The following is a 57671-nucleotide window of genomic DNA, read 5'->3' as shown; positions in this document are numbered from 1 at the left end:
TCGTTCTCCGTGTTCCAGAAAGTCTCGTTAGTGATTTGATCCAACGGAAACTTTTCCAGCAAATCGTCATTGCAACCGCTTAGCAGGAACGTAGCCAGCAGCGCGGAACTGTATTTAAAAATGTTCTTTTTCATGTTGATTTGATTATGAATTGAATCGTTGATTTGTTCCGCTCGCCCGGAGTGGTTTTCGCAATCAACCGTCAATTGTCCATTAAAATGATACATTAATCCCCACCGTACCAATCCGTTGCATCGGGTACTCGATCGTCGGCGTTTGGATAGTCTCGGGGTCGAGTGGCTTGCGAATCTTGCTGAACTCGAAGAGATTCATTCCCGAAACGTATATCTGCGCCCGGCTCATTCCGATCTTGCTGCTGATGGCAACGGGTAGTGTGTAGCTTAGCTGAATGTTCTTGGCCCGGAGATACGAGGCGTTCTGCAGAAAGCGGCTTTGTCCCTCGACATTCTTCTTATCGCTGGTCGAGATGTGCGCAGCGGGGAAGTAGGCATTGGGATTCTCGGGAGTCCAGGTATCGGTGATGTAGTAGTTCTCAACGTGACCGGCGTTAAACGGGTAAAACCAGTTCCAGTTGCCATTGCCCGGCAGGTAGTCGGCCTTGCCGATACCCTGAAAGAAAGCCGTCAGGTGCAGGTTCTTGTAGCCAATGCTGGTGTTTATTCCAAAGCTGTAACGGGGCGAACTGTTGCCAATGATGCGTCGGTCCCCCGGATCTTCGAGGGTGTTTTTGCCGGGGCTGATAATACCGTCGCCGTTCAGGTCGGCGTACTGAATGTCGCCGGCCCGCCAGTTGTTGCCAAGGCGCGATTGGTCGGGTGCCGCGGTGACCGCATCCTGGGTTTGGAATATACCAACCGTTTCGTACCCCCATATTTCACCAAGTTTTTGGCCGACGTAGAAGATACCCTGTCCGGGGTTCGGCAAGGCACCGCTGGGATTCTGGAAGCGGGTAATGGTAGCCTGGGCATCCGCCAGGGCCAGTGTCACATCGTAATTCCAATTCGTTTTAAACTTGTCACGCCATGTGAGGGACAATTCCCAGCCCTTGGTACGGAGGTCGGCGGCATTCTCCTGGGGAGCGTTGACACCCAGGATGTCCGGATAATCGACATTCATGAGCATGTCCTTGGTATCGCGGGTATACAGGTCGAACGAAAGATCCAGGCGGCTCCGCAACACCGTCAAGTCCAGGCCGATGTTCTTGGAAGTAACGGACTCCCAGGTAAGGGTAGGGCTAACCAGGCCCGCCGGAGAAACGAAAGGAACGGTGCTGTTAGCGAACAGGAAAGGAGCTTGTCCGGTACCCATCGCTGAAATATAAGGGTAGTACAGCTGGTTTCCGTTGCTGCGGTTCTGGATCGTCTGGTTCCCCAAAGTACCGTAGGAGGCACGTAGTTTCAGGTTGTCGAGCCAGCCGTTGGTACCCGCCATGAAGCTTTCGTTATTGATCCGCCAGCCCGCCGAGAAAGAGGGAAAGAAACCAAAGCGACTATCCTTCGGAAAGCGCGAAGTACCGTCGTAGCGGCCGTTGGCTTCCAGCAGGTACCGATCGTCGTAGTTATAAGTCATTCGGTAAAACACACCGCGCAGGGCCACGTGCGACTTCCCCCCCAGCGTCCGCTGCACGCCCGTCGTGGCATTCAGGTCAGTGACGAGCGGTGTGATGAGCGAGCGAGCCTGGGAGTAAATCGAGGTATTTTTACCTGCCTCCTCGTTGTAGCCTACCATCGCCGTCAGGTTATGCTTTCCCGTGTTTTGCAACGTGTATTGCGCATAGGCATTTATGACATAATACTGATTGTAACGATTGCGGTTCTCTATCCAGTCGTCGCCGCTGAATCCGTTGCTGAGCGGACTCTTAGCCAGCAGATCGGTGTCCACGATTTCGATCTTGCTCTGCACGTCCTGGTACATCTCGTTAAAGAGGTTGTAAGAGAAATTCCCCTTGATCATCAGGCCGGGAAGCGGCGTAAGCGTGGCCCCCTGCGTCAACCAGATATCGTTTCTCGTGAACGTCTCGCGGCCCCCATCCTGCAGATACGGGAAGAAGTTGGTGCCACCAAAGTACTTGCCGATGTACTGTGAATACTGGTCGCGATCGCCGGGGGTTACGTAGAAAGGCAGGTCAGGGAATTGAATGGGCTGGATCGGGTTAACCCGCGCCAGCGAATTGATGTTCACATCCCAGTTATAGAAGTGGGGCTTGTCGCTGTTCTGGGAGTTGAAAACAACCTTATTATCCAGATTCAGCCATTTATTCACTTGAAAGTCCGCTTTCACCAGCATGTTGTAGCGCTTGAACGTTTCGTTGTTCATCCGCAGATAGCCATCTTTGCTAAAACGGCCCAGTGAAACAAAAAACTTGGCCTTTTCGCTGCCACCTGCCACCGACAGATCCTGCTGGTTGGTAGGAGCTAAGTCGGTCATAATTTTTTCCTGATATCGGTTAAAGCCATAGTACTGCAAGCGGCCATTCACCACGCCCCATTCGTTGGCTGCAATGGGATTCTCGGAGTACTTCTTGGTGGCCGCCACAAAATCGGCGTCGTAAGAAGGATTGCCGTTGGTACGGATGTTGGCCAGGTTCCGGGCCTGCACGAACACGTATGGATCGGTGACGTTATCCATGTTGAAGATCGGCTTGGCCAGCGAGAACTGAGAACCAAAATTCACCTGAATTTTACCCGCCTTGCCACTTTTTGTCGTGACCAGCACGACTCCGAAGGCCGCCCGAGCACCGTAAACAGCTGCTGCCGAAGCATCTTTCAGCACGCTGATGCTCTCAATATCATTGGGATTAATCCGGTTGATATCCATCGGCACGTTGTCCACCAGAATAAGTGGGGCACCGCCGTTGATGGATTCATACCCCCGAATGTTAAAGGTGGGCGACACGGAGGGATCACCGTTACGCACCGTAATGTTGAGGTTGGGGATGACGCCCTGCAGACCTTCGCCCGTGTTAGCGATGGGGCGGTTTTCGATTCGCTTGGCATCAGCCACACCGACCGCACCAGTCAGGTTGACCTTTTGCTGGGTACCGTACCCCACTACCACCACTTCGTTAAGTACCTTGTCCTCAGCAGAAAGGCTGAGGTCCACCGTACTTTGACTGCCAACGGCAATTTCCTTTGAACCGTAGCCCACAAAGCTGAAAACCAGCGTAGTATTGCTTCCCGGAACGGTAAGCTGGTACTTGCCTTCCCCATTGGTAGTGGTGCCTCGTGTCGTGCCTTTGACAACAACGCTTACGCCTGGCAGCTCTGCGCCAGTTTCGTCCTTGACGGTACCCGAGACCGAGCGATCCTGGGCATGAGCAGAATGCGGCATGTTCGCTCCGAACAGGAGTATAGCCGTAACAAATGCAAGGGAACGCCAATTCAGGGAGTTCCACAGTTGCCTCGTAAAAGGTTTTTTCATAAATTAGCAAATAAGGTTAGTTGTTGGTTTTGAGAAACTTGCATTACTGAAACGTTGCTTTGGCGAGTGGACGGTTCAGTAAATCGACCTTGCGGTGGTAGCCTGGCTACTGCCGTTTTTTTGTGTTTTTTTTCTTTACATAGGCAAAAGGGTTTGTTCAACTATTTGTATAAAAATTCATTGATATTATCCAAGAGTGACGAGAATGTCATCAAGTACCCCCTATTTTGATCGGTTAATCGGGTTGAAGGCGTGGGTATATGGTATTGCACAGAACACTCAGGGGAAGACACCTGAGCCTTGATTTTGGCAGGACATGCCAAAATCAATCGGGAATTTCACAAAAATTGCGGAGAATTGAGAGTAAAGTAATGCATTAAAACCAATCTACTCTTCTCTAAAAAAAATTGGCATAAAAAAACCCCGGAAGCGATTAGCTTCCGGGGTTTTGATTGGAGAAAGGCAGGATAAAAACGAGTGTTGTTTTACGATTTTATTCCCGAGCCATGCTCCCTGTTTTCTATTCCCAACCTGGATTCTGTTCGAGGGCGGGGTTAGCGGCTAAGTCTCCCAGAGGGATAGGCCAGAAGTAGTGCTTGCTTTCATCAAATACCGGATTTTCGAAGTCGGTACCTTTGTAGACATCTATGTACTCCTTACCCGACTTGGGGTCGATGGAAGTCTTCATACTGGTGGGGCTGAAACGCGCCTTGTTGGCTTCGCTCCAACGCATTCCGTAATCCTTCATGGTCAACAGCTTACCCATTTTCCAACGCTTGATGTCGGGATAGCGGTGGCCTTCAACGGCCAGCTCGATGCGGCGCTCGCGGCGAATCTCAGCAATAAGTGGTGAGACACCATGAATAGCGTAGTTGGGATCAACTGGGACAGCACCCAACATCAGGTGAGGCATGCCCACGCGGTCACGCAGCTTGTTGATCGACATATCCAGATCAGCCTGCGTGATCGTGCCTAATTCGGCCATGGCTTCGGCGTAAGTAAGCAGTGCCTCACCGAAACGCAGGATGACGGCGGGCATCTCGCCCTGATTGTAGGCTTTGCCGAGCAGGTCGTTGACGTTGTAGTTCTTAATGATGTGATAGCCTGTGGTGGACTTTACTCCGCCACCCGGGTTTCCTTCCAGACGTGGATAGGTACGGCCATCATTCTGATCATACTGGTACTTCTCCGTTTCAGAAGGCCGCAAGACTGTCTGACTCAGCCGGGGATCACGATTTACGAAAACATCCTCGATCGTTTCGTCGCCTTTGTAGAGCGGAGAAAGCGAAATAGGCAGGCCGTCCGTGCAAAGGTAATCATCCACTATGCTTTTGGTGAGCCCTCCCGAGTAGCCGCGGAAATAGTTCAGGACGTGGTTGGTGCGTACACCGACCTTGTACTTGCGCCACTGGATCACCTCCGGATTTCCCGTAAGGTCAAGCATCCGGTGCGTAGCGTTGTAGTCATTCTGCGGATCGCCCGTCATGTAAAGGCTGTAAGGGCCCTGCTCTATGAGTTCCTTGGAAGCCTTAGCCGCCTCTTCCAGCCACATCTTCGAATCACCGATCCCATGGTACTTGTTAAAAGTACCTTCAAAAAGGCACACGCGAGCCTTTACCAATAGGGCAGCCCAGCGGTTGAGACGACCCGGTGCGTTGCCATCGCCCCAATCATTGGGTAGTTTGGTGCTGGCAAAGTTGAGGTCTTCCAGTACTTTCTTCATTACCTCGGCCCGGGGGGTGCGGGCAGCGAAGAGTTCTTCGGAGTCAATGTTCAGCTCACGGTCTACAAAAGGCACATCCCCAAACTTGCCTACCTTTTCGGCGTAAAACCAGCCGCGCATCAGGCGGGCTTCGCCAATGTACTTATCCTTGGTGGCCTGCGGAATAGCCGCCTTGTCGTAGTTGGCCAGGCCTACATTGATATCCCGAACAAAAAACCAGCCGTCGTAGCCGAACCACTGGTCGCCACCGGTCGTGTTGTGCATGCCGGCCCGTACCTGCTGAAAGCGGTTGTGGCGGGCTACCCGTGGGGCCATATTGTCCGTAAACTCGTCTTGATTCCAGAGACTGCCGAAGTGGCTGTTAAAGCCCTGGTCGTGGCCGTGCAAGATAGGCACATTGATGTCATCACCGATACGGTCATACAAACGGTTGTTGTATACCAGTAAGTCATTTTCCGTGTTCCAGAAGGTCTCGTTGGTTATTTGATCCAGCGGGTATCTTTCCAGGAAATCGTCGTTGCAACCGCTCGCCAGGAACGTCACCAGCAATGCGGCGCTGAATTTTAATAGGTTCTTTTTCATATTATATATTTTAAATGATTCATCTGTGGAAGCTGTCAGCAATCATAGGTCAGCGTAAAGCCAACAGCCGATTGCCGACAGCCGACTGCCTTCTACTAAAATGACACATTGATTCCCAAAGTACCGATCCGCTGCATGGGATACTCAATGCGGGTCGTACGGATACTTTCGGGGTCGAGAGGCTTGCGAATCTTGGAAAACTCAAACAGGTTCATGCCTGCAACGAATATCTGCGCCCGACTCATACCAACCCGGCTGAGCAGTTTGCTAGGCAGTTCGTAGGCCAGGGTGATATTCTTGGCCCGAACGTAGGCGGCGTTCTGCAAAAAGCGGGTCTGCCCTTGAATGTTCTTTTTGTCGTTGGTCGAGATGTGGGCCGCAGGAAAATAGGCGTTCGGATTCTCAGGCGTCCAGCTATCAGTGATAAAGTACCGCTCTACGTGTCCCGCATTGAAGGGGTAGAACCACGTCCAGTTGCCATTGCCGGGGAGATAATCGACTTTACCGATTCCCTGGAAGAAGGCAGTAAGCGAGATGCCCTTCCAGGCCAGCCGGGTGTTGATCCCGAAGCTTAGGCGGGGTGTCTCGTTACCGATGATGCGGCGGTCACCGGGATCGTCCAGAGTACCATTACCGGGGCTGATTTCTCCGTCACCGTTCAGGTCGGCATATTTAATATCACCTGCCTGCCAGCCATTGCCAAGGCGCGACTGATCAGCATGATTGGCTACTTCATCGTCCGTTTGGAATATACCTTCGGTTTCGTAGCCCCAGATCTCACCCAATTTTTGACCTACGTAGTAACGATCACCAGAGGGCAAGGCATTGGTAGGATTTTCAAACTTCGTAATGGTAGCCTGGGCATCGGCCAGAGCAAGCGTCACGTCATAACTCCAATCGGTCTTAATTTTGTCACGCCAGGTAAGAGACAATTCCCAGCCACTTGTACGAAGATCCGCCGCATTTTCTTTGGGTGCACCAGTTCCCAGCAGTACGGGATACGATACGTTCATCAACATATCTTTAGTGTCGCGGTGGTACATATCGAATGACATATCCAGGCGGCTTCTTAACAGCGTAATATCGAAACCCAGGTTCTGAGAAGTCACCGACTCCCAGGTGAGCGACGGACTTACCAGTCCGGCTGCCGATACGTAAGGGATCCGGCCGTCATTGAGCATGTAGGACGATGTTCCTGTACCCATCGTTGAAATATAAGGATAGTAATTTTGACTGCCATTAGGATTCTGAATGGTTTGATTGCCCAAAGTACCGTAGGAAGCACGAATTTTCAGGTTGTCCAACCAGCTGTTGGTACCTGACATGAAGTTCTCCTCGCTGATTCTCCAGCCCGCCGAGAACGAGGGGAAGAAACCGAAGCGACTATCCTGGGGAAAACGGGAAGAGCCATCATAACGCCCATTGGCCTCCAGCAGGTAGCGATCATCGTAGTTGTACGTCAAGCGATAGAATACGCCACGCAGCGATACGTGCGATTCGCCGCCGCCCGTTTGCTGCACGCCCGTGGTAGCACTGATATCCTGGATCAAAGGGGTAATCAATTGTCGGGCCAACGCAACAACCCGACGATTTTGGCCAAGTTCCTGGTTGAAGCCCACCATCGCCGAGATATTGTTTTTGCCAAAAGTAGGCAAGTCGTACTGGGCGTAGGCATTCATAACGTAGTACTGATTGTAACGATTATCGTTTTCGATCCAGTCGTCGCCACTGAATCCGTTCGAGATCGGATTCGGGTTATTCAAATCGAAACTATTCATTACATTGATCTTGCTTTTTACATCCTTCGCCATCTCATTGTAGATGTTGTAGGAGAAATTCCCCTTGATCGTCAACCCTTTGAAGGGCGTGAGGGTAGCTCCCTGAGTCAGCCACACATCGTTTTTCGTAAAGGTCGATCGACCTCCCTGCTCCAGATAAGGCAAGAAATTAACCTGATCGTTGTACATGCCAATGTACTGCTCATACTGCTCGCGGTCGCCCGGAGTCTGGTAGAAGGGAAGATCAGGAAACTGAATGGGATTGAGCGGATTCACTCTGGCAAATGAGTTGATGTTCACATCCCAGTTGTAAAAGAAAGGCTTGTCGGAATTTTGCGAGTTGAAAACTACCTTAGTATCAAGGTTCAACCACTTATTGACCTGGAAATCAGCCTTAGCCATCAAGTTGTACCGCTTGAATTTTTCGTTGTTCTGACGGAGGTATCCGTCCTTGCTGAAACGTCCCAATGAAACCAGGAACCGCGCTTTTTCGCTACCGCCAGAAATCGACAGATCCTGCTGGTCGGTGGGTGCGTAGTCGGTCAAGAGCCTGTTCGTGTAGTTGTTATAGCCATAAAACTGCAGCTGACCATTCACCACGCCCCAGGTATTTTCCAGCGTAGGATTCTCGGAGTACCTTTTGGTGGCAGCTACAAAGTCAGGATCATAGGCGGGAGCACCGTTCGTGCGAATGGTGGCCAGGTTCCGGGCCGTCACAAACTCATAGGGATCGGTAACCGGATCAATGTTCAGGATGGGCTTGGCCAGCGAGAGTTGAGTGCTGAAATTTACACTCACCTTGCCCGCTTTTCCTTTTTTAGTCGTGATAAGTACCACCCCGAAGGCGGCCCGCGCTCCGTACACAGCAGCGGCAGAAGCATCTTTCAAAACCGAGACACTTTCGATGTCATTGGGGTTGATGCGGTTGATATCCATCGGTACATTGTCCACCAGTATCAGGGGCGACCCACCGTTAATCGACTCATAACCCCGGATATTGAATTGCGTAGCCTGCGACGGGTCACCGTTGCGAACCTGAACATTCAAATTGGGAATCACGCCCTGCAGGCCTTCACCCGCGTTGGCGATCGGACGGTTTTCGAGGCGTTCAGCTCCGGCCACCCCCACGGAACCCGTGAGGTTTACCTTCTGCTGTGTACCATACCCCACCACCACTACTTCATTGAGGACTTTATCTTCGATGGTTAATTGAGGGCTGATAGTGCTTCGCGTACCCACCAATTCCTCAATCGAGCCGTAACCCACAAAGCTAAATACTAGCGTAGTAGAGTTGCCAGGTATACTGATTTGGTATTTTCCTTCGCCATCGGTGGTAGTTCCGCGCGTGGTACTTTTCACCACTACACTCACGCCGGGCAAAACCTGCCCCTCGGTGTCGGTAACGGTTCCGCGCACGATGCGGTCTTGGGCCACGGCCTGCGTTGGCAAAGTCGCTCCTACTACAAACAGCGCCAGCACAAGCGGCAGGGCCGTCGTGCGGAGTAGCTTTTGCAGTACGTTTTGAAGTTGTACTTGTTTTGTCATAATCATGTCCTTTAGGTTGTAGGTTATGGGCGGTTAAATGCAAAACTGACTAAGTATGCCAAAACCCAGACAGCGGTTATATATTTTTTTGTTTACATGGGATTGGGGTTTATGGTTGATAAATCAGTTTTAGCAGTGTAGTTCAGGAAAGGCGGTCTATGGTTTTTTGCACTTCAATTTCGACTTCGAAATCGGTCAGGGTTGGCCCCCGGCAATGCAGGGACAGCACTATGTCTCGTGCCAGTTGTACGGACTCTGTCATTTCGGGATTTTCTTCCAGCCAGTTGCTCCACATGCGGTAGTTTTCGCGGGTCGGAGCCAAAATCCACTGCCGGAATGCTTCGTCCCAAACGAAATCCTCGGCGCAGAAGTGACTGTAATGATTCATGCAGTTATAATGGTTCTGCCTTTATATAGACGAAACCGAACGACCGATACCATTACATTTAAAACTTTTTTTTGAATAGATAGGATTTAGAGCACAGGAAGTACTCTAAAATATTGGAAATAAAACAATTGATTGACTCTATCGAAGAGACTTAAAATTCATCTTCCCAATATTTTTTAAGTTTTTTCAGCGCCATTTGGAGCAGATTGGATACCGTCTGAGGAGCGACATCCATTACCATCGCGATTTGGGATCGGCTGAGTTCTTGGTAGTATTTCAGGTAGATTACTTCTTTCTGCCGTAGTGGCAGTTCGTCGAGGAGCATTTTAAGACGCTGGCTAAGTACGCGGGCGGATTCGCGTCGGATATAGTTTTTCTCCACTGAGAATTCTATACGTAGCAAAGGGTTATTGGACGGCTCCGCCGAAGGGTCCAATACCGTAGTGTTTTTTTGTTGGGTCCGGTTCATCATCCGCCGCAACGATGCCATCAAGTAGGGCTTAGGAGGAATGTCGGCATTCAAACTTTCGCGGCGTTCCCACACATGCATGAACAGATCCTGAACAGTGTCTTTAACAAACTCCTGATCACTGGTAAATTTAAGTCCGTAGTGGTATAAAAACCGGTATTGGGTATGCATCAGTCGCTCGAATGCCACCATGTTTCCTTGGAGCATGTCGCGCCAAAGTTCTCTGTCAGAATCCTCCGAATTATCCTGGTCCTGGGTGAGATCATTCGTTATTGGCATATTGAAAGGTTGGCTTAAAATTTCGTTCATAGGCAGCATAGGTAGTTTGCTGATCAGGAATTAGGTAACCGATAATCACCTTTATTTCAGAAGTTTGACTTACAAAACAAAGAGAACAACCACCGGGTCATACTCCCTTTTTGAAAATAAATCACCTTCTTGTCAGCATCTCATCGTTGGCCTTCCCAGTCATATCACAAAATCCGCTATGCCCTATTCTATTCACGCGATCAGAATCGCACTGGTACTGAGTTCATTCCTGCTGGCAACGGCAGCGACATTCGGCCAATCGGAATTCGACGCACTGTCATTCAGACGACTATTCAACGGCAAGAACCTGAACGGCTGGGTGAACGTGAACACCGCCGAAGACACCTGGAAAGTCAAAAAAGGGGTACTTATCAGTACAGGAAAACCAATTGGCGTGATGCGCACGGACCGGCAATACGAAAATTTTATCCTGGAAATAGAATGGAAACACATGGAAGCCGGGGGCAACTCCGGCGTGTTCGTGTGGAGTGAGGGAACCCCGTTTGGCGACAATCCACTCACCAAAGCCATCGAAGTCCAGATGCTGGAACTTCAATGGGCCGTTATCCACAACCAAACCGACGCCTACGTCCACGGTGAGCTGTTCCCGACGATGGGCATGACCGCCATCCCTGACAATCCGCGCGGTCCCCGGAGCAAGTCTCTTGAAAAGCGTTGCCGTGGCAAAGGGGAGTGGAACAAATACGTGGTAGTTTGCGTGGACGGTACGGTAAAACTATCCGTCAATGGCAAGTTCGTGAACGGATTGCGGGCTTCGGAGCGCAAAAAGGGCTATATCTGCCTGGAAGCCGAAGGAGCGGAGATCCATTTCCGAAACATCAGGATTCTGGAATTGCCGGCGGGTGTAACATCGGCGGAGCAGACCGCACCGTTGGTGGAGTAAGAAGTTTGAATCACTTCATCCCAAATGTCACGCTCCCCCACAGACTCTGCCAATCCGCTTTGTCGCTGTCCGCCAGCCGCACCATGTGCACGCTGCTGAGCATATAGGCTGCTTTGCCTTTTTTAGTTAATTCAAAAGTAGCCTCGCCTTTTGAATCAGTCTGCTGGAATTCTACCTCCGTTTTGCCATTCACGCGCCGCCAGCAACGCACCATTGCGTTGGCGAGGGGTTTTTGATTGTATAATATACGGCAGGTAAGTGCAGAGTTGCGCTTCATGGCGTAGGGATTCTGAAGCGGGATGATATCCAGATCCAGCCCAGTCGGTTTGGTGGGCAGGCCGTTTTTTTGTTCACCTACCTGAATAATAGTCTTGGCACAGCGGCGGTAGAATTCGCGCCCGACCTTTTGCTGCTCATTGTTTTTCTGGCGATAATCCAGGGCCAGTTGGAGCCCGTCTTCTTTGAGATACGCCTCAAACTTGACAGGTTCCAATTCAATAAAAGAGTTATTCGTTTCCAGCACCAACATTTGCGTTCCGGATTTTTCAAGGGTGAACGCGGGCGCCTCCACCTGCTGATCACTTTGCTCGATAGTACCGGTCAGGTCTTCCTGCCCATTTGCGGTAAACAAACGTAACCGCTCAATCCGGCGACTTCCACCACCCCAACGCTCCCCCATGTAGTCCTCCCCGACCTGAATTTTCCAATTCAATTTTTTTCCCAATTCAGGAAAAAAGTCTTCGGGAACAATCCAGAATTCGTGAGCCAGCGCGATTGAGGCGGTCGAAATGAAAATGAGAGCGAATATGCGTAGTTTCATAAAAAAAGGGGTTTGGAAAGATGAATGTAAGCAAGTGTGACTAATATTTACGCTAAAAGCAGTACCAAAAGATGAAATTTGACTTTATTGCCCGAAAGGTCGGGAGCCTCCCCATTGAGAAATTCGGCCATCGTTACCATTTTGTCAAATCTCATTTACCGCAATTAGCCCTCACCACATGTTGAGTCAGAAAGAAAACCACCCGCACCCGATGGTATTGCCCGTCGGTACCACACTCGACCGGTATATCATGCATCGTCAGTATGCTTTTGCCTTCGCAACGGGCGAGCTGTCCCAACTACTCCGCGATATTGCTCTGGCCGGGAAAATCGTTCACCGGGAGGTCAACCGGGCCGGACTCATTGATCTGACCGGAGAAATGGGACAGGAAAACGTTCAGGGCGAAAACCAACAGAAGCTGGATGTAATTGCCGATGTACGTTTTCGCCGGGCGCTTACTTTTGGCGGTGAAGTCTGCGCCCTGATTTCAGAGGAAGAGGAGGGCATTATTTTTACGGGAAACAACAACGGAAAGTACGTGGTAGCCATTGATCCGCTCGATGGCTCCTCCAACATTGATGTCAATGTCTCGATAGGTACCATTTTCTCCATTTACCGTCGCATTTCGCCGATTGGCACCGAGCCGACATTCGACGATTTCATGCAGGGCGGTCAGGAGCAGGTAGCGGCGGGCTATATCCTGTTCGGATCCTCCACCATGCTGGTCTACACCACCGGCCATAGCGTCAATGGCTTTACTTACGATAATTCACTTGGTGAATTTATTCTTTCACACCCTGATATCAAGAGTCCCAAAGACGGCAGCATTTATTCTTACAACGACGGGAATCTGAACGATTTCAGCGAACCGATCAGCAAATATCTGGCCTCCTGCCGCGAACGTCAGTATTCGGCCCGGTATATTGGCTCGCTGGTGGCTGATTTCCACCGCAATCTCTTAAAGGGTGGAATATACCTCTACCCTTCTACCCCTAAAAATCCAAATGGCAAACTGCGTTTGCTGTACGAGTGTTATCCACTGGCATTTATCGCGGGTGTAACGGGCTGCCTGGCAGTGAACGACACGGAAGCTATTTTGAATATTAAACCCGCTTCCATGCACCAGCGCACACCTTTTTACATAGGCGCACCCAAGATGGTGGAAGAGTTAATGGAATATATCAAAGGTTAGTCTTCTTTAAGGCGGGTAATGGTGCGTGCTATCCGGTCCAGGACAACTATCCCGCCTTCTTGATTTTAATACCATAGCCTGCCTTGGTAGTTTTCAGTCATGCACACGACTTTTTAGGCTAGGGGCCCTGCCAGATCGTATCGGCTTCAAAGTACTTGTTATCGAAGCGGCACGAACCGTTGCCGATTCCAATCCGGAACCATCCGTCATGTTCAGGCAGAGGAACCGCCTGAATGTAATTGATTGTGAGAAGATTAGTAAGCGTTTATATTAATTCAGTGGAAAACAGGCTTGGGAAGATATCGGTCCGGGATAGGGAAACTCAGGTATATTTCGCCCGCTCCTGACTCTATTAGCTTAGTTTATTCCCGGAAGCACTGCTTTCACTTTTACTCTTGACCCAATGATCAGAAGACTATTCATCAAATCCCTTGGCCTGACCAGCGTTGCTTCGTTCGGTAGTTTCCAGCCTCCTGCCCCTTCCGACCGTCAGATTTGGCTGAGCCACCTGGACAAACTGGCAAAGCCTGTTCTTGAAAATCTGGCGAATGACACTCTGAAAGCCAATATGCCCGTCGAAGGAAAGACCAAGGACCGCCCGGAATATACACACCTGGAAGCATTTGGTCGCCTGATGGCGGGAATAAGCCCGTGGTTGAACCAAACGGAGTTTTCGGATCCTGCCGAGAAGAAAATGAGGGACAAGTACTTCGCTCTGAGCCTCAAAGCGCTTGATAACGCCTCTAATCCCAACGCCAGGGATTTCATGAACTACAACAAGGGAGGGCAGCCTGTAGTGGATGCATCTTTTCTGGCTGATGGCCTCATCAGAGCGCCAAAGCTTTGGGAAGCTGTGCCAGGTTCTGTGAAAGAGAACGTTGTCAAAGCTTTTCTGAGCAGTCGCGTCATCCGGCCAGGTTTCAACAATTGGCTTCTTTTCAGTGCCATGATCGAAACGTTTTTTGCCAAATACGGGTACGAATACGACCGGATGCGCATCGATTACGCCCTGCGTCAGCACGAACAATGGTACAAAGGCGACGGAATTTATGGCGATGGCCCCAATTTCCATTGGGACTATTACAATAGCTACGTGATCCAACCCTACCTGTACGATATTCTGGAAGCGATCGTACCCAAGGAAAAAGTATACGAAAAAATGGCGGAAGACGTGACGAAGCGGGCGATCCGCTACGCCGCCATTCAGGAAAGGCTCATTTCGCCTGAAGGTACTTTCCCTATCATCGGTCGCTCCATCGCCTACCGCGCCGGGGCATTTCAGCATTTGGCGAATATGGCCCTGGTCCGGAAGCTTCCGAAAGAGGTAGCGCCCGCGCAGGTTCGTTCGGCGCTTACGGCGGTGATTCAGCGAACTACCGAAAGTCCCGAAACGTACGATGCCCATGGCTGGCTGCAAATCGGTGTCCACGGGCACCAGCCCGCCATCGGTGAAACCTATATTTCTACCGGAAGCCTCTATCTTTGCGCCACAGCATTGTTGCCGCTGGGGCTGCCCGCCAGCGATCCTTTTTGGTCTGCTCCTGCGGCCGACTGGACAAACAAAAAAGTATGGGGCAGCGTGGACATCCCAACCGATCATGCCCTTTATTAGCTTTCGGCTTTCGGCTTTCGGCTTTCGGCTTTCGGCTTTCGGCTAAAAAAATCATCATTCATCATTTATCACTCATCATTAAATGAATAAAACCGTTCGTTACCAATTGATGGCTATGATGTTCATGCAGTTCTTCGTGTGGGGCGCATGGTATGGCCAAATGAGCAAGTACCTGTTTACCCAACTCGACGCCACGGGCGACCAGGTTGGTAACGCCTACACCGCCTTTTCACTGGCCATGCTTATTGCACCGTTTTTCGTGGGCATGATCGCCGACCGCTATTTTGCGGCCCAGAAGGTACTTGGTGTGCTGAACTTGCTGGGTGCGGCCATCCTTTTCTACGTCACCCAGATCCAGGATGCCGACACATTCTTCTGGGTGATGCTGGGCTACTGCCTGTCGTTCGCACCCTGCATTTCGCTGACCAGTTCCATCGCCATGCGGCAGATGTCCAATCCCGAAGAGAATTTTCCGGCCATCCGCGTGATGGGTACGATAGCCTGGATCGTCGTAACCAACATCGTCGGGTTCATGAATGTCGGCGATAACGTGATGATTTTTCAGATTGCCATGGTGTCGGCGGTCGTGCTGGGGCTTTTCTCATTCACGCTACCCGACACACCACCCACGGCCACGGGCAAGGCGACTTTTGGCCAGATTTTAGGGACTGACTCCTTCGTTCTTTTCAAAAGTCGTTCCTTCGTCATTTTCTTTTTGTCTTCCATTGCCATTTGCATTCCCCTTTCCTTTTACTACGCGATGGCCAACCCGTCGCTGACCGACTCGGGGATGACTTACGTGGAAAACAAGATGTCGCTCGGACAGGCTTCAGAGGTAGTTTTCATGCTGTTGATTCCCCTGGCCTTCCGCAAACTGGGAATCAAATGGATGCTGGCCGCCGGGCTTATCGCCTGGATTGTCCGCTTCGTTCTGTTCGGCTACGGCGACGGCGGCTCGGGAGAATGGATGCTCTACATTGCCATTCTGTTGCACGGCGTCTGCTTCGATTTCTTCTTCGTAACGGGCCAGATTTACACAGACATGAAGGCCGGAGCCAACATCAAAGCCCAGGCGCAGGGACTAATTACGCTTGCCACTTACGGCATCGGCATGGGCATCGGCTCCAAGTTGGCGGGCATAGTCACGGAAATGTACACGGTCAATGGTGTCAAGGATTGGACGTCGATCTGGATGGTACCGGCCGCCATTGCTGGTGTGGTGTTGGTTTTATTCCTTCTTTTATTCAATGATAAAAAAGCGGAAGCAGCAGTGGCGACGGGCGAAGTAGTAGTGTAGTGGACAAATTCAAAAGATAAGCTTCGGTGCTTCGGTACTTTGGCACTTTGGTACTTTGGTACTTTGGTACTTTGCCCCTAAAAACAAGATTATGCGCTTCATACTCTTACTTCTCCTGCTTCCTGCTTTTCTCAAAGCCCAGAACCGCAAGCCCAATGTCGTTATCCTCCTCAGCGACGATCAGGGGTGGGGCGATTTGAGCGTGAGCGGCAACACGAATATTCATACACCCAACATAGACGGCATCGCCAAAAACGGCGCCTTATTCGACCGCTTTTACGTGCAGCCCGTCTGCTCTCCCACCCGCGCGGAACTGCTTACCGGACGATACCATACCCGCATGGGTGTCCGCAGCACTTCCGAAGGCGGCGAACGATTCAACCTCGATGAAACTACCATTGCCCAGGCTTTCAAAAGTGCGGGCTATGCTACCGCAGCTTACGGGAAATGGCATAGCGGGATGCAGTACCCTTATCACCCCAATGCGCGTGGCTTTGATGATTACTACGGATTCTGCTCCGGCCATTGGGGCGATTATTTCAGCCCGATGCTGGAACATAATGGCGCGATCACGGAGGGAAAAGGCTTTTTGGTGGACGACCTGACCGACCATGCCATGTCCTTTATGGAACAAAACAAGGACAGCCCATTTTTCATTTATGTCCCCTACAACACGCCCCACGCACCCATGCAGGTACCCGACCGCTGGTGGGATGACTATAAGAATAAGCCGGTGGCGCTGCGCGCTGAAGATGGGCTTGAAGAGGACCTTGACTTTACCCGAGCCGCCCTGGCTATGTGCGAGAACATCGACTGGAACGTCGGGCGGATAATGGAAAAATTGAAAGAGCTGAATCTGGAAGACGACACCATAGTCCTCTATTTCAGCGACAACGGCCCCAATTCATTTCGCTGGAATGAAGGAATGAAGGGTAGAAAAGGGTCCACTGACGAAGGGGGCGTCCGGTCGCCACTAGTGATGCAGTACCCCAAAATGATTAAGCCCGGAACTAAAATCCGGGAAATTTCGGGCGTCATCGATTTGTTACCCACACTGGTCGACATGGCTAACATCAATTTTAAGCCTAAGAAGCCGCTCGACGGCGTAAGCCTGAAACCCTTGCTTTCCAAGAAAGGTAGTTTTAACAGAAACCGACTGCTCTACAACTACTGGAACGGCAATACAAGCGTGCGAAGTCAGCAGTATCGTCTCGACAGCAAGGGAAAACTGTACGATATGATTGCCGATCCCAGTCAAACAACCGATATATCCACCCGCAAGCCGGACGTTACCGCACGGTTGCGGGAAGCGGCCACAAAATGGAACGCCGAATTACTTCCGGGAATCCATGGCGAAGATGAACGCACATTCCCTGTCGGTCATCCAGATTTTAGATGGACTCAACTACCCGCCCGCGATGCCCAGCCGATCGGTGGTATTGTGCGCTCAAACCGGTGGCCCAATTGCTCCTTTTTTACCAATTGGACTAAACCCGAAGACGCCATCGTGTGGGATGTGGAAGTCTTGGCCGATGGGGACTTCGAAGCCACGATATACTATACCTGCGCCCCGGAAAATGTGGGGTCGACTTTCCGGTTAACCTTTGGAAATACTAACGTCCTCGCCAAAATCTCCGAAGCTTTCGACCCACCGCTGCGCGGTATGGAAAACGACCGCGTGGAGCGCCCCGAATCATACGTCAAGGACTGGAAAACCCTGAATATCGGAAAAGTACATCTCGAAAAAGGAAAAGGTAGTTTAACGCTTAAAGCCGAAAAGATTGCAGGGAAAGAGGTGATGGATTTTCGCCTCCTGATGTTGGAAAGGTCTAACTAATAGCAGCCGATTTACTGCCACCAGACAGTGCCTTTTATCGTCTTCTGAAGAGCCTGTCCCAGAAAGTTTCCCCACCAGGTAGATAACAGGCATTGGGCGATTTGGGCGGCCGGCGGAAAAGACCGGCCGACAACCCGGCGTAGAGATTGAAAGTCTTGGGTTTGCCTACGTTCAGTAAACCCAGCAGATGGTCGGTACCAAACCAAAGTGGCCCTACGCGGCCAGCCAATCCCACCCCAAAGGAACCATAACGATTCATGATCGATACGGGAACGGACAGTTCGTACCAACGGTGTTCATAACGCGGAGTGACGGCCAGCACGGACTCGCTTTTCATGCCAAAGGCTCCGGCAGAAATTAGGTTCTGCACCCAAAGGGTATTGACATAGATATTGGGCTGTACCTGGTAGTCCAGGCTCGCTTGAAAGGCCGTGGGTAGAACGGAGCGAAACGAAGTCGTGGGCGTGCTTGTGTCGGTGTCCAGGGAGTTGTTGACTGCATTGAAAAACCCCTCCGTACCATCCAGTTTCTGGAAATTCTCAAAGCGAAAAGTCCGATTGATGGCCGATGTCTGAAACTGCCTGACGTAGTTAGGGTTTTTGTAGCGAACGCCCCCAACATCGGTTACGGCCAGGGATAGCCGGTACAGGTATTTGTTGACACTACCATCGCGTTTGCGAACGCCGCGTTCGGTATAGGAGTGTCGGTTGGCGTTGGGTCGGTACTCGTAGACCATCCCCACATCAAAGCCCCAGCCACTTCCCGCGGGTGCATTGCCCAACATCCAGGCGGGTGAGAGCTTCAGGTCCTGAAACCCACCGTCGCTCGTGTAGCCGTACGTGGTACGTATGGTGGATACGTTAATCAGTTCCTTTTTGAGCTGGTAGTTTTCATCAGGATAGATTCCAAAAGTACCATCATCAATAATGATATGGGCATTGTAAAGCCCGATCAATCTTTTGACCGTAACCCCTACTTTGAAAAAATCAGTCTCATTATCCAGTAGTACGCCGCCCAACGTCAGTGCTGCTTCTCCCACGCCATTCAGGTGGAGATTACCGGACTGGTTTTCGAAAAGCTGTTTCTGAATATCCTCACCTTTGCCACGACCACGAAGCGCCCTGGCCAGAGGTTCCGTGAACTGAGACATGTTGCCCATTACCCGCACCCGTGAGGTTGCGCCTACTCCGAACCTTCCGTCAAACAGGGAAAACATCACGGAAGGAAGGCGACCTTCCAAACCCAGGTTCATGTGCTTGAGACGTCCGTTCAGCTTCTGTTCCAGATCCACCCTTGGCAGGATAATGGCTCCGCGTTCATTTCGGTACTTATCCGGAACAGTGCCCGTCATCAGCGACAGAAAGGAATAGGGTACATTGTACTTGATGTGGTTGTTGGCGACATAGAGCTGCGCTCCGACAAAATTGACATGAACACTGTAACGGGAATCGGCTACGAAAGCAGGATTATGGTAAAGCGATTGGGTGCCGGCATAGTTGCCCATCGCTACGCCAGGCATGTGCTGGGCGTTTGATCCGGGAACAAGTGCGACGGTAAACAGTATAAAAAGCAGAGAAGGGTACCTGAAAATCATGACGTAGGCTAAACGAAGACTGATGGCAATTAGCGCAGAAATTTGCATAAATATCGTAACAAAAGCCTAATTTTTTTAATAATTTGGTAAAACCAATCGCCCGCCATAAATTGTTCGGTTGTAAGCACCAAACCACCTGATTTCAATCAAAAACCTATGAACTTTTCATTTTCCGGCTATAATTCAGAAACCTTTTATGATGAAATGTTCCTGCCCGAAGGTCAGATCCGACCCGGATACGAACATCTTAAAAATAAATTTGAAACACTTACCAGTCAGGAATTGCTCAACCGGCAGCAAACTGCGGAGCGTTCCATGCTCTCGATGGGCATCACTTTCAATGTCTATTCAGAAGGTGAAGGTACCGAGCGCACCATGCCCATCGACATTATTCCGCGTGTGCTGACTGGCCGGGAATGGGACGAAATGGAACGAGGACTTAAGCAGCGCATACGGGCGCTGAACATGTTCATCAATGATGTTTACAATGATCAGGACATCCTGAATGACGGCATTGTGCCGCGTGACCTCATCGAGTCAAGCAAATGCTTTTTGCCCGCCTGCATGGGTATCACTCCTCCCAAAGGAATCTGGTGCCACATCACCGGCACTGATCTTATCAGGGGCGAGGATGGTACATTCATGGTGCTGGAAGATAACCTGCGTTGTCCGTCCGGTGTGTCTTACATGCTGGAAAACCGCGAACTTTCGAAACAATTGTTTCCCGATGTCCTGGCCCGCACGGGCGTGCGGCCCGTGTCGGACTACGCCACCCGGCTGCTCCACATGCTGCAGCACCTCAGCGAGCGCCCCAACCCCAATGTGGTGGTACTCACACCGGGCATTTACAACTCGGCGTACTTTGAGCACTCCTACCTGGCGCAGCAGATGGGCGTCGAACTGGTGGACGCCCGCGACCTGGTCGTGAACGATGGCTTCGTCAAGATGCGCACTACCAAGGGTTTCGAAATAGTCGATGTCATCTACCGTCGCCTCGACGACACCTTCCTGGATCCCGAAGTGTTCAACCCCGACTCACTTTTGGGCGTAAAGGGGATTTTCGAGGTGTTCAAAAATGGACGTGTCGCGCTCGCCAACGCGCCGGGGACGGGCGTGGCCGATGATAAGGTGATCTACGCGTATGTACCCCGAATCATCAAGTATTATCTGGGTGAAGAAGCCATCATCCCTAACGTGAGGACATACATCTGCCGGGAGCAGGAAGATTTCGACTACGTCATGGCAAACATCGAGCAACTCGTTGTGAAGGAGGCCAACGAAGCGGGCGGTTACGGGATGCTCATCGGCCCAAAGGCAACAGCGGAGGAACACGAACTTTTCCGTGAGAAAATCCGGGATAATCCGCGTAACTACATCGCGCAGCCAACCATATCCCTTTCAAGAGTGCCTTGCATGATGCAGGATCATGCCGAAGGTCGGCATGTGGACTTGCGGCCTTACATTTTGTATGGCGAAGATATCCACGTCATGCCCGGTGGCCTGACCAGGGTAGCCTTGCGCAAAGGCTCGTTGGTAGTGAATTCATCGCAGGGAGGAGGCGGAAAAGATACCTGGGTACTTTATTGAATAGTGTTTTCGTCATTGGTGACGACAAAACAGCCAAAGACAACGGCTTCTACACCAATCACAAAATCGGCATGCCCAAACTGAACCGTTTGCCGTAGCAGGGTATGCGGCTTACCAATTTACAGCTAATGCCCGGCCCGTGCGGCTGCACGGGCCGGGTTACAAAGTACAGGTACCCCCATGGCCGTTGGAGGCGCCGAGCATCCCTACTCAATTAGTTGCCGTTAACATGGCAGATGCTATCATGGCCGGGGAACTATCAAAATGGGCCACTTATGATTTCAATGTCGAAGTATCTGAAAAGTCTGGTACTCGGAGTTCTATTTTTGAGCCCCGCCGTAGCAGCGAATGCTCAAAACACGGACCAGCCCAATATCTTATGGATTGTCAGTGAGGATAATAGCCCGTTCATCGGTGCCTATGGTGATAAATTTGCCACTACTCCAAACATTGATAAGTTAGCCAGGGAAGGTGTCCTGTACACTAACGCATTCGCCACAGCACCCGTCTGCGCGCCCTCCCGCTCGACGCTCATTACCGGAATGTACGCCCCCTCCATCGGGACAGAGAATATGAGGAGTCAGTACGCGATTCCCAATTTCGTCAAGTTTTATCCCAAATACCTGAAAGAGGCTGGTTACTATACCAGTAATAACGTCAAAAAGGACTATAACGTGGCTGAGGACCAGGAAAACGCCTGGGATGAATCAAGCAACAAAGCAACGTATGCCAATCGCCAGGCCGGGCAGGTCTTTTTTGCCATTTTTAACACGACCATCTCCCACGAAAGCAGCATCCATCCCTACACTCCTGACGACAAATTACGCCACAAGCCCGCAGATGTTACGCTTCCGCCCTACCATCCCGACACTCCCGAAATGCGGCACGACTGGGCGCAGTACTACGACAAAGTCGAGGATATGGACACTTTTGTCGGGAAAGTACTTGCCGATCTGGAAAAGTCTGGTGAAGCTGAAAACACCATCGTGTTTTATTATAGTGACCACGGCGGGGTGTTGGGCCGTAGCAAGCGATTCATGTATGAATCAGGATTGCACATTCCGCTGATCATCCGATTTCCCAGGAAATACGCTCATCTGGCGCCTGGCAAGCCAGATACCAAAACCGACCGTATCGTCAGTTTCCTCGACTTCGCTCCTACCCTGTTGAGCCTCGCCGGCGTCACTATTCCCGATTACATGCAGGGGAAAGCCTTTCTTGGCAATCAAAAGACTTCCGAGCGTAACTACGCCCATGCCTTTCGGGGCCGGATGGATGAACGGATGGATCTGGTTCGCAGGCTACGCGACAAGAAGTACCGCTACATCCGTAACTACATGCCGCACAAGATTTACGGTCAATACATTGAGTATCTATGGAGAGCTCCTTCCATGAAATCATGGGAATCAGCTTATAAGGCAGGTACTTTGAACGAAACGCAAAGTAAATTCTGGGAAACAAAGCCCGTAGAGGAGCTTTTCGATGTGGATGCCGATCCGCATAATGTTCATAACCTGGCCGGAGATCCGAACTATAAATCGGTGCTGGAAAAAATGCGTAAGGCCACCCATGATTATGCGATCGAAATCAAAGATGTGGGCTTCCTGCCGGAAGCGATGATGGAAGATATTTCCAATATCGTCCCACTATATGATTATGCTCGCAGCGGTCACTACAACGTCGAAAAAGTTTTGGCGGCCGCCGAACTGGCATCCGAAGCAGATCCGGAAAATCTTCCTCAAATCATGAAAATGCTGGTCGATAATGATGCAATCGTCCGCTATTGGGCAGCAACGGGTTGCACCCTATTGGACCATCATGCTACTCCCGCAAAATACGACCTGCTCGATCTCTTAAATGATAAAGAAGTAAGCGTGCGCATCGCCGCTGCCGAGGCATTGACCAAATTGGGCGAGACCAAGAAAGCCGTACAAGCCTTGACCGATGCCCTTACCAGTGACATACAGATGGCTCGTGTCTAGGCACTTAATATCTTAGAGCAGCTTGGACCTGAGGCGCGTCCCGCCTACCCGATGGTCAGGAAACTCATTGATGAAAAGAAGAAGAACGCTGATTATGACCTTCGGGCGGCCGAGAAAATCATGTCCTCGGCAAAGCAGTAGTTTCGTTTTTTCATTGCTCATTCACAAAAAATAGGGTGTGAAATGCTCGATTGGTGAGCATTTCACACCCTACTGCTTGGTTCGTATCATCCAGCCAGTGTTTCTATTCAGGCACAGCACGCTTAACTAAGAACGTTCATACCTCGACTTATTGGCCCGGTTCCGCTTAGCCTTTTCAGGAGAAGGTCTTTGGCGGTTGGGGCGAGGGCCCCGCTGCTGCTGCTTGGGCGGTTCGGGATTGTGGTCGGTCAAGGGAAAAGGATGTTCGGAAATAACTGGAATCCTTTGGCCAATCAGCTTTTCAATATCTTTCAAATAAGCCTTCTCAATGGCATCGCAAAACGAATAGGCGGTGCCGTCTGACCCGGCCCGGCCCGTACGGCCGATACGGTGTACGTAGGTCTCGGCGATGTTGGGAATTTCAAAATTGATAACGTACTCCAGTTCATCCACATCAATACCGCGGGCAGCGATATCCGTTGCCACCAAAACGCGGGTAGTTTGGGCCTTGAAATTGGCCAGAGCGCGCTGGCGGGCATTCTGAGCTTTATTGCCGTGAATTGCCTCAGCCTTGATACCACTTCGGTTCAGTACTTTCACCACTTTATCGGCACCATGTTTGGTGCGGGTAAATACCAGGGCTGTTTTAATTTTCTGATTAGCCAGCACATGCAGAAGTAGGGAGTTCTTATTGCCTTTATCCACAAAATACACCGACTGCGTCACTGTCTCTGCCGTAGTGGATTCGGGCGTAACCGCCACTTTTGAGGGGTTGTTCAGGATCGTATCCGACAGCTTTATGATTTCGGGCGGCATAGTAGCCGAGAAAAAAAGTGATTGCCGCTTGCGGGGCAGTGCAGCCAATAGCTTTTTGACGTCGTGGATGAATCCCATATCGAGCATCCGGTCGGCTTCGTCAAGAACAAATATTTCAATGTCTTTCAGGCTGATGAAGCCCTGATTCATCAGATCAAGCAGTCGACCGGGCGTCGCCACAAGAATGTCCACTCCACGTTGCAGGGTTTTCACCTGGGGATTCTGGTTGACTCCTCCGAAAATGACCGTACAGCTCAGGTTTGTGTGGCGTCCATAAGCCACAAAGCTCTCTTCAATTTGAATCGCCAGTTCGCGGGTCGGTGTTACAATCAGGCTTCTGATCTTACGTCGGCCGCCAGCTGTTTTTTCCTTATTAAGCAGTTGTAAAATAGGTATGGCAAAGGCGGCTGTTTTGCCGGTGCCCGTCTGAGCGCAACCAAGCAGGTCTTTTCCCTGTAAAACCAGAGGTATGGATTGTGCCTGAATCGGGGTAGGGTCCGTATAACCTTCTTCTTTTACCGCTTTCAGGAAGGGTGTATCTAAATTTAGTGCTTCAAATGTCATTGATGAAATTCAGTTTTTGTATATAAAAAAGGCCCGTCCAGGCGGAAACGCCCTCGGGCCCGGTCATAAAAAGCTGCAAGGTACGGTTTTATTAGGGTAAAACGATGTAAACCGGGCCACGTTATCGCCTGGCAGGTTCTTGAACAGATAAACCAAAGTTCTGCCCCAAGCGTTAATTAAGCCAAATAATAATTACAATTCATTAACACTATTATCATGAAAACGATAAGATTAATTACCCTGATGAGCGCTTTTTTTGGCGTATTATCCTGCTCGCAGGCGCAGAAGAATAATGCTGATGTCAGTGATGCCAGTAGCGACGCCACTCCCCGGCAGGTCGATCGCAGCGACGCCGAGTGGAAGCAGCTACTCACGGCCCAGGAATACTATGTGCTGCGTGAAGCTGGCACCGAACGGCCATTTTCCAGCCCGCTTAATACCAACAAAAAATCGGGTATCTATGTATGCGCTGCCTGCAAAACACCTTTGTTCAGCTCCGATACCAAATTTGAATCCGGTACGGGTTGGCCAAGTTTTTACAAGCCGCTTTACGCTAAAAACATCCAAGAAAAAACCGACCGCTCGATGGGCATGGCCCGCACCGAAGTGTTGTGTGAAGTCTGCGGCGGTCATTTGGGCCACGTCTTCGACGACGGCCCCAAACCCACCGGACTCCGCTACTGCCTGAACGGTGTCGCGCTCAACTTTAAACCAAAGAAATAATAACGACTGCTTTCGACTGTCAAGCCGGACGTACTGCCATTCGTCCGGCTTTCGTTATCTTTGGCCCGGCATGGAATGCGCATATGGCTAGCCCCGATTTATCAGGGGCGTCATGGCCGGCCTTGCCAGCGAGCCAGGTAGGCATCTCTTCTAAGCACTGATTTTACATGGAAGCTATTCTAGCTTTTTTCAATACATTAAAAACCAAATTAATACGCGCCAACGATTGGCTGGCGGCTAAGTTTGACAGTGCTTTTTACGCTTTGGGTGTAAAGCTGTTCGGGCATGAGCGTCTGGATCCCTTTCTGAAAAATACACGCGCCCTGTATCGGTCCGGACAACAATACTGGGCGGAAACAGTCGATAAAAATTCGGATTTTTACAGGCCGATCGTTCGTTTATGGAAGATTTTCGGTTGGGGACTTTTCTTTGCAGCATTTTACATTTTTTGTGTAGAAACGAACTTCCTGTGGCTCATGGGGAGTATGCCAAGTGTGGAGGACCTTCAAGATCCCAAGGTCAATCAATCGTCGGAGATCTATACCTCCGACGGTATCATGATCGGTAAGTTTTACACCGAAAACCGCACGCCGGTCGGTTACGAACAGATTTCGCCCAACCTTACCAAAGCGCTTATTGCCACCGAAGACGAGCGGTTCTACGACCATTCAGGTATCGATTTGCGGGCGATGGCACGGGTAGCAGCAGGACTGCTCACGGGCGATACGGATCAGGGCGGTGGTAGCACCGTAACCCAGCAACTGGCCAAAAAACTATTCAAGACCCGCCGTCGCGACGCCCGCGGACTCCTTGGTGGCATTCCCGTGTTGGGTACTTTGGTTTTCAAGACGAAGGAATGGCTGACGGCAATCAAGCTGGAGCGTAACTTCACCAAAGAGGAAATTATTACCATGTACCTCAACACCGTGGATTATGGCAACAATGCCTACGGGATCAATACCGCTGCGCGGTCTTATTTTAGTAAGTCACCCGATAGTCTCAATGTGCAGGAGGCGGCCGTACTCGTTGGGCTTCAAAAGGCAACGACCACTTACAACCCCATCCGAAACCCAGAACGGTCGCTCGAGCGACGAAACGTCGTACTCACCCGGATGGCTAATTTCAATTACCTGACGCAAGCGGAGGCAGATTCGATTATTCAGTTGCCCATTGAGTTAAAAGTAAAATTCGAGACGCCTTACGATGGGAATGCCAACTACTTCAAGAATGCAGTAGTGGACTACGTCAAGAAATGGGGTGAGGAAAACGGCTACGACCTGTATACCGACGGCCTGAAAATCTACACAACCATCGATTCCCGGATGCAGGAACATGCCGAAAAGGCCCTGGAAACAAAAATGCGGGATTTGCAGAAAACGTTTGATGAACACTGGGGCCGGGAAAAACCCTGGCGTGATGAGGACGGGAAAGAAATCCCGAACTTTTTGCAGGATGTCATCAAACGTACCGGACGTTATAAATCCCTGGCAGCCAGATTCCCCGACCAGCCTGACTCGATCGATTATTACCTTAATAAAAAAGACACGATGACCGTCTACGACTGGAAAACGGGTGGCGCGATGGTCAGGGTTTGGAGCTCGATGGATTCGCTGGAGTACTACAAGCGAATCATGCGTGCAGGCATGATGGCCATGGAGCCGCAAACGGGCTACATTAAAGCCTGGGTTGGCGGCCTCGATTACAATTTTTTCAAGTACGACCACGTGAAGCAGGGCAAGCGACAGCCGGGATCCACCTTCAAGCCATTTGTGTACACAACGGCTATTGATGACACCACCTACGACATGACCCCCTGTGACCGCATCGTCGACAAGCCCTATGTTCGTGAAATGATGATTAATGGTAAAATGCAGCGTTGGGCGCCCAAAAACTCCAATGGCTATTTTACCTATTCCAATATGACATTGCGGCGGGCACTTGCGCAGTCGGTGAACTCCATTACAGTGCAGCTTACTGAAAAGGTTGGACCAAAAGAGGTTGTCCGCTACGCCGAGAAAATGGGGATCAGCACCCCTCTCCGTGCTGAAATGGGCATTGGGTTGGGAATTTTCGATGTTTCGCTTTATGACATGGTGGCGGCATATTCCATTTTTGTCAATTCAGGTACTTACACGACGCCGGTCTTGGTGACCCGTATCGAGGATCAGCGTGGCAGTGTCATCGAGGAATTTGTTCCGGAACGCCATCAGGCCATCCGGCCCGAGTCGGCCTTTCTGATGCGCCACATGCTCAAAGGCGGAATTGAGGAACCGGGCGGCACCTCACGCGGCCTGTATAATTTTACGGGTGTGGTCACCAACAAGGGCGAGATTGGTGGCAAAACCGGAACTACCTCCAACAACTCTGACGGTTGGTATATGTGCATTACGCCCGACCTCGTGATGGGGGCCTGGGTTGGTGGCGACGACCGGTCGATCCACTTCCGTAGTACCAACCTCGGACAGGGCTCGCGTATGGCTCTGCCCATCGTGGGTAGTTTTCTGGAAAATATTTACAAAGACAAATCGCTGGATGTGAAGCCTCGGCCATTCTCGCAACCGATGGTTAAGATCAATAAGGAATACAAATGCTCTTACCCGGTCTACGAGCCCGACACGCTGGAATTCGAACCAGAAGAGGAGCCTTTCATGCCCGATGAGATCGAACCATCGGCCAGCCCGCTTATCGGGCCGCCACCTCCGCCGCTGCCCGTACCATCGGTGGACTCGGTTAAAAAGCGTATTCAGTGATCCGATAATATTAATCATGTGGCTGTCTCCCAGACCAAAAACTACCCCGACCGCTTACTAAAAACCTTATCCATTCTCTGAAATCCGTTCCGATTATTCGGATATTTAGCAGGTAGTTTTTCATCATATAATCTCAATCGACGATGAAACTAATGCTCTGGAACATGGAATGGATGAACGATCTGTTCGATAAGGACGGGAATTTTCATGCCGACAATCACAAACCCCAACATGCCCAGGGCACCACGGTACGCACCAGGCGCAGTCATCTCGGTGGGGTAATCGATGAAATCTCTCCCGATATAGTGGTAGTGGTTGAAGGACCAAACCGGGAAAGCGAACTTAACCTCTTTTTTGAAGAAGATGTGGCGGGTACCTGGGAGGTGAAACTTCAACCCACCTCAGGCTCCTCACAATGCATTGGTTGTGCCATACGGGTGGATAGAGGCCTGTTTGATAGCCGAAAACCGGTGGAGTTTTTCAACACTGAACAGATGCCGGTGTTCCAGCCGTTTGAAATTCCCAATGAAAACGACGGGATCATCGAAAAGTACCGTTTTGAACGTTCACCACTGTACGTCGAAATTGCGCTTGCCGATGGGCAGCGATTTCGGATCATGGGATTGCATCTGAAAAGCAAAGGTATTTTCACAGCGTACGAATGGAGCAAATGGTGGGCAATGGCCGATGCCAACCGCAAGAAATTACTTGCACAGGCCACTCAAATCAGGGTCAATTTCCTGGATAAGTACCTGGGAGAAGAGGAGACGCAGCGTATCCCCATCATTGTGTGCGGAGATATTAATGACGGGCCAGGCATGGATGCCAGCGAAAAGCGGTTGCTTGGAAGTGCCATAGAGCGACTGATGGGTAATATCTGGCGCCCTTTCCTGAGTTTGGGGAACGCTCTTTTCGATGCTCTCCCTCCGAATGACCAGGAAAAACTGCGTTTTGAGAAAATCTTCACCACCTCATTTTCCGACCCCATATTTAATAATGTCTGGCAAAAAGTGTGGATCGACCACATCCTCTACAGCTTCAACCGTGCCGAATGGGTAACCAATGCACAGGTACATATGGAAATGTCCGATGGTCAGAAAATATGGGCCAAGTACCCGCACGCCTCGGATCACTTTCCTATTACGGCGGAGATAAATTTATGAGAGATGCGCATTGTTTTATAGTCATTCCACCCGCACAACTACCTTCACTCCCTCTACCTCCGCGGTATCAAACGCTCCCACACGCTTAACCTTTACAGCTTTACCGTTTACCTCCCACTTCTGAAACCGCCCCGCCGGGTAGGCGACGGTAAGCTTCCACTCGGGCAGGGTTTGTTCCAGCACAAGTTGCTGGGCTTTAGCTTCCCGACTGAAATGAACCGTCAGCCTGTTCTCTCCGATCTCGACGTTTTCCAATCCGGCGGTATTCCAGGCCGTAGGCATGAGCGGTTGAATCCGGACACGCTTTTGAGAGGCCCGCGGGAGGATGCCGAAGAATTGCTCCACAATTGGAACAGCCAGAGCGTAAAGATTCCAGGCCTGGGTCATCATACCGTAGTCGGGCGATACCTCGTAAATGGAGCCCGGCAGAGCGTAACTAAACGAGCGGCTGATTCTTTTAAGATAGTCGAGTGCCTGATCGGGACGTCCGTAGTTGTTTTCTGCAATGGCCTGCACCCCCGTTGGCAAAGTCATCACGGCTCCCGTGTAGCTGAATACTTTACGGTTTTTGGCAAATGAGCTGGTATCTTTTCCGGCAGACTCGTCACGATCGATTCCAGTTACAAACATTCCGTAAGGATTGACAAACTGTCGGCCGGTACGGAGTGCTATCAGTGCCTTGGCGGTATCAGCCACGCCCGTTTGCATTGGTGTGTTCACGACCCAGTTGTGGTGCATGACAAAGCCCTGCTTCCGGTCCGGCGGGAGTTGCTGGTAACGTTTCTGCGCTTCCCGCAATTCGGCGACGGCCCAGGGCTTTCTTAATGAATCGGCCCGAATGATGGCGTCCTTGATCAAGACCAACGCTTGAGAAGGGGTACTTATGAAATCGGCGTATGAATCGTGTTCCGCGACCCAGAAGTCACTGTTGATCCGGGATTTCAATTTCTGGGAGGTAGCCCAAAAACTTTTTGCCACTTCCGGCTCGCCCATTTCGGTAGCCATGTCGGCGGCATTGGCAAATGCCAACTGGGTGTAAACGGCCACATCCACCATTTCACTGTTCAGTCCGTGTATTTCCATCATCCCGAATCCATCGGGCAGCAGGTTGTTATCCTTGTCGTTTTGCTCCATCAACCATTTAAGGCCTAGTTTCACCGTAGGGTAGTAAGTTGCCAGGAATTTGCGATCGCCCGTCCAGAGGTAGACCTGCCATACCATCGTCACGAATTGCGGCGTTTCGTTGATATTTCCAGGATTGAACACGTACCCATTGGTTGACGCCTCGTGCAAAATACGACCATTACCATTGCGGTCTTCGGAAAGTCTGTGGAGCAAGTGTACCGTATTGCGGGCAAGATCAGCCCTCCCGGTCGCCACGGCGCCCTGAAGAGCGTATTCGTTATCCACTCCAAACCACCACGGGTAATCGGGCAGGCCTGCCGACAAGCCGCGGCCAATCTCCGGTACATCGCGTACCAGCCAATCCGTGTTATATTTAACCCACCGAAAGGCTGTTTGTAATTTCTTATCAGGAATCGTCAATCGGGTTTTGGAGGCAATCGCCTCGTACCTTTGCTTCTTGTCGATCAGATTTTTGGCCGCATCGCGGCGGGCGGAATAGAACGTTTCCCGGACGGCATCAAGCGACTGGTACGAACCCGCGATGGTAATAGGCAACACCATTAATCCGTGAGGAGGAATTTCAAGGGTATAAACTGTGGCTGCGCGAGTGCCCTTCCCGGCAGGTTTGTAGTTACAAACGGTAGAAGGTTGCCCGTGAGAGACTGGTTCGATAGTCGAGCCGGTCATCACGTACCACCCGTTAAGGCTGTCTTTAGCCACCCAGGCGTGACGATCCTCGTCCCATTGGGCAAAGTCAACGGCATCCACCATGCCGGTACTGTCGCCCAGCCAGGTCGGACGCAAGTCGGTGTAGGCAGTCCACTCAAAATTCAGTTTCAGCGGTTCTGAGCCATCATTATTGAATGTATATTCCACCAGCAGGGCCTCCTTTCCGTCGGGCACATATTGGAAGCGCTCCACACGAAGATCATTTTCCGGAAACGAAAAAAGGTGTTTATTGGCAAAGGGATAGTTAATGAATGTCTCAGCCTGATCCAAACAGAAAGAATTCCCTTCCAGATTGATTGCCGCGGTAAAGCCATCCAAAAGTTTGATAGGATGATCCCAAACTCCCCCCATTTCTCCCTTCACGTGCCAGCCTAGGTCGGGAAACTGACCGTTCTGCGCCCCGATCATATACACCCTGTCCCCCGCAGCGACGAAAGGCGTCGTAAGGTATTCGGTGCGCCCTACCAGGCTGTCAGAACCCGCCATTAGCTGGCTGAGTTGGGTAAGGGAATCGGTTTCCAATTCCTTTTGGACTTTTTTACAGCCGAGAGTGACGCATAAAAGAAAAATCAGGTACTTTGTAATAAGCGAATATGAGGTGATCCGTCGCGGCACTGGCAGCAAGAGTTGTGTTGATATAAAAGCGTGTCCGAATATACGCATAATTTCAAAAAAATACAGCACCAACTAATCCGCCCTTTATCCCGCTTTACCAATCCTTACAACCGCCCGTCCTAAAAGAAGGGGGATTTTTTGAAGGAAGTCTTAGTTTTGAGCTAATGCTTAATCAACAGTTGAAATTTCTTTTTTAATAGCTATGTTGAGAATCCTACTCATTTTTATGTTTCTGGGCGGCTTTGGCCTGGCTTATGCCCAGGTAACCACCCAAAACCCTGCATCAACGGTTACTCCCGATAAAATGCGCCTGACGCTGGAGGAGTGCGTGCAGATTGCTTTGCAGAATAATCCACAAATTAAACAGGCTGGTCTGCAGGTTTCGGCCAATGAGAACAACCTCATCCAGTCGAAATGGCAACGCTGGCCTAGTCTGGGTTTCAATGCGTCACAGGGTTTTAGCTTCGGTCGGAACATCGACCCGTTCACAAACCAGTTTGTGCAGCAGAACATCAGCTTCAATAACTACAGCCTGAATTCCAGTGTGACGCTTTTCAATGGTTTTCAGCTTCAGAATAACATCAAGCAGAATGACCTGACGCTTCAGGCCAGCGAAAAAGATCTTGCCGCTACGCGAAACGATATCATGCTGAATGTGGCTCTGGCCTACCTTAATATCATTAGCAACCGGGAGTTAATCGAAGTGGCCCGGCAGCAGGGTGCCGCCACCCAGCTTCAGCTTGACCGCACCCAAAGGCTGGTAGATGCCGGGAGTCTGGCAGAAAGCCAGCTGTTTGACCTTCGGGCGCAGCTCGCTAATGACGAGCTTTCGCTGGTGAATGCCGAGAATAACCTGGAATCTTCCAAACTACAATTGAAACAGTTGATGAATGTTCCCGGAAGCGAAGTAATCGACGTTCAGACCATCGACGCACCTGACCCGGCCTTACGGGCATACGAAAACACAGTCAATGAGGTTTTCGATACAGCTTTGCAAAACTTACCCCAAATGGAAGCGGCCAAGCTGCGGGTTCAATCGGCCGGAGCGGCCATCGAGATTGCAAAGGCCCAGGGGCTCCCCAGCCTGACGTTCAGCGGTGGTGTCAGCACAGCTTTCTCCAGTGCAGCCCCCAAGACGCGGTTTGTGGGCGATGGCTCCCAGGGCACAACGCAAGAGGTTGTCTCCAGTACCCGTTTCGTTGTGGTGGGCGATCAAACGCTTCCTGTCACTGAGGTGGTACAGGTGCCGGGGGGTAGTTTACAAACATTCAACTACTTCGACCAGCTCAACTTCAACCGTAACTCGAGACTGAACCTGAGTTTGCAGATTCCAATATTTACCAATTATCAAACCAAGTACCGTGTTGCCAATGCCCGCATTCAGCAACAAAATCTGGAACAACAGGCCAATATCGTCACCCAGCAAATCAGGCAGAATGTAGAGCAGGCCTACATCGATATGAACAATTCGGGCAAGCGCTACAGCGCCACGGCCAATCAGGTGCGGGCTTTGGAAGAAGCTTTCCGGGTAGCCGAAAGCCGCTTCGGGGCCGGGGCCATTAACTCGGCTGAATACAACATTGCCAAGGCCAACCTCGACCGTGCCCGCGCCAATCTGATTCAGACTAAATACGACTATACATTCCGTACCAAAATCCTGGACTTCTACATGAACAAACCGATCACTGTGGAGTGATTGTAAGCCAAACCCAGGGTAGCAAAAGCGCAACCAAGTAGCTTTCGGAGACCGAAACATTCTCATATCTAAACCTTTCATTTTTCTGAATTTTCCTCAGACATTCACCAACTCCCTCATTACAAATAAATAATCATGGCTAAAAAATCTTCAAATCGTACCTGGTGGATATTAGGTGGCATCGTGGTGCTGCTCGTAGGCGGACTTTTCGTTGCCAAAGCAGCAGGCTGGATCGGACAGGAAAAACCCACTGAGGTAGAATTCGCCGAAGCCAAAACTACCGACATCGTAGAGCGTGTAAGCGCTTCGGGGCGCGTTCAGCCCGAGGTTGAAGTCAAGCTCAGCCCGGATGTATCGGGAGAAATCACCGCCTTGTATGTGGAGGAAGGCGATTCGGTAAAACAGGGACAACTGCTGCTTAAAATCCGCCCTGATAACTACGAGTCGTTATTCGCCCGCGCCCAGGCCACCGTCAATTCCAGCAAGGCTCAGGCCGAACAGTCGCGTGCCTCTCTGGCTCAGGCCGAAGCCCGCGCCATCCGGGCAAAGGCCGATTTTGACCGAAACAAAAAGCTTTACGAAGACAAGGTAATCTCAGCGGCGGACTTCGAACAGATACGCGCCAACTATCAGGTCGCTCAGCAAGACATCGAGGCGGCAAAAGCCAACATTCAAGCCGCTCAATTTAACGTAAAAAGCTCCGAGGCCGGACTCCGCGATGCGGCTGAAAACCTGCGCAAAACCACGATTTTCGCCCCGGTTAGTGGTATCATCTCACTCCTGAACGTGGAGGTGGGTGAACGTGTGGTCGGGACAAGCCAAATGGCGGGTACCGAACTGATGCGCATTGCCAATCTTAACAATATGGAGGTGCAGGTGAATGTCAATGAAAACGATATTGTCCGCGTTACCGTTGGTGACACGGCTGATATCGACGTGGATGCTTACAGCGGTACGGGCCGTAAATTCAGGGGCGTGGTAACCGAAATCGCCAACACGGCCAGCGGGCTTACAGGGGCCGGGGCTTCTGCGGTCTCTGCCGATGCCGTTACGGAATTCGAGGTTAAAGTGAAGATATTGAATGAGTCCTTCGAAGACCTGATGGCAAAGCGGGGCAAGCGATCCTATCCTTTCAAACCGGGAATGACGGCCTCGGTAGATATCATCACCGACCGCAAGTCGAATGTTTTATCCGTTCCCATCGCTGCAGTAACTACCCGCGACAATAAAGTTGCCAAGGATGCAGCCAAACCGACCGACCCTGACAACAACAGTAATAAAGAGGCAGAGGGCAAGCCGATCACTGAGGTGGAGCCGATCAAGGAAGTGGTATTCGTGGATAGTGTCGGCGTAGCCGTTATTCGTGAGGTAAAAACCGGTATCAGCGACTTTGAGAACATCGAAATTCTGTCAGGCCTTAAGCCCGGAGAAAAGATTGTTTCGGGGCCATTTATTGTTGTGTCCAAAAGACTTAAAAGTGGCGATAAGATTGCAAAAAAGAGCGCTGAAAGTAAAAAAGCTGAGGCGGATTCAAAAGAAAAAGCAGATTGATGCGTTCTCTAAATGTATTTATTCGATTTAGTTTAGGTTAAAAAAATGGAAAGCTTTGCGGTATTACCGCAAAGCTTTTTTATTTCTATGTATCTTTCTCGGTTTTCAAACCGTTCAGGTACCCGGAGCGCACTAAGCATATTGGTTTTCCTTCCCAAGGTTTTTCACGAGCATATAGTAGAACAGGGCGCGATATTTATTTCGGTTTGAGCTTCCGAAGGTCTCGCACACTTTTTGAATGGCGGAATCCAACTCTCCCGAATCTGCCATGCCCATTTTCTTGATCAGAAAATTGTTCTTCACACGGTCAAGTTCAGCCTTGTCGCTACACGATACCTTGGCCGAATCCGTGTTATAAATCGACGGGCCCAGCCCTTTCGTTACTTTTGTCAGCAGGTCGGCATCTACCGAAAGGCCAATTTTTTCAGCCTCCTCCATGTAAGTTGCCATCAAGTCGTCAAATTTGCTCATAAATGGGTTGTTTTTGTTTGGGATTAGAAATAAATGTGCTTAAACTAACTATCAATGAAATAAATATTTCATGATAATCAAAGCTTAGACGCCCATTTACCCAAAAAGCCACGCCTTAACTTATCAAACGGAAAAGAAATTCTCCATGAAACAACCATCCTTGCATAAAATAGCCGTAATAGGCGGAGGTAGCTGGGCCACTGCTTTGGTGAAAATATTGAGTGAACAAACTGGCAACCAGGTACGCTGGTGGCTCAGGAGCCAGGCTGATATCGACCACATCCGCGCCTACCACCATAACCCGAGGTACTTGAGCGATGTCTTCCATTCCCCTAAAAAAGTTAAGGTTTGCGGCAAAATAAAAGACGCTATCAGGGATGCCAATTACATTGTGCTGGCGGTTCCGGCTGCCTATATTGAAGAACCACTTCAAAAGCTAAAACCGGCCGACTTTTCAGGAAAACGTATTGTATCGGCCATTAAGGGGATGATTCCCGAGGTGAACCTATTAGTCACTGATTGGATGGAGGAGAGGTTTGAGGTGCCACTTGGTGACATATGCGTCATTGCCGGGCCTTGCCATGCAGAAGAGGTAGCGTTGGAAAAGCAGTCGTACCTGACGATCGCCTCGACCAACCCTGAGTGTGCGGCCGACTTTGCAAAAATTATCACCTGCCGGTACGTTACGGCACATCCGCTTGCCGACCTTTACGGCGTGGAATACGCCGCCGTAATGAAAAACATTGTGGCCCTGGCCTGTGGCATCACGTATGGCTTAGGCTACGGGGATAATTTTCAGGCCGTTATGGTATCCAATGCCATGCAGGAAATCCGTCGCTTCGTTACTGCCCTCGATCCGCGCGAAAGAGAAATGAGCGCTTCTGCGTACCTGGGCGATTTGCTGGTAACGGCCTATTCGCAGTTTAGCCGCAATCGGCTGTTTGGAAATATGATCGGTCGCGGATATAGTGTAAAAGCTGCGCAGGTGGAAATGAAAATGGTGGCTGAGGGGTACTTTGCCACCAAAAGTATCCACGCCATAAACCAACAACTTGGGGTGTCGATGCCTATCACAGATGCTGTGTATCGTATTTTGTACGAGGGAATTGCCCCAGGCCTGGTAATGAACGAATTGAAAGCCCAGCTTAGGTAAAGCTGGCTGTAACTCTTTTGCTGCGTTTGCTCAATAACATCTTACTTCAAACATCGCTGCCGGTGAATCGGCCGATGGATGTGTTAGCTTGATTTTCAAGCTTGATGTTTTTATCGGCGTTTCAAAATCGATCACGTTTCTGGTCTGGTAATTTTCTTTTCTCTCAAAGAGTATTTCGTCCCTTTCATCAAGTACCTGATAGTCCCGCACACAAAATGGCATCACATTTTCAGGCTGTTGAATCAGTACATTCTCAGCCGGATGGTCATAGTCTGTATCGAAAAATAATTCCACTCGTTTCAATTCCTGTACTTCCGGCCAGCTCAATGTGAGCATTGGGTCCGTATCATTAAAGTCAGCGACCCAGGCATTCGGTTGATTCGTAGGACGCTGTAAACCGTTTCGCACGTTCTCAGCATCGTAACAATCAATCCCTCCTTCCAGCTTAAATGCCAGATTCTTTCCTTTGGGTCTTCGCAGCGGCACCCAAAACTCGAAGTTATCTACCCCAATGTCCTCAGTGGGTTCCTGCTTGCCATAGTTTGACACGGCAGGGTTGGTGGCGTTATAGACGGTCAATAAACCCGTAATGCGCTTCTGAGACAATCGGAAAGATATTTTGTCATGTTTCTGGATAGTCAGAAAAGCATAGGCTGGTTCCGAAAACTGGGTGTCAAAATCCAGTTGGATACAATTTCTGCCTTTTTGCAGGGCTATTGTTTTTTTCTCCAAAAGCACATCTGGCGAATGGCTGTCCTTCCGACTGCACATCCGTAATTCCACTCCCACCTCCAGCGCCTCTGCTGCGTAGGGATGAATCGTAATTTTCGGCACTTTCCCCTTCCCAACCGGAATCATCTGAGCAGTCGCAAACTCCATCGGAACGGGTTCGCCCTCCTCCGGCAACTCGGTCAACTTCAAAGTACTTGAAACGGAGACGGTAGCTATTTGCACCAAATCTTCTTGGTCTTTAAGCGTCCGACCGGGAATGTGTTGACCATTTTTCAACAATTCGTTCTGCAGGATTAGTATGTTCTCCTTTCTGGCAAGATCAGCAGGTAGCCAGTTGTTTTCGGCGCATATCTTCGCCGCCATTCCTACTGCCTGCCCGCCGTGGGCGCTTGTAGCCATCACCCGCGATGAGCCGAACGCCACGTGGGAAGCAGAAATGATTCGCCCGGCCAGGAAAAGATTTTTTACATTCCGGGAGTAGTAACTACGGTACGGAATACCATAAATCCCTTTACTGTGCCACTGATTGCAACCGGGCTTTTCGCTGAAAACACCGTCGGCAGGGTGCAGATCGATGCTCCATCCTCCGAATGCCACATCGTCGTAGTGAGCGCGCTGCTCAACGATGTCTTGCTGAATCAGCATGTAGTCTCCCTCGAAGCGGCGGCTCTCACGTTTACCAGGTATGGTTCCCACCCATTCTAGGGTAAGGGTTTCGGCTTCTGGGAATTCACCAGAGTTTTTAATGTAATCCCACACACCATAAATCACCTTCCAGAGTTCCCATTTGATAGTTTCGGTGTCATGCACCGTATCAAGACGCCCACCGTATTCGAGCCACCAAAGGCGGCACCCGAAATCCTGCGTATTGAAGCTGCGAAAGCGCGGTACTTTGTTGGTGACATCCAGGGCAAAACTTGGTGGCACATAGCTAACCGGCTTGCCCACATCTTTTGAATAGAAATACATCGAATGCCCCAATAACTCGCCGTATTCAGCGGTAGGCGCAAATTTTTCGCCAAACTCCTCACTCGATTCCGCACCCATGCGAAATGCCGCTCCAGCCAGAAAACCCAGGATGCCATCGCCCGAAGCGTCACAGAACAATGGAGCAGAGAGCTCGTACCGAGTTGAATTCTGGGAACAGAATGCGATGACTTTGGTGATTTTGTCCGCGTCCTCAGCGTCTTTTTCGAGATCGTAAACGGCCGTGTTGAGCAGCAGGGTAATATTGGGTTCGCTGACCACTTTTTCCAGCGTAACTGTATCAAAAATGAGCGCATTCCCTTCGGGATTACGGTACATATTCTCAATCAGCAGCTCGTTGATTACGCCGCCTTCTCGCGCCCATCGGTTGTTGTTGCCCATGTGCGAAGTGGCGCCCAAAACCCAAAGCCGAACCTCGGAGGAGGCATTTCCCCCCAGCACCGGGCGGTCTTGCACCAGGATTACGTTCGTCCCTGCCCTGGCGGCTGTAATCGCGCAACAAACACCCGAAAGCCCCCCTCCCACTACTACCAGATCAGCCGCTAAATCTAGGGTCTGTGGTATCCTTTTGTCAACAGCAGTTGCTTTAATCATCCTCTTGTATTTTTAATATTTTATATAATCGTCTCATCAAAATCAACTCAGCTCGACTGTTTCAGTCAGCACCACATAGCCCGTCGGTTTAAATACTTTCAGGAAAAGTGTTTTGTCAAAACCTGTCACCGTTATGGTTAGGATCTCACTTTGGCCCGGCTGTAAGTAGGGCAGCATTACCTTTCCCTTGGGCGTTTCCACCCAATACCCCTGCACCGGGTGAGCGGGAAAATCATTTCTTGCCGTGACTTTCAGCCGAAGCTGATGTATTCCCTGAGTACCTGCCTCATACGCAACTTTTTCCAAGGTCAAGGGAGCCATTTCATGCTGGTAGGCAGCATATGCTGGCCGTGGCGTACGGTTGGGTTCCACCAATCCCCAGGGCCGGTAACCATTGGGGTTGGTGAGATAGTACCGGCTTTGGTAATCGTTGAAAGTCCACCAGGAGGCACCCGCTACATAAGGTCGCTTCCGGATTTCTTCCACTACCTCACGTACGTGCTGGGCCTGCCCGACTTCACCGCTGGCGGCATCGGCCCGGGTACCCCACTCACTAATGAGCATAGGCTTATCGGGGTAAAGCCGATGGACGTGGTCCAGGACTTTGGCGTGGTTGCCATAGATGTTGACAGACACGAAATCGACATACTGGCTGGCTTCGTCCTCCGGCTTCTGGGGCATACTGTTGAGCCGGTTGCTGGCAAATGTATACAGCCGCGTAGGGTCAATTTCCCGCGCGTAGTCGATCATGTCTTTGGTCCAGCGCTGGCCCGCGGGCTGATCGGAGAAGTACTCGTTGCCCACGCTGTAGGCAATCACGCTCGGGTGGTTCCAATCACGCTCAGCCATTTCACGGAACTGTTGCCGGAATTTTGTCCGGATGGTGTCATTGTCGAGTTGAGTGGGTGTAAGCTGCCAATTGCCCGCTTCCGTGATAATCAGCATTCCATACCTATCCGCCAGATCGTAATAATATTCTGAGGGAGTATAGTGCGTCAATCTTTGAAATTCCATACCGGCTTCCTTCATAAGCCGAAAGTCCTTCTCAATGAGCCAATCGGGTTCCAGCGAACCCAGCCCCGGGTAGTCCAGCACGCGATTGCCACCACCCAGCCGCACAGGCTGACCATTCAGCAGGAGCTGCGCATTGCGTATTTCGACTTTCCGAATCCCGAATCGGGTAGTTACCGAATCGCCTCCTACTACTGATTCCAATTGATAGAGCGTGGGCGAATCCACTGCCCAGAGCCGGGTTTGCGCTGCCGTAAGGCTGGTTTCAGACTCCATGATGACCGTTTGCCCCGCAGGTATGTTCTCAGTTTTCGTTTTCCAATTCAGCGGAAGCACCTGTTCTCCCAACCGCACCACATATTTGACCTTGGGGGTAGTGGGCCGACGCGACGCGTTCCGTACCCGTACTTTGGTTTTTAAAATAGAAGTACCCTTTACCAGATCGGGTGTCGCTTCTACTTTCAGATTCTCCACATAAACTTCCGGCTCTACCGTAAGGTACACAGGACGGGTCAACCCGCCGTAATTGATCCAGGCCGGAAAGGAGCTGTTGATGTCGTCATTGTCTTTCACTGCCGGAAGGGTGTTCAGCTTCCAGACATCATTATTGACCGAAACGGCCAGCATATTATCTCCTTCCCTGAGATGCTCGGTCACGTCAAACTGAAACGGTGTATAGCCCCCTTCGTGGGTACCTACCGGCTGGCCATTCAGCCAAACCTTCGTCAGGTAAAAAGCACCGTCGAAATGCAGAATCACGCGTTTGCCCGACACGGGTTTCCACGCAAACGATTTTCGGTACCAGGCCGTGCCGGTATAAAATAAGTAGCGCGGGTCGGCCGAGAAACAGTGCGGTACTGTCACTTTATCCTGCCGGTTATTTTTAGTAATATTATCGAGGTACCATTTCCCGGCTATCCCCCGATCGGCCAGATCGAGCGCAAACGTCCATTCCCCGTGCAGAGGGATGGCATCCGGATACTTGATAGTATACTGAGCCACCGCTTGCCAGGCAAAGCAGACTAAAAACCCAAAAACTAGTAACCTCTTTTCTATCATTATATTGACTGGTACTGAATTGGACAATTTTTAGGTGATTTAATCTTCGCGTTCGGGGTTGTGGAGTGTAGGGTGAATGGTTCGCGCAGACCACCCCACCCAAGCCCCCAAAGCCACGATTATCAAGCCTATTCCCACAATCAATCCAACATTTCGGCCCCCATTGATCCCTAACCCGGCAATACTCAGCCCCGTAAGTGCGAAGCTGATCGCTATGGCCCGCAGTGCGAAGGTGTTTTGAGAGACAGCACCTGTCGAATTTTCAGCGACTGGCTGGGGTACTTCGCTGGCTCGAGAGGTGTACCATCGTTGGTAGGCAATGTATTGGTCATCCTCTGCTTTATCTTTGAACACAATCCACTCGAAAATGGCCAACAGCACAAGCGGCAGGCCAACGCCCAGCGACATTTCTGCCGCGCGGCTCAGGGTGAAGTCGAACAGCAAGGGAGTGCCAAATTTAAAAAAGAGGCTAACCGTCAAGCTTAATAAAGAGACTGTAAGGATGGACGTCGCGTTTTGCCGAGGGGAAAAAAGGGTCCAGAGTACAGGCAGTAGCAGCGAGCCTCCTGAAATAGCACCCACGCTCAGTACCAGATTCACCAGTCCGCCGATATAGGGTACGGCCAGGGCAATTCCGATTGTAATCAACCCGAAAACTACCGTCATGCTTCGCCCCACCCCTACCTGTAGTTTTTCGCTGGCCTCGGGATTTATCAGCTTTTTATACACATCGTTGGTGAATACTGCCGCCAGCATGTTGAGCAGGGTATTGGCGGTACTGGCGGTGGCTGACACCATCGCCGCCAGCATTAGTCCTACCAGCCCGGCGGGCAGCACCAGTTGAGCCATGAGAATGTAGGCCCCTTCTGATTCCAACCCTGACAGATTGGGATTGATGGAGCGAAAAATCATAGGCGGTAGCATCCACAAAAATGGACTGACGGCGTAAAGTCCCGCAAAAAGGTAGGCTACCTTTTTGGACTCGGCCGGCGTGCGGACGCTGGTGTACCGCTGTACATAGGCCCAGTTGCCCCCAATAAAAACGATGTGAAACAGCGTAAAGGCCAGGGTAAAGCCCAATGTAAAATCACCGTTGAAGACATTGAAAAAATCGGCGGGCACCTTTTCGACAAAAGAGCCAAAGCCATCCGTATGTTCCAGAGCGAGCGGCACCAGGATAAGGACGGCGGCCAAAAGGATGACGAATTGCAGCACGTCAGTGACCAATACCGCCCACAATCCGCCCATCGCGGTATACAGTATCACCATCAATCCCAGGGCGATGATGCAGGTTTCAAGGGAAAAAGGTGTGGCCACGTACACCAGTTTCCCAACGGGGTAGAGCACTCCTCCAATGGTGAAAAGGGTAAACAGTGTCAGGAGGTAGGTGAACATTTGTTGCACTTTCACGCCCAAACGACGACCAATGTACTCTGCGGCCGTCAACGCGTGGGTGCGCTTCCACTTGGCAGCCAGAAAGTAGGCGGTGACCAGCCCACCGATGCACATGGTCAATTGAATCGTGATGGCCACAAAGCCTAGGTCATAGGCAATGGAACCCCATACCACGAAAGTACCCGCCGACAGGAAGCTCATGAAAAGCGACAAACCGCTCACCCACCAGGGCGCGGATTCACCAGCGGCGAAAAACGACTTGGCGTCGGTACCCGTGCGGGAAAAAGCTAGTCCTAATACTAACTGGAACACCGCAAAGGCGGCCATGACGATGAAATCGAGCTTATTCAGAGGGAATTAATTTTTGGCGGTAGCCAGCTTATAATTGTTACCTAATTCGTGCGCAGTGAAGGTGATTTTTAAAGTACCCTTGCTTTATTCAAAACTGACTACTTCCATACCGAACGCAGGAAGGCTCTTTTTGACCGGACTGTTCTGACCGATTGCCAAGTTAAAATCAGTGGGCTGCGCGCGATCATTCAAGAGTACTACGAATTTCTTTTTACCATCCACAGCCTCCGCAAGTATGTAATCGATCGACGGTGAATCCACCCTCACCAATTTTTCATTGATCAGAAGATTGGCTTTTTCCCCGTTGATGGTACCCGGCGCGAAGCCATAGGTCTGGTGCGGCCCTACTTTGGGCGTGACAAACCCCCGAGGAAACTTCACCTGACCGTCAGAACGGTACTCGGCTTCGGCCATGAGGTAGTCGGTCAGCCAGCCAATTTGCCACCAGGCGTGGTGCGGGTATGGCCCGGCGCCTTTGTTCATCGTACTCCAATAATACGAGGCGACACTGGTGGTACTATCCACAAAGGCATCGCGTCCAGTGGAAGCAGCCCGCGCCATATCGGCGAATAGAGGTTCGCCAGTCAGAGCCGACATGCGGATGAACATCCCGGCATGGCTGGCCAACTGAATGGGTCCGAGGCGATTGGCCGACCCAAATATTCCTCCATGTTCAAAACTGAGCCCGGCCTGAGAAATTTCCCAATCCTCCCTTTTGGTACCTTTCACCGTTTTGGTTTGGCGGTCAGGGATGGGGTGCGTGTAGACCGAGGAAGTATAAATCTTGGCCGCTTTGATGGCCGCTTCCTTGTACTTTTCTGCTTTGGTGATTTCGTACAAATCCAGCAAGGCCTGGGCGGTCTGCCCAGTGGCGAAGTCAGGCGCGTAGCGTGCGTCGCCGCATACGCCCAGAAAACTTCCGGTGTTCACCCCGTTCTCGACAAACCAATCTGCTCCTTTTTTGGCAGCGGCCAGGTACTTCGGATCTTTGAGTTGACGGTAGGCTACCAGCAAGCCGTAGAACGTAGGGCGGTAGTCGGCAATGTCTTTGAATAGTTCGTCCTCCGTTTTTTTATCGTAAGCCACTACCCAACTTCCGTCGGACTGCTGCCATTTGAGCAGGTTTTCCGCGCCCAGGCGCAAGCGTTCTTTCAACTCGGCATTGTCGGGTTCAAAGAGCAGCATATTTCCGATGTCGAGCATGATGTAGTAGGTGACCGCAATCGGCTCCACCACCTCGCCCCATTCCTCCACAAACTTCTTCGACTTGGCCAGGTAGTATTGTCCCTCAATGGCTCCTTTGAAGAAATCTCCGTCGGCAATCTGCTGGGTCAATTTGAAATTCAGGGCATAGGGCAACACGTTTTTAGTCAGGTCAGGATCGTTGGTCGCGTTGGCCAGCATCCACATAGCGCCATAGTCTGAGTTTTTCATGGCATCCTTGTTGGAACCAACTACCCCACCCAAATACGACTGTGCCCCGATTTTACGGCCCTTATATTCCTCAATATTCCACAAGGACGTTTTCGGGTCAGTGAGGTAGTAGTGCATCTTTTCGATGCGATCCGTTAGCGATTGGGTACTTTGGCGCAGTGCCAGACCTTCTTTGAAGCGGTATATGTCATAAATGGTATGATTCAGCGCCTGAAACCAGTCACCATCCGTGAGGCTGTACCGGAAAGAGTAGCTGAGCGCATTTCCCTCTTCCCGTTCCGACAGATGTTCCCCCAAAACCGGATAGTACAGCGTGGGCGAAAGCTCGCCTTTACGATTCATGTGTGACAGCCCGATGTGCCAGTCCGTTTGGGTACTTTGGTCTTTGGCCCAGGGATCGCGCGCCAGCCCCGGCTCAGAAATAACCGAGAAGGTGACGCCTCCTTTCGTACTGACCAAAGGACTCAATGTGCTGGCGCAACGCTCGCGGTACACGACGGGCCGCTCTGGAATTCCGTACCCATACGCGTAGGCTTTGGCAAAATTTTCCTGAAAATAATTTCCCTGAAAGTACCCCGGCACCGTTGCCCACGCCATGTCTTTCCGATCCACAGTACCCAAACTGGGACTGGCCAGTGAAAAGAACCCCTGTTTTTTGGGAGTGAGCGTTTGGGTAACCACCATATCGGTGGGGTACTTTTCATTCAGTTTCCAGTCCGTAACTACCGTGGCTACCTCGGTTTCGGAGGTGAAGCGTAGATGGGATTTGCTTACAGCATCGACATTTTTCGGGTAGAAGTAATAAGGCGTGCCCGCCGTATTCAGCGACGCTGCATTGGTACTTTCCCCCCACTGCTGCTGCTGGTAATGGTAGTTTTCCTCAGGAAATACCCCGCCCGTCGATTTTTCAAAAGTTTCACTCGGTTTGGTAGAGGGCTTGGTTGTTGAATACAACAGAGTATACTCCCCGGAAGGAGTAAGTGTCTTTTTAGTCCATTTAGTCCCCTGCCTGACGGCGACTTCCTGAATGCGCCATCCCTGCGCCGAGTTTTGCCAATGGATACGAATGTGGTCATTCGCCAGTTGTACCGATTTCTGGGCCAGCGCAAATGGTACAAATCCAATCGCCAAAAGAAAAACTAAAAACAAGACTCGTCTATCGATCATTATTTATTTGGATAGTGCAGGATTGAAAATCAATCGCCATTGGGTAGTTTCAGGACGTAAACTTCCCCGGCGCGCGGTATTTCGTTTTAAATTTTTTCCAGAGCTTCAACCCCGGCTACTTTATGTTTCTGGAGCAACTGGTAGTTGGCTGCCGAGAGTTTGATCTTTTTTTCGATCAAATGATCGACCATTTTTTTTATGGCCTCCTCATCGTTATTCCTGATAATGAGCGCAATGATTTTTTGATTTTGAATACTGTTCCTGTCACTAATCTGAGTAAGAAGCATGCTGGTCAGATCCTTCTGCAACGGCACATTTTGTAGTTTGCTTAGTGCTGCCACCTGGGTGTAATACGAAAGCGAGTCGTAGTTCTGGATCAAAAAATCCTGCATCTCTTGCCGGCCAAACAGTTTTTCGGGGATTTTCTCGATGGCGTTTTTAGGAAAGTACCCCTTCCCCGCTTGGATCAACCCGATGATCTCCGGCAGGTTCTGTGCAAACTGGGTCTCCGACATATGGTCAATCAGGTAGTAGTTGGCCGAAGCGGTGTTGTAGCCGATAATTTTCGCAATCATCGGTTTATCGAGCTGCCGCTGCGTGTGCTGCCGAATCGAGTCCACGACGGCCCCATTGGCGATATGCCAAAGGGTGTAGCAGGTAAACAGCGCCCCATCGATCACTTCGTCTTTGATGGCCTCGATGGTCGCTCCGGAGTAGCCATCCACGGTTTCTTCGGCCTTCACCACCAGTTCATCCGCCGGAAGGCCTGTAAAAATCAGGTCGTGATTGGTCAGGATGCCTTGTAGTTTGGCGTAGTCCGCCAGCGTAAAGGGCTTGTGATCCAGCTTGGTGAGAGGGTCGTAGGGCTGCACCTGGTAGTCGATAAACTCGCCAATCAAATTCCAATTGAAGACGACATTCACATTGTAGCAGATTCCCTCCTCACAGACCGGGGCCATGATATTCGCCGAATACTTCGCCAGTTTATCGCCCCAACGCACCTCCTCTACTTCGAATGAACCCCCGTTTTTCGTTTCAATTTCAAAGGCAGGGCCGGGCCTGTTTCCCAAATACGTGAGCAGGCCAGCCAGTCCCATCAAAAATGAAACGATCAACTTCATTTAACTACCTCCATTAAAGTACCACCCAGATTGTAATCCTGATCCTTCGGTAAAGTCGGGTCACCTACCCCTTCGATCATCATCGCTTCCAGCTTCGGGAAGTAGTTCTGGTACAGCCCCCTAGGCGTGGTATTTTCCTCCTTACAAATGGCAGCGGCCATGCCCAGCACTTCGCCCATCATCCCCGTGGTGCGCATCAGGCGCACGGTACCCAGCGCCACGTGCGATACGCTGATGTCGCGCCCTGCCATCATCAGGTTGTCGATGTTTTTGGAATACAGGCAGCGGAACGGAATGGGATAAGGATATATCTTGATGTGCTTGGCGATGGACTTGAACGCCGCGCCGGGGAATAGCTTGGAGTTCTCAGGATCAGGATAATGCAGGTCGATGGACCAGGAAGTAGGCGCGGTGCCGTCGGGGTACACGCGCTGGTCGGTCAGGTCCTGTTCGATCAATACATAATCGCCTTTCAATCGCCGCGACTCGCGCTTTCCTGCTACATAAGCCACCCATTTGAGGGCGTCATGAGCAAATTTCTCCTTGTTTTCAGCGCGGTTTTTCAGGTACGACCAGTTGGAGTAGACCGCCAGCATTCCATAATCACGGATTTGTTCAAAATCCAGGGTCATATCCAGTCCCATGCCGGTTTCCCATTCCCAGTCGCCTTTGGTGATTTCCTCAGCCTTTGCCTCGTTCCAGGGCAATCCCCACTTTATATCGGGGAAGGAAACGGGATGATCCTTTTTCTCCGAAAACCATTGGACCGAAGCACCCATCGTCAGGTTGTCAGCCACTTCGGGAGCCGTTTTTTCGCCGTAAACATCGCGGCTTTCGCGACCCGTCATGTACTCGGCTCCTGCCAGAAAACCAATTGTGCCGTCACCCGTGCAATCGGCGAATAACGGTGCCTCAAAGTATACCTTCTCGCCGGTTTCGATATTGGTGGCGTACACCTTTTCGATTTTACTCCCGTTGGTCTCCACTTTGTTGGCGTGGTAGTTCAGGAAAAGTGAAATGTTGGGTTCGGCCAGAACGGCCGCCATCTTCTTATCGTCCTCATAATATTCCTTTGGCTGGGCGTTACCGCCCTCCGAAGGGCCTATTTCGTTGACGAGGTTTCCCAGCGCCGGGTAGGGTTCCAGATTAATCCGTCCACCCAGGTGGACCCGAACTTCGGAACTATTGTTGCCTCCCAGTACGGGACGATTCTGGATCAAAGCTACTTTGATGCCTTTCCGGGCGGCCGAGATGGCCGAACAGGTACCGGCCATGCCGCCACCCACAACCACAAAATCGAACGTACCGGCATTTTTAGGGTTCTTGTCAAAGCCGAAATAGGCGTTTCGGTACTCGGTTAGTCTTTCCTTATCCTCTATGGGCTTGAAATTGGGGACGCTGGTGAAAATAATGGCATCGCAGCGGCCATTGAAGCCCGTCAGGTCTTTTAGGGAAATTTTGTTTTCCTTCCGGGTGATTTTCACTGTTCCGCCTTCCGACCAGCTCCACTTTTCGTTGTCTTTGCCGAATGTCTTTCCAAGCGGTTTGTCATTAACCAGCAACTGGAACTGCCCGGCAGCATCCTTGTCCGACCATTGGGCCGACCAGTTGCGGGTGCGGACGTACACTTTGTACGTACCTGTTTCGGGGAATGTGACGGTTGTACTGGCGTTTTCCACCGGGCGGCCCATGCCATGGGCCATCAGGAAAGAAGAGCCCATTACGTCCATAAACTGCTGGTCGATCGACCAGCCGCCTTTGTTCTCGAAACTTTCGGCTTCGACGAAAACCGTGGCAGGCTTTTGCGCCAGGGCGAATTGGCTGGACAGCAGGAATAGAAAGATAAGACGTTTCATGAGATTGGTTGTGTTGGGTTTGGAAGCTAGGTGTATAAATAACGCTGGTACACGGATTAATGCGAGGGGAAATGCTCCTGGGTGGATGGTACTTGGATCAAAAGGGCGAAAAGCAGCCACAGAACACGGTTGAATGTTGAAATAAATTTAACTCAAGTTTGGGAAAAACAAGAAAGCGACCCCTGATCGGCAAGAGCCGCTTTACTAAATTAACCTATGAGAAAAATCGTATAACCCGCTGGTTCTACTGCCAGTCAGGATTTTGTTGTAATTCCGGGTTAGCATTCACCTCGTCCTGAGGAATCGGAAAGTACTTGTTTTTAGCCTGCACCGGGCGAGTGGGATACACCGAATTGGTTGCTTTTGGGATCACCGTAAGGAACCGATCCGTACGGGTCAAATCATACCAGCGATCTCCCTCGGCAAAGAACTCCCAGGAGCGCTCCTGGATCACGGCGTCGATAAATGCATCTTTGCTGAGTCCGGCGGCCAGGTTAGGCAGCCCGGCCCTGCTACGGATCACATTGATATATCCGTAAGCCTTTGCGGTTCCTCCATTCAGGCGGGCCTCAGCTTCGGCGGCAATCAGGTAAACATCGGCCAGGCGCAGGATGGGTATATTCACTATGGTACCTGTCGTCGACTCCGGGTCGCGGAATTTGCGAATCAATACGCCCTCGGTAGTGATCGGGGTAATATCCTTTTGAGGCACAGTATTTCCAGCTTTGTTAATATAGGAAGTCGCCAACAATTGACGGCGTTTGTCAGCTGCGTTAAACGAATTATAAAATGCCTGATACGCAAACATAGATCCGAAGGAAGTACGGGCGTACTCGACCCCACCGCTACCCGAGGGACCGGTGAGCCCCACCAGTTGATGGCTATTGCCGGGAGAAATCGGATCAACTTCGTACGCCCAGATATTTTCCTTGCGGGCGGCGTCTTCCGTCTGGTAGTCGAAAACATCCAGCACGTTGGTCATCAGCTGGTACTTTCCTGAGTTGAGTACGGCATCGGCTTTTTCCAGCGCTTTGGCCCAGTCTTCGTTATAGAGTGCAGCTTTGGCGTACAAAGCGTTTACAGCCTCCTTTGTTGGGCGGCCTTTCTCCACCGAGGGATAAGAGGGTAAACCAGCGGCCAATGCCTGATCAAGATCACTGTAAATCTGCTTATACACATCGGCTTTGGGGCTCTTGCCCACATACGCCTTTAATTCCGAAGTACTTGGTTCCGTTTTGATGGGTACATCGCCGAAGTTTTTGGTCAGCATCCAGTGGTAGAATGCCCGCAAATAATACGCCTCCCCGATGATCTGTTTCTTGCGGGTTTCGTCCATGGTGGCGTCGGGTACTTTGAGAATAATCCAGTTGGCATTCTCAATGCCGCTGTACGACGAAGCCCAGATTTGTTGCGGAGATTCGAACGTACGCCCGGCGCTCCGCTGGGTGGTGTAAGTAGGTTCGACGGTAAAAAGGGTCAGGGTATTCCGGCCCACAACCGCCCGCGGATAGACCTGATCGGCGCTATAATCGGGCACCAGAAGGGCGGCCGGACCACCGTACAAGCCACTCATGGCGCTGTACGCCGCGATGAGTCCTTTTTCGGCATCCGGACCGGTCTGATAAAAATTATCGGTAAAAATGGAGGAATAAACCGTTTCGTCCAGCTCGCAGGAAGTCATTCCTATGCCCAGCAGGACCATTGGAAGTACCTTATATAGGGATTTGAATCTTTTTTTCATGATTGTTTACTATTTAAAGAGTTCGGATCAGAATGTAAGTTGAATACCACCCAGGAATGACTTCGCCTGGGGATAGACCAGGTTATCAACCCCGATCGCCGTGTTGGAACCGGCGTAGGTATTGACCTCAGGATCAAAGCCCGTGTACTTTGTCAGGGTCAGCAAATTGTTGCCACTGACGTACACCCGGAGCCGGCTGATTCCTTTGATCGCGGGAAGGGTGTAGCCCAGCGTAATGTTCTTAAGGCGTACAAACGAACCATCCTCAATAGCATAGTCGGTGATCGGAAGCCGACCTGCTACAAAACCGCTTACGTATTGGTTGCTGGGGTTGGTAGGGGTCCAGCGGTCCACCACTCCTGCCAAGAGATTGCGTTGTCCCAGCGGGTTCTCGAACGACAAGCGGCTGATGTTGTAGATGTCGTTACCCTGTGAGCCTGAAAGAAAAGCGCTGAAATCGAAATTCTTGTATTCCAGATTGGTAGAGGCACCAAAGATGAATTTGGGATTGGGGTTTCCGGTGATGATCTGATCTTCGGAATTAATGGCGCCGTCGTTATTCAGGTCTTTCACCTTATGCCCTCCTACTCTGCCGTCGTAGCCAGGAACGATGGCATCACCCGTTTGATTAATGCCGTCAAAGACGTAGGTCTTAAACACTCCCAGCGGTTGGCCGACACTCAGAATGGAAGAGTTAGTCACGAAACGCTCCTGAGTAGTTCCTCCATCCAGATCAAGTAGTTTGTTGCGGTTGGCGGTCAGATTACCCGACACCGACCAGCGCACCGGACCGTTCAGGATATTGGCATTGGCTGCAAATTCAAAACCCTTATTTTCCAGCGCGGCATAGTTGCCAGTGATGCTTCCGTAGCCCGACGAAAGTGGCAGGGTCTTCACGTACAACAGATCGTCGGTTCGCTTGTAGTAGTAGTCCATGATGATGGACAGGCGATTATTAAACAAACCAATGTCTAAACCAATGTCAGTCTGAGCCGATTTTTCCCAGCGCAGATCCGGGTTGGCGATGCCGGTAGGGCTGATCGCTGTTTGGTAAACGCCTCCGATGTTATTGCCACCACCGGAACTCACCGTGGCCAGCGACTGGTAGGGCGAGATTCCACCGGCATTTCCGGTGATACCATAACTGGCGCGCAGTTTCAGGTCCGACATCCAGCTGACATCCTGCATAAAATCTTCCTCGATGATCCGCCAGGCAGCCGAGATGGCCGGAAAGAAACCGTACTTGTGGTTGGCTCCGAATTTACTCGAACCATCTACCCGGGCCGTCAGATCCAGGAAGTACTTGTCGCGAAATCCGTAGTTCAACCGGCCCATGTAAGAATCGAGGCGCTGCTTGGAACGGCCGCTGTTCACCGTCCGGTTCAGAGCCAATTGCACGGCTTCGTTGCGGGTGGCATCATTGGGAAAGCCATTGGCGCTGATGGAATTGTAGTTTGAATTTTCCACCTGCGAGGCAAAAACACCGGTGAAGCGCAGGCTGTGGATATCATTGAAGGTATGGTTGTACGAGAGAATACTTTCATGAAGCAAACCCAGGAAGTTTCCGTTGTATTTCCCCGCCGAACCCGAATTGGCATTAATATCCGCCTTATTGATAATGGAAATTGGTGAGTAGTTATCGTTCAACTGGCTCTGAATATCAGCGTTGAAGGAGGCCCGGTAGCTTAACCCTGGGAGAATCTGGTACTCACCAAACAGGTTGACCAAAGTGCGCTTGATGTCGCGCTGCTGAAGAACCTGGGTAAAATTCAGGGGATTGATTACTTCCCGGTACTGCCCGTTGGCCTGCTCGCCGAAAGGAAAGATAGAGCCATCCGCCCTGTACGGTTGCAGTGTGGGAGGAGCACCGATAGCGGCGCCCAACACGCTGGTGGTTACTACGCCGGCATCGCCCACGGAGGTAGCACCGGCATTCACGCCGTTACTTATGTTATAACTACCCAGAATACTCGTGCCGATTTTGAATCTATCACTGATTTTGTGGTCGACATTCAGCCGATAAGAGTAGCGCTTAAAATTGGAGTTGATGATCACCCCGTCCTGATTGAAGTAGTTGGCAGAGAGCGCCAGCTGCGTTTTCTCGTTTCCTCCATTAATGGAAAGCTGATGGTTTTGAATGGGGGCCTTCTGAAAAATCAGGTTTTGCCAGTTGACACCTTCACCCAAAGACTCGGGGTTAGGGTAAGCGTTGTTTTTAAATACCTCGTTTTCCAGTTGGGCAAATTCTGAGGCATTAAGTACATCCAGCGTTTTGGTCACTTGCTGCACACCGTAGTAGCTTTCAACGGAGACCCGTGTCGCGCCCGCTTTTCCTCTTTTTGTTGTGATGAGTACCACCCCGTTGGCCGCCCGCGCGCCATAAATCGCCGAAGCCGAAGCATCTTTAAGTACCTCTACGGATTCAATGTCGTTGGGGTTGATGGTAGATAGCGGACTTACGTCGTTGATCCCTCCTCCATTCGATATCTGGATGCCATCCACCACATACAAAGGCTCCGAATTACCGTTAATGGAGTTGATCCCCCGAATACGGACGCTGATGTTTCCGCCGGGAGCGCCGGAATTCTGGTTGATCTGCACGCCGGATACCCGCGATTGCAACCCTTGCGCCACATTCGTGACGGGCAATTTGGTCAGTTCGTCGGCTTTGACCGAAGCAATGGAGCCGGTAGTTTCCACTTTCCTTTGGGTACCATAGCCCACCACCACTACTTCTTCGAGCGCTTTGGTGTCCGTTTCCAGCGTAACATTAATGGTACTACGGTTATTGACCGGAATTTCCTGTTTAACGTACCCGACAAAGGAAAAAGCCAAAGTGGCTGCGGGAGATGTCTGTAAAGTGTAGCTTCCGTCGGTATTGGTAATCGTCCCTCTTTGAGTTCCCTTAATGGTAACGCTCACGCCGGGTATCCCCTCGCCATCGGACCCGGAAACGGTGCCTTTGAGCGCGATGTCCTGCGCCAGTACCGAGAAAGGGAGCATCAGGGCCAAAAGCAGAACTCTTGGTTCAAATCTTCGTATTGTTCTGTACATATATAAAGTTGATTAGGGTTTTGAGAGAAATATTAAATAAAGTCAATTTTTGGATTCAGTTTTCTGATGATATAATCCTGATCATGACTGAAGAAATAGGCTAAAACCGGGTGTTTTATCAAACATTTAATGAATATAGGATGAGGTAGCCGGAGAAACAAGCCTCCCAAATCACCAATTAATCTAAATTAGGTTCAATAAATATCGGCAACGTGTTCGCAAACGTTACCGATACATAAATTTTCTTTATTTTAGCAGTACTTTATACATACACTCGTAATCTGCGTTGTTTTTAAGCAGAGCAAAGCTTAATCGAGACCAAAAATAAGATAAGTACAATTTCACATATGATACCATGCGTTAAATGTGGTCGGGTGGAGAGCCTGATGAAAGCTGGCTTCGTCCGCGGGAAGCAGCGTTTTTTCTGTAAGGATTGCACTTACTACTTCACCCTTCCCAACCCAAAGGAGAGAAGCGAGCGACGGGGAAGGCACCAAACCACAATCATCGATATAGCCCAGGACCTGGGTGTCTCCAATTCCACGGTATCTCGTGCCTTGCACAACCATCCTGACATCAATCCAAATACTCGAAAAGCTATTCTTGATAAAGCGATTGAGCTCGACTACCAGCCCAATCAGCTGGCTCATAGTCTGGTAAAAAGCCGCACGAATACCATTGGCATTGTGGTACCGGAATTTTTGACCCAGTTTTTCCCGAATGTCATCGTCGGCGCCCAGCGCGTGTTGCGGCAAGCCGATTACAATCTGATGATTATGCAGTCAGGGGAGTCGTACGAGACAGAAGTCGCCAATACCAAAGCGTTGCTGGCCAATCGGGTAGATGGTTTGCTGGTATCGATGAGCCACGAAACCAATAACTACGATCACTTCCTGTCTTTTGAAAAAAGGGATATTCCGGTAGTTTATTTTAACCGGGTGATTGAGGGCCTGGGAACCCACAAAGTTGTGGCAAACGATTACAGGGGCGCCTTCGCTGCAGTGGAGCATTTGATTCTGAATGGCTATCGACGCATCGCCCACCTCGGAGGGCCACCCAATCTTCTTATCAGCCAGGAGCGGCTGCGTGGCTATCAAGAAGCATTGCGGAAGTATGGCCACCCTTTACTGCCTGAACTCGTTATCCACGGCGACTTCACCGCGCAGAAGGCTTTAATCTACGGGCAGCATTTGCTGGATATGGCTCAACCTCCGGATGCCATATTCGCCGTCAATGATCCCACGGCCATCGAAGTTTTGGCGCTGGCAAAGGCAAAAGGCATCCGGATTCCCGAAGAGCTGGGGGTAGTTGGTTTTAGTGACGATCCCATCGCCGTCCACATCGGGAAGGGCCTAACTACGGTGAAGCAACCCACCACCCAAATTGGCGAAGCAGCGGCGAAATTGATTCTGGGATTACTGCGGGGTGAGCAGGCGAATCTCTCCCCTCAAACCATAGTGCTGGAAGCTGAACTTGTGGTGCGGGGATCTTCAATAAAAGCAGCAGGTTAATCACGTAAGCATGAGCAAATAGAACCAATTTAGTTTATTCACTTTCAAGGCTTTGTGCCCATTTTAATGAAAATGGATTGAAAGATATTTTTTCGGCGGCATGAATTAAGCAAAGCCACAGAGCATATTTGGTATGACCTGGACCAATGGTGGAAATTTGAACACCATTCAGGTACAGGCCTTCGAACGCGTCTTCAAGCCTAATCGTGACTACTTGTGGCCCATCCCACAGAAGGAGCTGGATCTTAACAAAGAACTCATCCAAAATCCGGGCTGGTAAAAGTGTGGGTTTTTAAAAAGAAATAGTTGAAAAGTCTCTTTTCCAAGATAATTCGAGACCGGGCTGAGGTTAACCTCAACCCGGTCTCGTTTTTTAGTAAAACCTGCCCCACATTCACCACAACTGTCTGTTTCATAGAAACTTAAAACTACTCCACCTATCTTCCTCTTTCATCCTTCCAGATTTTCGGAACGGCAATCGCAGTGTCGTACACCTCTGTTAGCTACTTAACTTTCTTAAAAGCCAGGGCCGGTACCCCCATCGACCCACCCATGAGGAATATAAATCAAATCCCTTTAAAAATATTTTTTCTTTTTTTTATCCAAAAGACTAAGGGTAAACAAGGAATTGCGAGTCATCAGTGTACTTAGTGAAAATGACTCCATGATCGACCCTAAACCCAAAACCATTTTTCAAAAAGAAAGGGCTCCAGTACCTGGCTCAGAGGGATCATCTCGTCAGCTTGACGATGAGCTGTTACTTCGACAAACCTTTGCTGAAGATGCCCGAACCGGGCTTGAATTGCTTTTCCGCCGCTACCACGCTCCCCTGTGTTCCCATGCTGTCCGCTTTGTGTACTCAAAGCAGATCGCTGAGGATCTGGTCGGCGAAGTGTTCTTCCAATTTTATAAGTCTGAAGCTTACAGTAAGATAAGTACCTCATACCTGAGTTACCTTTTCCGATCGGTCCGCAATGAAGCCTACACCTACCTGCGCCGCGAATTGGCCCGAACGTCTCCCCTGAGTGCGGATTCCGAAAATCAACAAGCCACCCAGGCGGTTAGTCCCGATGCCGAGATCCATTACAACCAGCTTTATCTAAAAGTGAACGAGGCCATCGCACAACTACCCGCACAGTGCCAGAGAGTTTTTTTGCTAAGCCGCTTTGAAGACAAAAAGTACCAGGAAATCGCCGACGAACTCCACATCTCTCCAAAAACCGTAGAGGCTCACATATCCAAAGCCCTGCGCCACCTGCGACAAGCCCTGCAGCACGATTGGATGACTCACTGAACGATACTCTCCCGATGAAATCTGATATCCCCAAGCACACACTCTTCGAATACCTGGCGGGCCGTGCGACCCCCCTGGAAAAAAAAGCCGTGGAAGAATGGCTCAAAGTCACGGCCAACGCGGAGTATTTCCACCGCTGCGTTTATGAATGGGAATTGCAGTCACCCCAGTATCAACCCGATGGTGACAGGGCCTTTGCCAGACTCATGGAGCAAATCGAAGAGGAAAAAACCGCAGCTCCCGCTTTGGCCCAAGAGACAGCTCCCCGCCGCTCAATCAACTGGCGATTCTGGTCCATCGCCGCCAGTATCACTTTGCTGCTAAGTGCAAGCGCGTGGTTACTTCGCCGAACTATTCTCTATAAGAATATTGAAACGGGATACGGACAGACTGTTTCCTTCAACCTCAGCGATGGCAGCCACGTAACCCTCAATGCCAATTCAGCACTCTCGGTGCCCCGATTTGGATTCGATGATGAGGTGCGGGAGGTCATGCTTAAAGGAGAAGCCGAGTTTTTAATCCGGCACACGCCAAACGACCAACGGTTTGTAGTAAAGACCTCCGAGCAATTTCAAGTGGAGGTGCTGGGAACCGAGTTTACGGTATTCGCCCGGCCGCGGGGCACGCGCGTCGCGCTGAACAAAGGTAAAATCCGGCTAGACTACCAAAATGATTCCCGTAAGAAAAAACTACTGATGAATCCTGGTGAACTGGTAACCCTTGACCCCGAAGGCCGCTTAACCCGGCGGCACATCGGTAAAACGGATCAGGAGGTTGCCTGGAAAGAACACCGTTTCGCATTCGACAACACTTCGGTACTGGAAATCTGCGCCATTATGATGGAGAATTTTGGCGTCGTTCTCCAGCCTGGCAGCGACGAAATTGCAACACGCACAATCACTGGGAATTTCAAGGCCGAAACCGCCGAGGAACTTCTGATGGTACTGGTGGAGGTGCTGAATTTGCGAATTCAAAAAGAGAATGGTCGTATCGTTTTAACTACTAAGGAAACTATTTCTAAACCCCTGTAAAATGCACAAAATCCCTATACCCGCTCGCTCCCTGGGCCTGGCGCTTCTGGTAACCAGCCAAATGTCCCTGGCCGGTTTTTCTCAGACTCTGGCCTTTGTCCCGCAATCCCGACCCGTCGCAAGCGCGCCCGTTACCACCCACTTGCGGACGGTTTTGCTTGAATTGCAGGACCGCTACAATGTCGAATTGATATTTGAAGATCGACTGGTTGCCAAACGCACTGTAAATATGCGGGCGGTTGATTATTCCCAATCGGTGGAGCGAAACCTTGACCGGATTCTACAGCCGGTAAATTTGAAAGTGAAAGAGGTCAGAAAAAACACTTTTGTGATTACCGAGTCAGGTAAATTCTTCCCAGGCAGCTCACAAACGAGCCAGGATAAAGCCGACGCCAGAACGACCAACGAGAATAGTTCTACGGGTCCTGCTTTGGTAAACTACCCCAGTATAACGATGCTTGAAAAAGCAGAAGAATCGCCGAAGCGGATTGTGCGCGGTACCGTTACCGACGAGAACAACGCGGGCCTGCCCGGTGTGAGCGTTGTGGTGAAAGGCACCACACGCGGCACAACGACGAATAATGAGGGGAATTTTGAGCTGGACGTGTTGGAACCTAACCCCACGCTGGTGTTCAGTTTTGTAGGGTTTGTAACGCAGGAAATTCTACTGGGCAATCAATCGGAGCTGGAAATCAGACTGGCGGTGGATGACAAGTCACTGGACGAGGTAGTGGTAGTGGGATATGGCGTACAGCGCAAATCCGACCTGACGGGGG

General features: G+C 50.7%; 37 protein-coding genes (2 of these 37 running past the window's edge). 18 read left to right on the top strand and 19 right to left on the bottom strand.

Features of this window, described 5'->3' with window-relative positions; translation table 11 throughout:
- The 6 genes from IE117_RS19080 to IE117_RS19055 form a co-directional block, all read right to left on the bottom strand.
- A protein-coding gene (locus tag IE117_RS19080) for a RagB/SusD family nutrient uptake outer membrane protein (RefSeq protein WP_189566127.1) crosses the window boundary here: on the bottom strand, positions 1-134 show its start. Its footprint begins 1645 nt before the window's first position; 134 of the gene's 1779 nt are visible here — the first part of the coding sequence; its start codon is at positions 132-134; its stop codon lies off the left edge, out of view.
- 79 nt (positions 135-213) lie between these two features.
- Positions 214-3441, bottom strand: a complete 3228-nt coding sequence (locus IE117_RS19075) for a SusC/RagA family TonB-linked outer membrane protein (protein WP_229581157.1) — start codon at positions 3439-3441, stop codon at positions 214-216.
- A gap of 520 nt (positions 3442-3961) precedes the next feature.
- Positions 3962-5746, bottom strand: a complete 1785-nt coding sequence (locus tag IE117_RS19070; RefSeq protein ID WP_189566125.1) for a RagB/SusD family nutrient uptake outer membrane protein — start codon at positions 5744-5746, stop codon at positions 3962-3964.
- Between the two features lie 95 nt (positions 5747-5841).
- Positions 5842-9069, bottom strand: a complete 3228-nt coding sequence (locus tag IE117_RS19065; RefSeq protein ID WP_189566123.1) for a SusC/RagA family TonB-linked outer membrane protein — start codon at positions 9067-9069, stop codon at positions 5842-5844.
- Positions 9070-9211: 142 nt separating this feature from the next.
- The gene (locus IE117_RS19060) at positions 9212-9457 is read right to left on the bottom strand and encodes a hypothetical protein (RefSeq protein ID WP_189566121.1); all 246 of its coding nucleotides are present in this window, start codon (positions 9455-9457) and stop codon (positions 9212-9214) included.
- A 151-nt stretch (positions 9458-9608) separates the two neighbouring features.
- Positions 9609-10235 carry an RNA polymerase sigma factor gene (locus IE117_RS19055; protein WP_229581155.1) on the bottom strand — a complete coding sequence of 209 codons (627 nt, stop codon included), beginning with the start codon at positions 10233-10235 and terminating at the stop codon, positions 9609-9611.
- 178 nt (positions 10236-10413) lie between these two features.
- Here IE117_RS19055 and IE117_RS19050 point away from each other — a divergent pair, with 178 nt between their 5' ends.
- Complete coding sequence (locus IE117_RS19050) at positions 10414-11139, top strand: 3-keto-disaccharide hydrolase (RefSeq protein ID WP_189566119.1); 726 nt, start codon at positions 10414-10416, stop codon at positions 11137-11139.
- A 10-nt stretch (positions 11140-11149) separates the two neighbouring features.
- Here the strand turns inward: IE117_RS19050 and IE117_RS19045 are convergent, their stop codons facing one another.
- The gene (locus IE117_RS19045; RefSeq protein WP_189566117.1) at positions 11150-11959 is read right to left on the bottom strand and encodes a DUF4198 domain-containing protein; all 810 of its coding nucleotides are present in this window, start codon (positions 11957-11959) and stop codon (positions 11150-11152) included.
- A gap of 178 nt (positions 11960-12137) precedes the next feature.
- Between IE117_RS19045 and fbp the strand changes: the two genes are divergently transcribed.
- The 4 genes from fbp (at position 12138) to IE117_RS19025 (ending at position 17897) form a co-directional block, all read left to right on the top strand.
- Positions 12138-13151 (top strand): class 1 fructose-bisphosphatase, encoded by a 1014-nt coding sequence (fbp, locus tag IE117_RS19040; protein WP_189566115.1) that lies wholly within the window; start codon positions 12138-12140, stop codon positions 13149-13151.
- 403 nt (positions 13152-13554) lie between these two features.
- Positions 13555-14763, top strand: a complete 1209-nt coding sequence (locus IE117_RS19035) for a DUF2264 domain-containing protein (protein WP_189566112.1) — start codon at positions 13555-13557, stop codon at positions 14761-14763.
- An 82-nt stretch (positions 14764-14845) separates the two neighbouring features.
- Complete coding sequence (locus IE117_RS19030) at positions 14846-16060, top strand: MFS transporter (RefSeq protein ID WP_189566111.1); 1215 nt, start codon at positions 14846-14848, stop codon at positions 16058-16060.
- Positions 16061-16151: 91 nt separating this feature from the next.
- A complete protein-coding gene (locus tag IE117_RS19025; RefSeq protein WP_189566109.1) occupies positions 16152-17897 on the top strand; it encodes an arylsulfatase in 1746 nt (581 codons plus the stop codon).
- A 34-nt stretch (positions 17898-17931) separates the two neighbouring features.
- On the opposite strand, the gene IE117_RS19020 is transcribed toward IE117_RS19025, so the two are convergent.
- Positions 17932-19539, bottom strand: a complete 1608-nt coding sequence (locus IE117_RS19020) for a DUF5723 family protein (protein ID WP_229581153.1) — start codon at positions 19537-19539, stop codon at positions 17932-17934.
- Between the two features lie 108 nt (positions 19540-19647).
- On the opposite strand from IE117_RS19020, the gene IE117_RS19015 reads away from it, so the two are divergent.
- Both IE117_RS19015 and IE117_RS19010 read left to right on the top strand, forming a co-directional pair.
- Positions 19648-21078: a circularly permuted type 2 ATP-grasp protein gene (locus IE117_RS19015; protein WP_189566107.1), complete on the top strand. Its 1431-nt coding sequence runs from the start codon at positions 19648-19650 to the stop codon at positions 21076-21078.
- A 284-nt stretch (positions 21079-21362) separates the two neighbouring features.
- Complete coding sequence (locus tag IE117_RS19010; RefSeq protein ID WP_229581151.1) at positions 21363-23060, top strand: sulfatase-like hydrolase/transferase; 1698 nt, start codon at positions 21363-21365, stop codon at positions 23058-23060.
- A 267-nt stretch (positions 23061-23327) separates the two neighbouring features.
- On the opposite strand, the gene IE117_RS19005 is transcribed toward IE117_RS19010, so the two are convergent.
- Positions 23328-24581 (bottom strand): DEAD/DEAH box helicase, encoded by a 1254-nt coding sequence (locus IE117_RS19005; protein ID WP_189566104.1) that lies wholly within the window; start codon positions 24579-24581, stop codon positions 23328-23330.
- Between the two features lie 216 nt (positions 24582-24797).
- Here IE117_RS19005 and msrB point away from each other — a divergent pair, with 216 nt between their 5' ends.
- From msrB to IE117_RS18990, 3 genes are all read left to right on the top strand, one after another.
- Positions 24798-25304, top strand: coding sequence for a peptide-methionine (R)-S-oxide reductase MsrB (gene msrB / locus IE117_RS19000; protein WP_189566102.1), 507 nt, complete (start codon positions 24798-24800; stop codon positions 25302-25304).
- Positions 25305-25471: 167 nt separating this feature from the next.
- Positions 25472-28054, top strand: coding sequence for a penicillin-binding protein 1A (locus IE117_RS18995; RefSeq protein WP_189566101.1), 2583 nt, complete (start codon positions 25472-25474; stop codon positions 28052-28054).
- A 143-nt stretch (positions 28055-28197) separates the two neighbouring features.
- Positions 28198-29217 (top strand): endonuclease/exonuclease/phosphatase family protein, encoded by a 1020-nt coding sequence (locus IE117_RS18990; RefSeq protein ID WP_189566095.1) that lies wholly within the window; start codon positions 28198-28200, stop codon positions 29215-29217.
- Between the two features lie 21 nt (positions 29218-29238).
- Here the strand turns inward: IE117_RS18990 and IE117_RS18985 are convergent, their stop codons facing one another.
- Positions 29239-31593 carry an alpha-L-rhamnosidase-related protein gene (locus IE117_RS18985; RefSeq protein WP_189566094.1) on the bottom strand — a complete coding sequence of 785 codons (2355 nt, stop codon included), beginning with the start codon at positions 31591-31593 and terminating at the stop codon, positions 29239-29241.
- Between the two features lie 295 nt (positions 31594-31888).
- On the opposite strand from IE117_RS18985, the gene IE117_RS18980 reads away from it, so the two are divergent.
- Positions 31889-33382 carry a TolC family protein gene (locus IE117_RS18980; RefSeq protein ID WP_189566093.1) on the top strand — a complete coding sequence of 498 codons (1494 nt, stop codon included), beginning with the start codon at positions 31889-31891 and terminating at the stop codon, positions 33380-33382.
- 135 nt (positions 33383-33517) lie between these two features.
- Positions 33518-34933: an efflux RND transporter periplasmic adaptor subunit gene (locus IE117_RS18975; protein WP_189566092.1), complete on the top strand. Its 1416-nt coding sequence runs from the start codon at positions 33518-33520 to the stop codon at positions 34931-34933.
- Between the two features lie 132 nt (positions 34934-35065).
- On the opposite strand, the gene IE117_RS18970 is transcribed toward IE117_RS18975, so the two are convergent.
- On the bottom strand, positions 35066-35404 hold the full coding sequence (locus IE117_RS18970; protein ID WP_189566091.1) for a DUF2853 family protein: 339 nt from the start codon (positions 35402-35404) through the stop codon (positions 35066-35068).
- Positions 35405-35549: 145 nt separating this feature from the next.
- Between IE117_RS18970 and IE117_RS18965 the strand changes: the two genes are divergently transcribed.
- Positions 35550-36557: an NAD(P)H-dependent glycerol-3-phosphate dehydrogenase gene (locus IE117_RS18965; protein WP_189566090.1), complete on the top strand. Its 1008-nt coding sequence runs from the start codon at positions 35550-35552 to the stop codon at positions 36555-36557.
- 30 nt (positions 36558-36587) lie between these two features.
- Here IE117_RS18965 and IE117_RS18960 read toward each other — a convergent pair whose 3' ends face one another.
- The 8 genes from IE117_RS18960 to IE117_RS18925 all read right to left on the bottom strand — a co-directional run bounded on the left by IE117_RS18960 (position 36588) and on the right by IE117_RS18925 (position 53059).
- Positions 36588-38870: an FAD-dependent oxidoreductase gene (locus IE117_RS18960; RefSeq protein ID WP_189566089.1), complete on the bottom strand. Its 2283-nt coding sequence runs from the start codon at positions 38868-38870 to the stop codon at positions 36588-36590.
- Between the two features lie 42 nt (positions 38871-38912).
- Positions 38913-40883: a glycoside hydrolase family 2 protein gene (locus IE117_RS18955; protein ID WP_308439293.1), complete on the bottom strand. Its 1971-nt coding sequence runs from the start codon at positions 40881-40883 to the stop codon at positions 38913-38915.
- A gap of 96 nt (positions 40884-40979) precedes the next feature.
- On the bottom strand, positions 40980-42662 hold the full coding sequence (locus IE117_RS18950; RefSeq protein WP_229581149.1) for a sodium:solute symporter family protein: 1683 nt from the start codon (positions 42660-42662) through the stop codon (positions 40980-40982).
- 108 nt (positions 42663-42770) lie between these two features.
- A complete protein-coding gene (locus IE117_RS18945; protein ID WP_189566087.1) occupies positions 42771-45287 on the bottom strand; it encodes a glycoside hydrolase family 88 protein in 2517 nt (838 codons plus the stop codon).
- An 86-nt stretch (positions 45288-45373) separates the two neighbouring features.
- Entirely contained in the window at positions 45374-46408 is a 1035-nt protein-coding gene (locus tag IE117_RS18940; protein ID WP_189566086.1) for a hypothetical protein, read from the bottom strand.
- Positions 46405-48264 (bottom strand): FAD-dependent oxidoreductase, encoded by a 1860-nt coding sequence (locus IE117_RS18935; protein WP_189566085.1) that lies wholly within the window; start codon positions 48262-48264, stop codon positions 46405-46407. Before IE117_RS18935 ends, IE117_RS18940 begins: the two co-directional genes overlap by 4 nt.
- Before the next feature lie 244 nt (positions 48265-48508).
- On the bottom strand, positions 48509-50005 hold the full coding sequence (locus IE117_RS18930) for a RagB/SusD family nutrient uptake outer membrane protein (protein WP_189566084.1): 1497 nt from the start codon (positions 50003-50005) through the stop codon (positions 48509-48511).
- A gap of 27 nt (positions 50006-50032) precedes the next feature.
- Positions 50033-53059, bottom strand: coding sequence for a SusC/RagA family TonB-linked outer membrane protein (locus IE117_RS18925; RefSeq protein WP_189566083.1), 3027 nt, complete (start codon positions 53057-53059; stop codon positions 50033-50035).
- A 347-nt stretch (positions 53060-53406) separates the two neighbouring features.
- Between IE117_RS18925 and IE117_RS18920 the strand changes: the two genes are divergently transcribed.
- From IE117_RS18920 to IE117_RS18900, 5 genes are all read left to right on the top strand, one after another.
- Positions 53407-54570, top strand: a complete 1164-nt coding sequence (locus IE117_RS18920; RefSeq protein WP_189566082.1) for a LacI family DNA-binding transcriptional regulator — start codon at positions 53407-53409, stop codon at positions 54568-54570.
- 133 nt (positions 54571-54703) lie between these two features.
- Entirely contained in the window at positions 54704-54850 is a 147-nt protein-coding gene (locus IE117_RS18915) for a RagB/SusD family nutrient uptake outer membrane protein (RefSeq protein WP_189566081.1), read from the top strand.
- Positions 54851-55234: 384 nt separating this feature from the next.
- The gene (locus tag IE117_RS18910) at positions 55235-55864 is read left to right on the top strand and encodes an RNA polymerase sigma-70 factor (RefSeq protein WP_189566080.1); all 630 of its coding nucleotides are present in this window, start codon (positions 55235-55237) and stop codon (positions 55862-55864) included.
- Positions 55865-55878: 14 nt separating this feature from the next.
- Positions 55879-56895 (top strand): FecR family protein, encoded by a 1017-nt coding sequence (locus IE117_RS18905; RefSeq protein WP_189566079.1) that lies wholly within the window; start codon positions 55879-55881, stop codon positions 56893-56895.
- Position 56896: 1 nt separating this feature from the next.
- Positions 56897-57671: the start of a SusC/RagA family TonB-linked outer membrane protein gene (locus IE117_RS18900; RefSeq protein ID WP_229581147.1), read on the top strand. The gene runs 2708 nt beyond the window's last position; 775 of the gene's 3483 nt are visible here — the first part of the coding sequence; it begins with the start codon at positions 56897-56899; its stop codon lies beyond the right edge, outside the window.

Source organism: Persicitalea jodogahamensis (genome assembly GCF_014651615.1).
In the GTDB taxonomy this organism is placed as follows: domain Bacteria; phylum Bacteroidota; class Bacteroidia; order Cytophagales; family Spirosomataceae; genus Persicitalea; species Persicitalea jodogahamensis.
Note: the sequence above shows the minus strand (reverse complement) of the source record. Positions and strands in the feature narration are given on the sequence as shown.

Coding starts and splice junctions, on each gene's coding strand:
- IE117_RS18965 (WP_189566090.1), top strand. CDS start 35,550: ATGAAACAACCATCCTTGCATAAAATAGCCGTAATAGGCGGAGGTAGC.
- IE117_RS18925 (WP_189566083.1), bottom strand. CDS start 53,059: ATGTACAGAACAATACGAAGATTTGAACCAAGAGTTCTGCTTTTGGCC.
- IE117_RS19010 (WP_229581151.1), top strand. CDS start 21,363: ATGTCGAAGTATCTGAAAAGTCTGGTACTCGGAGTTCTATTTTTGAGC.
- fbp (WP_189566115.1), top strand. CDS start 12,138: ATGTTGAGTCAGAAAGAAAACCACCCGCACCCGATGGTATTGCCCGTC.
- IE117_RS18960 (WP_189566089.1), bottom strand. CDS start 38,870: ATGATTAAAGCAACTGCTGTTGACAAAAGGATACCACAGACCCTAGAT.
- IE117_RS18980 (WP_189566093.1), top strand. CDS start 31,889: ATGTTGAGAATCCTACTCATTTTTATGTTTCTGGGCGGCTTTGGCCTG.
- IE117_RS19050 (WP_189566119.1), top strand. CDS start 10,414: ATGCCCTATTCTATTCACGCGATCAGAATCGCACTGGTACTGAGTTCA.
- msrB (WP_189566102.1), top strand. CDS start 24,798: ATGAAAACGATAAGATTAATTACCCTGATGAGCGCTTTTTTTGGCGTA.
- IE117_RS19065 (WP_189566123.1), bottom strand. CDS start 9,069: ATGACAAAACAAGTACAACTTCAAAACGTACTGCAAAAGCTACTCCGC.
- IE117_RS18930 (WP_189566084.1), bottom strand. CDS start 50,005: ATGAAAAAAAGATTCAAATCCCTATATAAGGTACTTCCAATGGTCCTG.
- IE117_RS19060 (WP_189566121.1), bottom strand. CDS start 9,457: ATGAATCATTACAGTCACTTCTGCGCCGAGGATTTCGTTTGGGACGAA.
- IE117_RS19020 (WP_229581153.1), bottom strand. CDS start 19,539: ATGCAAATTTCTGCGCTAATTGCCATCAGTCTTCGTTTAGCCTACGTC.
- IE117_RS19035 (WP_189566112.1), top strand. CDS start 13,555: ATGATCAGAAGACTATTCATCAAATCCCTTGGCCTGACCAGCGTTGCT.
- IE117_RS18970 (WP_189566091.1), bottom strand. CDS start 35,404: ATGAGCAAATTTGACGACTTGATGGCAACTTACATGGAGGAGGCTGAA.
- IE117_RS18915 (WP_189566081.1), top strand. CDS start 54,704: ATGACCTGGACCAATGGTGGAAATTTGAACACCATTCAGGTACAGGCC.
- IE117_RS18940 (WP_189566086.1), bottom strand. CDS start 46,408: ATGAAGTTGATCGTTTCATTTTTGATGGGACTGGCTGGCCTGCTCACG.
- IE117_RS19055 (WP_229581155.1), bottom strand. CDS start 10,235: ATGAACGAAATTTTAAGCCAACCTTTCAATATGCCAATAACGAATGAT.
- IE117_RS18905 (WP_189566079.1), top strand. CDS start 55,879: ATGAAATCTGATATCCCCAAGCACACACTCTTCGAATACCTGGCGGGC.
- IE117_RS19005 (WP_189566104.1), bottom strand. CDS start 24,581: ATGACATTTGAAGCACTAAATTTAGATACACCCTTCCTGAAAGCGGTA.
- IE117_RS18910 (WP_189566080.1), top strand. CDS start 55,235: ATGATCGACCCTAAACCCAAAACCATTTTTCAAAAAGAAAGGGCTCCA.
- IE117_RS19070 (WP_189566125.1), bottom strand. CDS start 5,746: ATGAAAAAGAACCTATTAAAATTCAGCGCCGCATTGCTGGTGACGTTC.
- IE117_RS18920 (WP_189566082.1), top strand. CDS start 53,407: ATGATACCATGCGTTAAATGTGGTCGGGTGGAGAGCCTGATGAAAGCT.
- IE117_RS18945 (WP_189566087.1), bottom strand. CDS start 45,287: ATGATCGATAGACGAGTCTTGTTTTTAGTTTTTCTTTTGGCGATTGGA.
- IE117_RS18975 (WP_189566092.1), top strand. CDS start 33,518: ATGGCTAAAAAATCTTCAAATCGTACCTGGTGGATATTAGGTGGCATC.
- IE117_RS19075 (WP_229581157.1), bottom strand. CDS start 3,441: ATGAAAAAACCTTTTACGAGGCAACTGTGGAACTCCCTGAATTGGCGT.
- IE117_RS19015 (WP_189566107.1), top strand. CDS start 19,648: ATGAACTTTTCATTTTCCGGCTATAATTCAGAAACCTTTTATGATGAA.
- IE117_RS19030 (WP_189566111.1), top strand. CDS start 14,846: ATGAATAAAACCGTTCGTTACCAATTGATGGCTATGATGTTCATGCAG.
- IE117_RS18990 (WP_189566095.1), top strand. CDS start 28,198: ATGAAACTAATGCTCTGGAACATGGAATGGATGAACGATCTGTTCGAT.
- IE117_RS19025 (WP_189566109.1), top strand. CDS start 16,152: ATGCGCTTCATACTCTTACTTCTCCTGCTTCCTGCTTTTCTCAAAGCC.
- IE117_RS18995 (WP_189566101.1), top strand. CDS start 25,472: ATGGAAGCTATTCTAGCTTTTTTCAATACATTAAAAACCAAATTAATA.
- IE117_RS19045 (WP_189566117.1), bottom strand. CDS start 11,959: ATGAAACTACGCATATTCGCTCTCATTTTCATTTCGACCGCCTCAATC.
- IE117_RS18950 (WP_229581149.1), bottom strand. CDS start 42,662: ATGGCCGCCTTTGCGGTGTTCCAGTTAGTATTAGGACTAGCTTTTTCC.
- IE117_RS18935 (WP_189566085.1), bottom strand. CDS start 48,264: ATGAAACGTCTTATCTTTCTATTCCTGCTGTCCAGCCAATTCGCCCTG.